Raw genomic sequence first — 57,671 nt, 5'->3', positions numbered from 1 at the left:
TCGGTTAAGGGACCTTTTGCATGTCCGGTTAATAAAGTGACACTATTACTGTAGTCACGGTGGGTGAGGGGAATACCTGCATAGCTACTAGCGGCGATGCTAGATGTAATGCCTGGTACAATTTCATATGGAATATTTGCTGCTGTTAAAGTTTCTGCTTCTTCACCAACACGGCCAAAAATAGATGGATCTCCGCCTTTTAATCGGACAACAATTTTGCCCTCTTTCGCAAATTGAAGAAGGTGTGCGTTAATTATTTCTTGTCGCATAATATGATTCTTTGGCATTTTTCCGCAATACATAAGTTCACATGTTTGTTTTGTATAGCTAAGAAAGAAAGGGTTTAGTAAACGGTCATATAAAACAATATCTGCACGTTTTAAACACTCTATCGCTTTTTTTGTAATAAGCCCTTCATCACCTGGTCCTGCACCAACTAAATATACATATCCGTTCATAATTGCACCTCATCAATTTTTATTTAAAAGGAAGCCAGAGGAGGCTTCCTTTCGAAAATTACATGTATAAATAAATGTCACCGTCAATAACTTCTACTTCGTATGTTTGAATACAGCCGTCATCAGGTTTTTGAACTTCACCTGTTAGTAGTGAGATTTTCCAATCATGCAGTGGACAAAAGACGAATTCTCCAGACACAATCCCTTCTGCTAACGGTCCGTTTTTATGAGGACAACGATTTTCTACAGCTCGAATATCGCCATTTGAAAGGCGGAATAGGGCGATAGACATACCTTTCATTTGCACTTCTTTACCGATTTGAATAGCAAGATCTTCCGCACGCATAACTTTTATTTTTTCTTTCGTGTGTATCATTTAGATCACAGCTCCTTATTTCACAGTTTCTACTTCATACATCGCTTTTAATGATTTCGTTTCTAGTGCTTGTCCCCATGCTTCCGTATATGTTCTACGAGCTGTTTGGAAACGTTCATTTAACGTAGTAACCATACTTGCATCTTGTAGTATTTCTTTTATGTGATCGAAGCCTAAACGTTCTGTCCAGTAGGCGGTACGCTCTCCGTAAATACCAGTTTCACGATAATATTGCATGTAAGCTGCAGCGATGCGAAGGACATCATCTTCAGTAGGGACAATCATTACAAAATCAGCTTCACGTACTTCTGTACCACCATTTCCGCCAATATAAAGTTGGTATCCATTTTCGACACAAACAACGCCAAAATCTTTCGTCAGTACTTCCGCACAGTTACGCGGACAGCCCGTTACACCCATCTTCATTTTATGAGGTGTATCTACCATTTCTAATGATTGTTCAAGGAGCATACCAAGTCCTAATGAATCTTTCGTACCGAAACGGCAGAAGCGAGAACCAACACATGATTTTACATTACGAAGCGATTTTGAATATGCATATCCCGAAGTCATATGTAAGTCAGCCCATATGTTAGGTAAATCTTGTTTCTTAACACCATATAAGCCGATTCGGCTTGCACCTGTAATTTTCACAAGAGGAACATCGTACTTTTTCGCAACTTCAGCAATTTTCATTAAATCATCAGCTGTTGTAACGCCTCCGTACATACGTGGAATAACAGAGAATGTACCATCGTGCTGGATGTTACCATTCATTCTTTCATTAACGAAACGGGACGATTTATCATCTTCATATTCTTCTGGAATCGCCATACGTAAATAGTAGTTTAAAGCAGGGCGGCATTTCGAACAGCCGTCTTCATGTGCAAAACCAAGAACATTTCGTACTTCTTTTGGAGATTTTAAGCCTTTCTCGTGAATGGCTGCTACGACTTCATCACGGGATAAAGGTGTACATCCACACATACCGGCAGATTGCGCTGAGGCATCAAAAGCATCTCCAAGTGTATGAGATAAAACTTGTTCCACAAGTGGACGACATTTACCACAAGAACCTGCGGCTTTCGTACAGCCTTTAACTTCTTCAAAAGTCGTTAACTCTTGTTCTAAAATGGCGTGAACGATTGAACCTTTCGTAACACCATTACATCCACAAATCGTGTCATCCGCACTCATTGTAGCAACGTCAAATTCACTTTCTTCACCAGCTTTGTGAAGAAGGGAAGCTGGTGTATATTCTTGTATATCTTCTTCCTTCTTTAACATGCTAAAGAGACGTGTACCGTCAGCTGTGTCACCATATAAAACGATACCGACGACTTTATTATCACGAATTAATACTTTTTTATAGGAACGTTTACATTCATCAAAGATTGATATTGCTTTCGTTTGATCATCTTCATAAATTTGGCCAGCAGAGAATAAATCACAACCTGCAACTTTTAATTGCGTACCGACGATACTGCCCGAATATCCATCAGTTTGTAAATTTGTTATATGTTTTGCTAGTATCGCACCTTGTTCATAAAGAGGAGCAACAAGTCCATATGCGATACCGTCATGCTCTGCACATTCTCCAACTGCATAAATGGACTCATCATTTGTTAGCATATAGTCATTGACTACAATACCGCGATTTACAATTAAACCAGCATCTTTTGCTATTTGCGTATTTGGGCGTATTCCGACAGCCATTACGATTAAATCACAATCTACAACTTCACCATCTTCAAATTGAATGCCCTCAACATGGTCTGTACCAAGAATTTTTACAGTTTTCTTTTCCATTAGAAATTTCATGCCTTGCGCTTCTAAATCTTCGCGTAATAGAGAAGCTGCTTTCGTATCTAGTTGTTGCTCCATTAAGTTTGGCATTAAATGAACAACATGTACGTCCATCCCTAAGTCAATAAGACCTCTTGCGGCTTCTAAACCAAGTAACCCACCACCAATGACAACAGCCTTTTTCTTTTCATTAGCGGTATCAATCATAAATTGTGTATCTTCAATTGTTCGAAATCCTGTTACACCAGGGAGAGTGGCACCTTCTACAGGCAAAATAAAAGCACTAGAACCTGTTGCGATAATGAGTTTGTCATATGTAAGAGTACGATTCTTTTCTGTAATAATAATTTTTTCTTCTCGGTTAATACTTTGAACTTTTTCATTTGTATACAAAGTTATTTCGTTTTCTTCATACCAACTGTATTCATTCATAATGATATCTTGCATATTTGTTTTGCCTTGTAAAACATGAGAGAGCATAATACGGTTGTAGTTTGGATGAGGTTCATCTCCAAAAATAGTAATCTCATATGAATCACTATCATGTTTTAATATTTCTTCCATACAGCGTATGCCAGCCATACCATTTCCGATCATAACTAAACGTTTTTTCATTTTCGTTTCCCCTTTTTCTGTGAAATGTTGAACAAAGGATTATGTTTTTATTATAGAAAATCAAAAAAGGAAGAGATGTGATGTTTATCACATTTTTATAATGATTCACAAATTGTTAAAATTCGGATTTATTCGAGAGGGATGTGTATAGTCTTTACCAAATGAAAGAGCAGGACATAAGTATGTATACTCATGTCCTGCTCTTTATTTATGCTCTCGTAATGGCACGTGGAAATAAAATATTATTTTCTAAATGAATGTGCTCAAATAAATCAGACTCTAGCGCTTCAAGACGTTGGTAAACAAGTCGATAAGTACCGCAAGCTCCTTCTGGAGGAGTAAAGTCATTTGTAACTTTACGAAGTTCTTTAATAATGTTGCCTGCGTGGTTATGTTCATTTTCCAACTCATCTACTATTTTACGTAATTTCACATAGTTTTCGTCAATTGGATTTTGTTCAAATTCTAAAATTAATGGGAAATCTTCTGTTTCTTCTTTAATTAAATGCTGTTCTAATTCCATCTTTAATTCGTGAAATAGCTTATGAATTTGAGCTAAGTGAGGCTGACTTGCTCCGTGGACGCGTAATACTTTCGTCACATACGGACTTAACTGTGGTAATTCTTCATTTAAATAGCGATGATGCTTATTTATAACATAATCAATCAATTCACGATAAGAAGCATTTTTCCAATCAATTTCAGATTCATTTAATCGTTTCGTATTATTATAAAGTGTATTTAATTCTGTAAGTACTTCTGTTGCTGATAAATTTCTTTCATGAATTGCATCAATAAGTGGTTTATTACCACCACAACAAAAGTCTATTCTATATGATTTAAAAAGATTACTAGCTTTTGGAAATTGTGTAACAATCTCACCGACAATAGAAGTTTCAGTAAATGTATGTTCCATATGAATGCCTCCATAAAGTTTGAATGTAATATCTAAATTAAGAATAGCAATAAATGAAAAACAATGTGGTGATTGAAATCACTTATAATGTGTCAATTTTAAGGATAATCAAATGAGTTTTATAAAAGGAAGAGGGAGAGGGAATTCGTCATAATAGTTTCTGATAATAAAAAAGAAGCTTACTAGAAGCTTCTTTTTTACTACTATTTTTCACATGCAACTCCATCGCCATCACGATCAAGATGTGAGTCATAACCTGGTTGTCCTTTATATAGAGGAGCTTTCCCGGCAGCTCTAACTGCGGCACAATTTTTGTAATATGCACTACTAGTATTTCCTGAAGCAGGTTGTGTTTGAGCTTGCTGTGCTTTTTGCTCTTCTTGTTGCTTACGAGCTTGTTCATCAGCCTGACGTTTTTGCTCTTCTTGTTGCTTACGAGCTTGCTCATCAGCTAAGCGTTTTTGCTCTTCTTGTTGCTTACGAGCTTGTTCATCAGCCTGACGTTTTTGCTCTTCTTGTTGTTTACGAGCTTGTTCACCAGCCTGACGTTTTTGTTCCTCTTGTTGTTTACGAGCTTGTTCATCAGCCTGGCGTTTTTCATCCTCTTGCTTACGGGCTTGTTCATCGGCTAGACGCTTCTCATCTTCTTGCTTTTGAGTTTTTTCGTCCGCCTCTTTTTTCTTTTCGCTATCTTTCTGTTCTTCATTGTTAGAAGCAACTTTTGTACTAGTTGCTGTCGTTTTTTCAGAAGAAGAATCTGAAATACCTGATAGCGCAACAAAAATGACAAATAATACGGCTGTAATAATAAATTGTTTTTTCGCTACACCTGTTTTCTTAATAACAGATAAGATTGCTAGAACAAGGAAGAATATAAATAGAATGAAACTTAAAGTAGAAAAAAACTCGACGACGGGGTGTTACGATTTTGTTGTACCGGCCGTTATTAATATAATAGAAATCATAAAAAGAATAACGGTAGGACGTCCATATTGTTTTGCTTTTCCATTTTTCTTAAAGAATGAAATAATACATAAGATTAAAAGAATAAAAGCAATAAAAAATAAAGCTGCACCAATATTACTTAAAAGCGTCATTTTCATACCTCCATTTGTAAGATTCTTCTTATTGATTATATAGGAACTTATTGGATATTACACGTTTTATATAAATTTAGAAAGTTAATATTTTTACTAGACTTATAAACATTTATTTTGTATATAAGGAAAAATAGATATATTTCCTATTACGTTTTGAAAGAGATTTCATAAATTATAGTATATCGATTGAAAGGAGGAGATTTGAATGGAATTTCAATTGTTGGTAACTTGTATATTACAAGAAGGTAATGCTTACTTTTTAGTAACGAAGGTAGACGATGTTATTACGTTAAAAGTACCGATTACTGCGGGAGTAGCAGGTTTATTTTTAGCTTTAGGTGTACCAAGATGTTCTTAATTTAAATCTCTATAGTAGAAGGGGAAGGGACATGCCTTCCTTTTTTACTATTACATAATATAATTATGTAAATTTAAATATCATATTTGTGATAGCACGTTTGAAATGGACATGCATATACTATAATGTTTCATTGGATGTTAGCGGTGAAAGGTAGTTTTAATAAGTGCATCCAGTGATGTTTTTAAGTTATGAAAATAAAAGAGGTGCTATTATATATGAAAAGAAAAACATTTGATATTCCAGTTACATTGCGAAGAGAGTGGTTTTTACTAGAGTTAGCTTATTTAACGAAAAAATATGGAATTGAAATTGCAACTAGCAAAATGGATGCTGCACCGTTTTTAAGAGATCAAGTTACAGAATCAAAGATAGGGAAAGGGTTACAATACGATAAATATGATGATGAATATATAATTGAAAATTAAAGGGTAACAACAAAATTAAATTAATTTATAACAAAGTATAAAATAAAGCAGATTCTAAATATAGAATCTGCTTTATTATGAAGTACTTGTAGTCAACTAACCTCTTTCTAGTGTTTTTCCTACATATTTCTCTTGCGTTATTCCAAAAGATTCACGAAGAATGCGAGCATAATCTTTAGATTCTATTGGTCGTTTATTTTTAGTGCCTTTAAAGGTTTCTGTATAATTTTTATTTGTTAATGATATGTGACCATAAGTAGTTAATTTACAAGTGATAGCCCCTTTATTAAAAGGAGATTCTTTATGCTCTACAATCACTTTTTGAATGTTATTCACTTTTTTCTCATCTATTGGATCTACAGTGAAAGCATAGCCTATTTTCCATTCGTTTGAAGGTTCAGATTGTAAGAAACTTGTAGATTCCCCGTTAGCTCCTTTTCTCATTTCTAAAATATGCGTACCTTTTCGAGTATTTCGCTTACGAATTCGATATTCTCCTGTTTGAGAGGAGATGACTTCTCCGTTAAAAGGGACTGGATGTAAAGGGAGATGAGATGCAAAACCTGCATCCACAACATAATCTTTATCCTCATGACTTAATATGATAATGACATGACCATCATCGGGTTTCCATTTATTATCGTACAGATCATAAACAGTACCGGCTACTTTGTATACTTGAAACCCACAATCAATTAAAAAATAATACAATAAGGAGTTTAATTCATAACAAAGTCCACCTCGTTTTTGAATAAGTAACTTTTCTATTAAGTTATCTTTTGAGATATTTTTAATAGTACCAGCCATAATATCAAGATTTTCATAGGGGAGAATCATTCCCATTTTTAAGAGAATTTCATCTAAATCATCAAATGTTATTTCTTTTGCAGGAATTTTTAAGCGTTTAAAAAACTCTTTTTGTAAATTGGTCATCATAAAGTATTCTCCTTTCTTTTTACAGAATTTTCTTCTGCTCACCGATAGGTTAGTACTTCTAAAAAGTTAATTCAAGTGCGCGGAAATTATCATAATATATGTTTCTGGAAATGTGATTTTCTATTCTGAAATTTCAGTTTAATTTTTAATCGTAGGAAAGTCTTATAATATAAGCTCCTTTAAAATTAGTTTGTATTTAATGAAAAGAAAGTACATATCTTTATTATATTTTTAAATAACTAACTAGTAATAAAATGTTTTTTCACTAAAATTTTTTCAAGATTTGTATGCTTTATATAAACAATATTGATTTAAAAAATATCTGGATGTAGCTAAGTTAACAATTATTGAGAAACTTTTTTGTCGTATTCTATCAAAAGGAAGAGGTAGAAACAAAGAGAATAACGAGAGTTAAGGAAGAGGGTATACAACTAGTAACCTTCTAAAAATAGGGCTAACATCTTTTTAAAATAAAAGATTAGCTATTATTAAGGAAGGGAAAATATAAAATATTATAAAGAACACCTTCTTTCAAAAAAATAGGGGGAGTAATATGCGACTGATGAGAAGATGCGTGGCCTTACTAATTGTATTTTTTATCATGGCTCCAACGATTAGCACAAATGTACAGGCAGAAGTTGTAAAAGAGCTTGGAAAGGGGTTTCCTGATACAGAAGTATTCACACCTGGAGAATGGTTTTTAGGCCAAAAACCTGCTAATTATGATGAGAATAAACCGCCAATTCTCTTTGTACAAGGAAGAAATGGTAATGCTGATAGTTGGTATGGAAAGACAGTATATCATGATATAAATGATATGTATGATTATGCTTTAAAAGCAGGCTATCAAACAGTGTTTATACAATTGTATGATGCTGCGGGGAAAGGTTCGGCTAGTCAGTGGGATAACGGAAAATTGTTAGCACAAAAACTGGAAGAAATATATAATCATTTCGGTAAAAAAGTTAATATTGTAGCGCATAGTAAAGGTGGTATTGATACACAAGCCGCATTAGTTGAATATGGTGCGAATCGATTTGTTGGAAATGTTATTACACTTGCTACACCGCATCACGGCTCAAATTTAGCAGATTTGTCATATAGTTGGTGGGCAGGGTGGCTTGCTTCTATATTAGGTCAAAAAGATGATGGTACGTACTCGTTACAAATAGGTGAAATGGCAAAGTTTCGTTCAATAATAGATAACAACCCAGCAGCTAAATTAAACCGTTACTATACGGCTACTGGAACTAGCTGGGGGCCAACATTTTCTGCATTATCTATGGGTGGGTTATATTTATCATCGTACGGTTCAAATGATGGACTAGTAAATGAATGGAGTGCCAAGCTATCGTACGGTACACATTTATTTACAGATTCCAGATTTGATCATGACAATATAAGAAAAGGATCAGCTGTTTTTGCACGAATTGAACCATATTTACGTACGACAAATGTGGGATTACCAGCTTTAGTAGCATCTAGCACTAGTTCAAATGAAAATCTAGAACAATTAAATACAACTTCAAATCAAAATATTTTAGGAGGCGAATTACCACAAAATCAGTGGATAGAGCAAAGTATTTCTGTTGATAAAAAGGCTGAAGGAATAGTTTCTGTACTAACTGCTTCTTCTGATGTTGAAGTACAAATGGTATCTCCAAAAGGAAAAATCTATGCAAATAAAGATAGCGCTATAACTACTAGTGAAGGCGAATCTTTTTTTAATGGGGCGACAATTAGAACATTTAAGTTTGATAAATTGGAAGTAGGCGAATGGAAAATCAAAATGATGGCGAAGCAGTCGAAAGATGCATATTTAGTTGTAAGCGATTACAAGGATGGCGCGCCATTTGTTCTTCAAATGCCTACAAAAGTTAAAGTAAATAAACCTGAGTATAAACTGAAAAAATCACCTGTAGCACCTGAAATGAAAGGGGATCTTTCCATAACAGTAAGAGTCGTTAATAAAGAAGGTAAGTTAGTCTCTGAATTTAATGAATTACAAAATGTTAATACGAATACATTTACAGGTGCTTTGAAAGATATAAAACAATCGGGAGTATATAACGTTACGATGGATATAAAAGGGATGAATAAAGAAGGAAAATCATATAATCGTACGATTGTTAAGTCGGTTTATGTAGAGAAATAAGGAAGAATAAATAAGTATAATAAAAAAGTGCAGAAATCTTGTGTTAGAAAGAATTCTGCACTTTTTTTGCGTGATGAAAGATAATAAAAGTCGAAGAAAACTGTTATTCAATAAAAAAAGATGCTGAAATAGCATCTGAATGTAAAGAAATAATATTAACTTAGTTTTGTAACTGTTAATTCAACTGAATTTATACCATTGTCACAAGTTACAATACTTTGACGATTAAAACCACTATTATTTCTAAGTTGAAGAGTTGAATTAGCAGGCACTGTAACAATCGTTTCGCCAACGAGTTGAAGACATTCGTTATTTGATGAAGTATTCATTTGAATAGCGAAGTCACCTTGACTATTAGCAAGTGGATTGTTATTTAAAAATATAGTTATGACTGGGATATGTGGAAATACAGGATTTAAAGTAGTATTAATACTGGAAATGAACGAAACTCTATAATCACCAAATTGTCTAAAGTGTATAGTAGTAGGATTTAGTAAGGAAACGCCTCCTGCTAAAGGTCCAACGTGATTAAATGGAAAAGGATCGCCAAAAGGAACAGTTATAAATTCAGTTTGCCAAAAAGTTCCGTATGCAGGACAGCTGCGTTTATGTGAATGGTCACATGAACATTTTTTATACGAGTTTGAAGAATGATAGTATGAACCCAATATATTACCTCCTATTCTTAATAAATTTAAACCACATAGTAGTTTATGAAGGTGAATCACAATTGGCGTGTATGCTTGTACTATAAAAGGAGATAGATGTGGAATATAAAGTGGTCAAATGATGAAATGTAGTATTTGGGTATTACCTGTAACACCTTTTGAAGATGATAAGGTTCATAATTTGATAGAAAAATAAATGGAATTTCTAAATAGATTGAAGTAACGAGGAAACGTTTATCCCGCTATTTTCCGAGCAGTAAGACTCCCATCTCAAAATTCAGCGAAAGCAAAGAAGTTAGGTGGGGATGAACAAAACCCCCCCTCATTAAAGTTTCACTTTACTATATTAATTTCGTCTGACAAACAGCAATATTATCTTTCGCTGTATGGATGTTATCATTTGGTGAAGTTATGGCATTTAACTGTATGTATATTAGGTTATTCAGTTTATTTTTTTATTTGCGTAGCTGAGCAGGAAGAAGTCAGAAAATATAGAATAATGTACATATGAAGCATCGTTTGTTTTTGGTGTGAATAGTAATTAAAGATACGCTAAAATATTTAAAATTGTAACGAAAGAGAGATTAAATAATAGAGGGAGCAACTTACATGGAAAATATATTAAAGGTATCTTCAAAATCAAGCCCAAATTCAGTCGCGGGTGCAATAGCGGGTGTACTAAGAACAAGTGGTAATGTGGAAATTCAAGCGATTGGGGCTGGAGCTATAAATCAAGCGATTAAAGCAATTGCGATTGCAAGAGGGTTCGTCGCTCCAAGTGGTATTGACTTAGCCTTCGTACCAGCATTTCAAGAGATTTCTATCAATAATGAAGATAGAACAGCGATTAAATTAATTGTAGGTCCTAGAAAGAAAAGGTCTTAGTAGAAGAGAGTGTTACTATAAGGGGAAAAGACCAATAGACTTCCCATGTTAGATACGTTATTTTATGTAACCGATCCTTGGGTGTGGACATGGCATTATGCCGGACGCATGTCTGTTAAGTTTTCCTTAAACTTAGCGAGTGTTCTAGATACTTAAAAATGCCAAATCCTTTGTGACATAAGGGATTTGGCATTTTTGATGTTTTTAAAAATAAACAACCCTAAAACTGCTCATTTAGAAGATTTAGTTTTAGTAGCGGCCATTGAACGTTTTTATGATAGTTTACCTGATAAATAGAAGAGTTTACCAATGAAAAGTAACTGGGGGATTCAAAAAATGAATCAAACTATTTTAGAGAAAGTCCTAAAATTTCGGGATGATAGGAACTGGAAGCAGTTCCACAATCCTAAAGATTTAGCTATTTCTCTTTCTTTAGAGGCGAGTGAGTTGTTGGAGAATTTTCAGTGGAAAAGCAGTGAGGAAGCTGTAGAAACAAAAAAAGAAGACATGAAAGATGAGTTGGCAGATCAATTGGATATTGACTTAGAAGAGATTATTATAAACAAAATAGAAAAAATAATAAAAAATAATAAAAAATAATAAAAAATAATAAAAAATATCCAGTAGAGAAATCTCGAGACTCTAAAAAGAAATATAATGAAATTTAAAAAAGGTGGAATTAAATATGTTATATCTTTTTACTGCAAGTAATGATAGTGCTATAAAAAATTTGGAAGCTACTATTGAAAAAATATATCCTATTTCTACATGTTTAGCAGATTTAGATGCCGATACAGTAACTAAACTTAAAGATAATGAATTACATGAGAATGTATGTATGTGGGGAGCAACTCCTGGTTCTTCAAATGTTGATAGATGGGAAAAGTTAAAAGAGGGTGACGGGATTTTAGCATATTCTAAAGGGGAATTTAAGTTTTTCGGGACAATTTTTGCTAAGACTCATAACCCAGATGTGGCTAGAAAAATTTAGAAAACAAACGATAATGATGAAACTTGGGAATAGATCTATTTTATTAAGGACCTAAAACCTGTAAACATTAAAGCAATCGAATTCGCAGCTTTCTTTGGCTACAAATTGAACCATACACCACAAGGATTTACTAATATTGATTCGGATTTTAGTAAAGTAAAGATTGCAGAAGAAGAGAAATCGGAAAATCGAAAAAAAACTAAAATGGAATCTGGTAGGGAAGTATGGCCTCGTGATCCGAAAAAAGCTAAACAAGCTATTAAACAGGCAGAATTTAAATGTGAAATAGATGACACACATGAAACATTTGTATCGGAAGCCAGCCGAAAAAATTATATGGAGGCCCATCATCTAATACCGTTAAGAATGCAACATGATTTTGAAAATAGTTTAGATGTTGTTGGAAATATAGTTAGTATATGTCCGAACTGTCATAGGTTGATTCATTATGGAAGAGACAAAGATAAGAAAAAAGTTTTAGAACTTCTCTTTGAATAAAGAAAAGATTCTTTGAAGAAGTTCGGTATTGAGGTATTTCTCAAAGAGCTATTTGGATACTATGGAATTCTAAAATAAGAATATTCATAGCTATAGGGAAGGTAGAATGTTTCATACTTAAACATAGGTATTATTGTGATGGAAATTTAAATTTCGTCTTTTGAAAGTATCAATAATTTGTATTATTTTTATAGGGTTATATATTTTTCTTTTGCTCTGCTGTATAGCAGAGCTCTTTTTTTGTCGTACAAAAGCCACCTATATATGTGAAGTGCACCCCAATTGTTAGGCTGTGTCTAACAATTGGGGTGCACTTCAGTCCTGTCGGGCGGCTTCTTTTAATTTATATTCACCAATTCATCAAACTTAAACTTAGTATTCAAACCAAAAGCATCTGTACAATATATAGTTTTCGTCATCGGTTCAATATGTAATACATTTATGTACATGTCTTGCACCATTCCATCACGATAGTATGAGATATGTATTTCTTCTTCCTCGTGAAAAGATTGCATTAACGCTCTTTCTATTCGTTCCATAGTATCTTGTGTTAAAAAAGGTTTAGGTACTTTATATTGTTCCTCAAACATTCTATGTATTTCCTCGTATTGCTCCGGTATTGAAGCAAACGGATTCCATTTCACCATACATCTTCCACGTACTACAGGAAAGCCGTTATATTCCATGATGTAATACCTCACTTTTGTTTTTTTAACTCCACTACAAACGAACGTGTGTTCTTTTTGGGTTTGAAAAGGGACCATTTTGTTAACATGAATATTCAAAAATAATTTTTTAAGTTAGAATATTCAAAAACTTATTTATGCAAACAAGCATGTCATGATAACCTTTAACAAAAGGGGGTAGAAGTAGATGAGTGTTGACATTATTTCTAAAGAAGAAATCACAAAATTATTAAACGACTGGTATCAAGCTATGATTTCACAACGTGTATTACAGTCTCAGAAAATAAAAGAAGATATTGCAAATAAAATCAATAATATTAAGGAAGACCAAACAATATTAGTCTACTACGCTTTATTGAATGCACGGTATAAACTGCTAATTCGGGATATGGATAGTACAAAAGATATTCTGGACAAAATCGAGCCTTTACCAGAGTCTACAGAAACATTTTTAGAGTACTATCATCATTTATTTAAAGCAATTTACGCTATTAATAAAGCAAACCATAGTGAAGCAAGAATGCAATTTGAAAAAGCTGAAACGTTTTTAGAGTACATGCATGATGAAATTGAAAAAGCTGAATTTAATTATTGGCTTGCAGTCCATTACTATCACGTATTAAAACCGATCCTAGCAGTTCAATTTGCTACAAAGGCGAATGAAGTATTTTCAATTAGTCCAGGGTATGAATTAAAAACTGCAGCATGCTTAAATACTTTAGGAATGGCACACATTCGACTAAATGAATTCGAAAGTGCAGAGGAATATTTACTTTCAGCACTAGGTACCTTCCAAAAATCTAATGATGAACTTCTTATTAAACGAGTTAAGCATAATTTAGGACTTTTATACGCAAGTCAAAACATGCCAGAGTTAGCAATTAAACACTTAGAGGATTCATTAGAAAATAACGCTAAAACTATGTTTCTTTTAGCAAGAGAACATTTTAAGTTAGGTTATAGTCATATCGCTAATGAATATATTGAGAATGGCTATAAGATTAGCGACTTATGTTATCGTCATCATTTCCGAATTTTAAAAGCAGTACATAACTATGTACCGCAAGAAGAATTAGAAAATGTGGTTATAGAAGGTATTTCGTATTTTGAAAAAGAAGAATTATATGATTGGGTAAAAGAATATGCTTCTCTTTTAGGTGAAATATTCTATGGTTCAGAAAATCACAGAAAAGCAAGCAAGTATTTGCACATCGCTTTAGATGCAGACAAAAAGAGCATAGAAAGAAGGGCGCTAAAATGAAAAAAGCAATCTTATTAATGATGATGTTATCCGCTGTTTTTACTTTTGGTCTTACTAATGCAAAAGACATACCACAAAACGAAGCAATTGAAGTGTTTATGGATCATGGAGAACATATTTAAAACCTAAGGAAGAGGGCGCTTATAGTGTCCTCTTTTTAATATCTATTATTTATATGATGAGGTTGCAGGTACGTCTTTTGGTTATTGTTTGATAAACGTAAGATGTTTCTAAAAATGTGTATACAAAGGTGTATTTTTGTACTGTATATGTTCACGTACTATATAAAAAAGTATGAAAATCTATAAAAATAATTATTTCAATAAAATTTGTTTTAGATATTAAAAAGTGCCGAAACCCTTGTGGTATAAGGGGTTTGGCACTTTTGTGTTTTTTATATTTTATCAAATAAACAACCCTAAAACTGCTCATTCTTCTCCCAAGATTCTACGATATAGTATGAAAAATCTTATTATATCAAGGTTTTTAAGTGGTGATTTCCTTCGATGCTCACATTTTGCTCACATTAAATCTTTTCATTTTTTATCAGGTGTTTTCATTAGATTTGATTATGCTCTCAAAGTTTTCCGCTGCTTGTTGCTGCATGTTCTGCGTGATGTGACTATACTTGTCTAAAGTCATTTGAATAGATGAATGTCCTAAGCGATCTTGTACGATTTTAGGGTGTTCCCCAGCCTGAAGCATAAGTGTAGCATGAGTATGTCGTAAGTCGTGTATACGAATCCGAGGAACACCAGCTTTTTTGTAGTGATCATTCAAAAAGCGATGAGGAGCATCTATATGTAAGGGCAAATGCATCGTATTGCCGGTGAAAATAAAAGCTTTTTCATTTAAGTGTATACCCCAGCGGAAAAATTCTTTCTTTTTATAGGAGTAGTAGGATTGTAACTTTTCTATAACAAAAGAAGAGATACTAATACTTCTATTTGAAGACTTAGTTTTTGTAGCAGCTTTAAATAATCCTTTTTCTGTTTTTACCAGCGATTTATTAACCACAATGCGTTTATTATCAAAGTCAATATCTTTCCATGTTAGTGCAAGTAATTCTCCGCGTCTCATACCTGTATAGATTGCAAGTAAGAAGAACATATGGTACTTAATATTTTTTTCTTTTAGATACTGGAGGAATCGATTACATTCTTCGCTAGACCAAGTTTTCATTTCACCTTGCTCTTCACGTGGTTTTTTTACTTTATTCATTATATTATCATGTATGATTTCCCATTCTACTGCATGTTTGAATATGCATCTTAAGCAGCGATGGATATTGCTGATTGTACCATTTGACAGGCCTTTTTCTTTAAGTTCAGCATAGTAGCTTTGAATCATTACAGGTTTAATACTTTTAATTTTTTTATAACCAAATGGGGGAAGGATATAGAGCTTTACTAAGCTCATGTCTTTCTCATAAGATGTAATTTTTAATTCAGCTTTACGAAGAGGCTTTAACTTTTCCCATACATCTAAAACAGTTAATTGTTTGTCATCAAAATATATTCCTTTCTCTATCTCTGTAATCATTGTTGCAGCAGCATTTTGGGCTTCTTTTTTTGTTCTAAATCCACTTTTACTTTTTTGCTGTCGTTTTCCTGTGGTGGGATCTATACCGATATCTATCGTAAAAGACCACGCATTTCCACGTTTACGGAAACTTCCTTTCATATTCAATACCTCCTGTATCGTTATTTTTGAAAGTTACAGTATTGTGATATTTGATTCTGTAATTTACTTGCTAATAATTGATTTTTATAACGTAAAAGCCTTTTTTCAGCAAATTGTGTTGTTACATTGAATTTTTCAGAGATTATATATGCTTTTAACTGTAGGGGAGGAAGCTTTCGTAACATAAAAGTAGGTACACAAAATTGTTGTGCGAAGTTTTTAGCCTTTGCTTCTTGGTACTCCAGAAACATTTGATGCATTAATAATTGATTACCAGTATGAAATAGGAGGTGACAGGTCTCATGGCCAAAATCCTCCCATTGTTCTTGCTGAGAGATACGATTATCAAGAACTAAGTTAGCTATTTGATTTCTTTCCATTGCATGACTTCCAAACGGAGCAAAGTACAGCAAAATGTTTAGCTTTTTCGCAATCTCCATCATATCAATTTGCTCGGGAACAAAAATAGATAAGGATTGGTACAAGTGCTGGATATAGTCTTCAAGTTGTGTATTGTAATAGGGTTGCGATTGAAACAAAATTTCCACTCCATTATAAAATAAGAACATTCGTTCTTATTTTATAATGGAAAAGTAAAAATTGGAAGGCAAACTAATAAGATAGGGTATCGATATAATTATAATCCACTATCTATTAACAACTTAAGGAACTGGCTATATGTGAGAGGAAGTATCCGTTATGCGAACAGTAATAATTCCTCAATAAGAATATAATTATACAGAAAGTAGGAGTAGTTTTAGGGATATTCAAAATTTTAAATCATTTAGAGTTTTATATATATTAGACATACGCTTGAATTCAGGTAATTAGCAGATAAAATGAGGGTAATATTAGAGGTGTAATACTTGTCCTATCAGATTAGTACATATAACTATAAAGTGTTATATTCTTATTTAATAATTCAAAAAGGAAATGAATAAACAAAAATAACTACACTTATTGAGTTTTTTTGCTTATTCATATAATTAACGTTTGTTTTCTTTTTGTTTGATAAATTCCCAAAATTGTTTAAGTTCTTCTTGTTTCTCTGGAGAGGCGTCTTTAATATCTTTAAACCAGAGACCTAAGTTTTGATCTTCAAAAAGATTTTCCACAAATAATCTATTATTAGAATCACTTTCTCTTCCTAGAAGATAGTCAGAAGAAACGTTAAAAATGTCAGCGGCTTTGCTAATTAAGGAGTCCTCAATAGGTCTTTTTCCACTTTCAATTCTGGATAGCACACTGTTATTAATCCCCATTTTTTTTGCGAATTCTATTTGTGACCATTTTCTTTTTTCACGTAATTGCTTTATTCGATAGCCAATTGTGGATTCTGACATTTTTTCACCAACTTCCTAAAAACATTATTATGTCAAATTTAAGATTATCTAAAGGTATTTTATCATTTTTTCCAAAATGGAAAAAGCGATTTGTTGAAATAGCAAAAAAAGCTTGACTTTGCTGTAATAGCAAAATATTATATAGGTATACATTTGCTGTTTTAGCAAAAAAAGGAGATGGGAGTTTGGAGAAGTTAAATTTGGATTTTATTCAAAATAGACGTTTGGAACTACAGATTACGTTGTTAGATCTAGCAGAAGTGCTTGGTTTTAAGAATGCTTCTACGTATATGAAATACGAAAAAGGAAAGTATATGTTTAAGGCAAATCATTTGCCATTCATAGCAAAAGTATTAGATTGCAATATAGAGGATCTTTTTTTAAAATAAAATTTGCTAAAACAGCAAAATAAGGAGAGAGCTATGATCAATTTCGACATTGAATCATTCCGTCAAATCATCCGTGAAGAAGTGCAAAAAGCAACTGAGCATCTTCAACCAATGAAAGAATTACCACCATTTTTAACTATTACATATTAAACGTACTAAAGCATCTGAGTTATTAAACCGTTCTGATTTTCCAGTATGTCGCGAAGCAGGAGTTCTTATTCCTACACATCTTCTTTTTAAGTGGATGGAAAACCACACTGAATGGGTAGAAAACAATACAGAGTATTACAATCCATTTAAAGAATCCGTCTAATAATAAATTACCATAGTAAGTTGTCACAAATAAATATTGCTTTAGGTACGAATGGGGGAAGTAAACGATGTCCATAGGAAAAGAAGTTGCTATGGCACGCAAACGAAAGGGAATCACCCAAGAGCAACTCTCCTTAGAAATCCCAGTGAGTCGTGAGTCACTAGCAAAATATGAAACTGAACAACGACGCTTACCAGAAGATTTACGAAAATGCATTACAGAAGGAATTGATGATCCACAGTTATTTTTTAAAATGTGGAATGAAGCAACAGGTCATGTAAGTGTCCCATTCTTTAATGGAGAGAATATAGATCTTCATCCTACAAGCATGAGGTACATGGTCAATCAAGAAATAAATGAAGCTTTGAAACAACTCGATACGGTATGTTGGTTTAAGCCTTCACAAACTTGGTCCGAAAGTGAGAAAGAAGATTTGAAAAAGGTAATGCATGAAATCTTGGATGCTACAGGTTCGATGATGAGCCTCGTAGCGGTCCTATGTGATCAATATGGTATTTCGATGAAAGAAGTCTTTAAGTACTGGAAAGTATCATTACGAGCTAGGAAGTATATAAAAGCTTAATTTAATTATTTTATTGTGGAGGTTTAAGTTATGACAATTGATTATGCAAGTCCAACTTTAAATCAATATAAAACGCTAATTCGTAAGGAAGCAAATTTATATGGTGATATTCGAATTGCATCAGTTTGTGGAGACTATAGGAAAGCAAAAAAACTAAAGCAAGAGAAGAAGTTGATGGAGATAAGAATTCGAATTATAGAAGCAGCGTTCGTTTTGAAAAACAAAAATAAAAAAGAAAAGACTACCGCATAGCCCGCGATAGCCAAGAAAATTAACATATGAATTATAGCATACTACAATTTAATGCGACAAGCAATTGTGCTTGTCGTTATGATCAGAAAGGCTGAGCCCCCATTTTTTAATAGATTCTGCTTCTTCTTTCTGTTCATAACGATGCGTACAGTATCAAATTACTAGAAATGAGGAATAAGTCATGAAATCAGAATGTAATCGTCTGTTCGACTTAGTTCTACCAGGTGATTTTGCTTTTGCAAATGAATTACATAACTGCATGGTGACATGTATACATAACATGTTCAATGCTGGTTCATTAGAGGAAGTAAACCATTGGGAGAAGGAATTAAATAGATGCGCAAAAGAATTCAAGAGCCTTCGTAATGAAAAAGAGGATCACGATGTATCAAAGAGTTATCGTGTAGTTGTGAAAAGCCTTCAAGGGCAGGGGGTTAATGCATCATTAGTTAGTCGAAGAAAATAAAAAATCTATCACTTGGCAGAGTGAGAGATTTTAGACTCTTATAGAGAGTCTTTCTAAAAATAGAATTGGATTAAGTATATCAAAGCAAATCAAGTAAAACAATGGAGGATGAATAATATGGCAGTTTATAGACCTGTTCAAGTTTCATATTGGCAAGATGCTTTCGTTTTAGATCTTACACCGGAGGAAAAATACTTCTACTTATACTTAATGACTAATAGTAAAACTTCTCAGAGTGGTATCTATGAGCTTCCATTACGAGTGATAGAAATGGATACAGGGTATAACCGTGAAACGGTTGAGAAGCTGCTAGAGCGGTTTGCTGATTATGGGAAAATTTATTACAACAAAAAGACGAAAGAAATTATGTTGCTTAATTGGCTTAAATTTAATGCTATTACAAATTTGAATATTGAAAAGTGTGTGTTAAAAGAAATCCAGAATATTAAGTGTGAAGATTTTTTAATTGATTTTTATGAGACATGTTTAGAGTTAGAAAAGCAGCAAGATTTTAAAATTCCTCGTATTAAGGAATACTTCCAAGCTCGTTTTGAGTGGCTTATAAGGGGCTTCGAAGACCCTATGAAGGAAAAAGAAGAAACAAAAACAGAAACAAAAGAAAAAGAAGAAACAAAAACAAAAGAAGAAGCAGCAAGCAGCTCAAGTGATAAAAAAGTTGCAGAAGAAAATCCAATAGCATTTTATGAGCAAAACTTTGGAGTTCTTAAACCATTTGTGGCTGAAGGGATTAATGCGTGGATTGAAGATTTGAATGCACAGCTTGTTATTAAAGCAATGAAAATAGCTTTAGAAAAGAATGCACCTAATATGTCTTATGTACAAGGTATTTTAAGAGATTGGCATGCTAAGGGGTATAAGAGTATTACCGATGTTGAAGCTGCACAAGCTCAATTCCGTAAGAAATACCAGTCTCGTGGTGGGAGAAGTAATGCTCGAAAAGAAATTGTTCCTGATTGGTTACATACTCAAGATACGGAAACACATCCTCAGTCAGTAGAGCATAGTGAAATCGAATTAGAAGCTGAACGGAAACGTTTAGAACAAGTGTTATCTAAATATAAAAAAGAGGCTTAGGAGGATTGTAATGCCAAAGCAGTTAACAATATTTGATGTTGAGCCTGTAGTAGCATTCGATACTGAGAAAGCACACATTCATCGATTAAATTCTAAAGTTCGTTTTACGGATGTAGTTGTTCAAGTACCGAAACAAGTAAGAGCTACTGATGAATTAAAATCAACAACAGCGCCAGATGATCAGTATGAATTATTTGAGGAATATACAATTGGAATTTGGAGATTTAAGCGAGTGAAAGATAAACAGTTCGAGTGGGAAGAAGCGGAGGAGCTTTGCAAGTCTGCGAGAGATAATAAAGAACCGATTTCAATACGACTTTATTTATCATTAGAACAATCATTTATTCCTGATAATGTTGTGGAATATCTATAACAAAATAAAAAAGTCGAGATTGCTCCCGACTTGCTTCGACAAAATAATCATAACATATGGGAGTGGTTTTAATGGGAATTATTAAAGAAAATCTTGTAGAAATGACAGCTGAAATAGATTTGAAAATAAACGGAATATATGTTGTTAAAAATGGTCAGGTTCACTTAATAGAACCACCTCAAGGAGGATTTGGTGAACAATCATTTGTATATCAAAGTGGAAGAGTAATTCGTATGGAAGAACGAAAAACACAGTTACTTTAATCAAATTTGAATTTTGTTAAGAGATGAAATGTTGAACAAATGTGAATAATTAGATGATACTAGGGTAAAAGAAAAAGAACCCTTTAAAAGGATTCTTTTAGCGAGTCAATCTAACAATCACATTCGTAATCACGGTAATATTCATCGCACGAATCATTCTTATCATTGCAGCAGATACAAAAAGTTTTTTGGATTAAAATATCAATAAAATCAAGGATTTCAGTATTATTTGTGAGGGTAAGACTTTGGAAATCTTCTACTTGAAATACCCTTGTTTCATCTGGGACAAGAGTGACGATAATTGGTGTGGGGGACCTTCTTGTTCGAATAGTTACTTCAATCGAGCTGACATCACTGGGAACAGATATTTGAATTAATGTTTTATTATGGTTATTGGTGAAATCTTCAAAAACTCTTCTTGAAGCGCCAGGAGGTACGATAATAGTTAAAGGTGAATTTTCAGTTGGGGTGGTATTTGAACCAGCTACGGTATGAGTTTCGATGAAACAGTTCTCTTTTTGATAGTGAGAATTTGATTGTTCTTTATAATACTTGTTACGAGAATCATTTTGATTATTGCAGCAGATACAAAAAGTTTTTTGAATGAATATACCAATATTGCTATTGATATTAGTATTATTTGTGAGAGTGAGGCTATGGAAATCCTCTACTTGGAATACCTTGGTTTCACCTGCAACTATTGTTACAGTGATTGGCAGACGAGACCTTCTTGTTCGGATAGTTACTTCAATTGGTTGAGAAGTACCGGGAATGCGAAGATCAATTAATGTTTTATTGTGGTTATTGGTGAAATCTTCAAAAGCAGTTCTTGTAGTGTTAGCTGGTACGTTGAAATTTAAAGCTGTATTCGAACCAGTTATTGTATGGGTTTCGATAAAACAGTTATCTTTTTGATGGTGAGTATACGATTGTTTTTTATAATACTTTTTACCATCTTTATAAAAATAATCAGCCATACTTATGTTTCTCTCCTTTCTTTGAGATATCTATATATTTTATTTAAAAAAGAATAGAGTGTTTGTACAAAATAATAAAATCCGCTCTCGTAATTAATTAAAAACGTTATTTGATATGTAAATGTAAGAGCACTTCGGGAAATGCTCTGTAAAAACTATTCGTTCTAAAAAAGAATATAAAATATTTTATGAATTTATTTTTGATTTTGTGTGTGTTTTTTTGTACAAAAATTTCTTTGGAAACTGAAAACTAGATGCTATTATAGCACCTAGTTTTAAAGGAGTACTTGTACTAGTTTAATTTGACAATATTTAATTCCAAAGCATTTATTCCATTATCGCATGTACGAATGTCTGTTTCGCCTACAAAGCTATTATTTATAAGTTGAAGTGTTGAATTGGCTGGGACTGATAAAATAGTGTCCCCAATGAGTTGAGAGCAATCTACATCCTCTGAATCTTGTATTAAAAGACCGAAAGTAGCTTTGAAATTTGGAATCAGACTGTTATTTAATAGTATAGAAATGGTAGGCGAATAAGGGAATGAAAGGGCTACAGTCAAGTTAATCGAGGAAATGAAGGAAATTCGATAATCCCCAGCTTGTGTGATATTAATTGTGGTTGGATTTAACAGAGAAATTCCCCCTACCATAGGGTCAGCCTGATTAAAAGAAAAAGGGGATTCGAAAGGGACTGTAATGATTTCCGTTTGCCAAAAAGTTCCGTAAGCTACTGATAGTGATCCAGTCGGCCCAGTCGGCCCAGTCGGCCCAGTCGGCCCAGTCGGTCCAGTTGGCCCAGTCGGTAGTGTGAATGGTGGAACAGGTGGTAAAGTAGGTCCAACTAAATTAGGATTTATTGCAGTGGAAGATAAAAAATCGTCCATTATATTTTCACCTCTGAATAGTTAGTATTACTAATAGTAAATGCAGGGGGAGAGAAAAGCGAAATGGACAAGTGAGGAATTAGACAATGGAATTTTCATAAAAGCGTTATTTTGTATGTATCAAAAAAGAGCACCTTGTATGGGTGCCTAAATGGAGTGTATAGAATGATCAAGATAATTACTTACCACCATTTTATCTATATGTTTCAAATACAAAAACAGTATAAAATAGTTATTTTGCATAAAAAAACAGGAGTGCGTGGCCAAAGCACTCCATGATGCTAATGACAACACCTTTAAAAGTATATGAATGATTTTCATAAATATGTTTTTAAAACTTGAAACAAAATCGTTAGTTATTTGAATAGAAAGAGGAATTCAATTAAAAAGGGCCTGTTATAAACTACAGACCCTTTCCAAAAAAGACAATGTAGATTAACTGATTCAACAGGAGCCACCGGTCCAACGGGAGCGAAAGGAATCACAGGTTCAATATTAATATATGTCAAATGAATTTAAATATGATTAATCAAAGAATAATTTAACAAAACCCTTATTTCAACAGAAAAAAGAGCGCACGGGAAAGCGCTCTTTGAACAAGATTAAAATCGAAAAGTATCGGCAATTAAATCTTATGTATGTTTTCAGTTTATGTGCAAGGTTGAATCAAATCTTTATTTAAATAAAAAGAGCGCTAATCGAGAGCGCTCCTTATACCTCATTATAACGATAGTGATGAACTCACATTATATAGAAAGGCACTATTATTGTATGTCAAAGTATGAGATTAGTGAATGGATTTAGATAAAATCGTTATTTGAAAGTAAATAAAAAAAGAGCACACATATAAGTGTGCTCCTAGAATAAAAGGTTTGAACGTATGGACTGGAGTGCCCTATACAATAACATATGCTTGGCCAGTTAAAAGGTGAAAAAGTTTGTATAAAATTGGTGTGTAATCGTGAAATAAAAAAGAGCACTTACAGAAGTGCTCTTAGTAAAATGTCTATCCCTCTTGTTGGTAAAGGGTACATGGTATTATATGTGATGTTTTGATGATCGTGAAACATTTTTAATAAAAATGCTATTTGGATAGAAGTAACCTTTTTGAAAAGGACCTGTTGTGAGGGTAGGTCCTTTTTCGAAAAGGCTATTAAAAGAGTTTAAGTTAAGGCTACTTATATAATACAAGATATCGCTTATTGCTTCTAAATATTTAATGTTGAAAAAATTATGTACTTAATAAAAAAGCTATTATGCGTCTGAAAAAAAGGAGTGACTTATTAGGACACTCCCAGTCGCTAATAAATACCCAGTCTCATTAAAGTATATGTGAATTTTAACTAATAATGATTATAAAAACTTCATTTTGTATTAAGTTGGAATATAAAAGGGCACTTAGTAAAGTGCCCTCGTGACGAGACCGGTTTTATAATGACTATTTTATAAAGAAAGGAACTCAGAATATTATATGTGAATTCAGTTAATTGTGTGCCTTTTTACAAATAAAGAGCAGCTAGCAAAAGCTAACTGCTTTGTTGTCCAACAAGAGCATCACCACAATGCTTTGTAACTTAAAAGTTACAGTTATAGTATAAACAAAATTGAAAATGTTATGCAGGGAAAGCTTAATAAAAATTTCATTTTGTATTAGTTTAAAAGCCAAAAAGAGCACTTCATAAAAGTGCTCCCATGACGAGTTTCATTTTCTAAAAGAAAGGAATACACCATATCATACGAAGTTTGTCTGAAATGCGCTTGTGTTAATTAATTAGTATTTGAAAAAAGAGCAGCTAGCAAAAGCTAACTGTTCAACAGGTAATAATTTTTTTAGAGCAATCATCATACTAAAAGAAGATTGTACATTTAAAGGAACAATTTAACTTATCCGAGCGCCTTCAAAATAGGTTAGGCTCGGAATGCCAACAATATTTCCATTTGTTGATCCAGCTTCAGCAAATATATCAACTCTGTCACCAGCTTGTAATAGTGCGATAGTAGATGTTTTTACAATAAGTGATTCATTCGGTGAGCCACTTTGCTCGTTTCTAGATACACTAATTCCATTTACTCGTATGTCTAGAGTTATTGAGGACGATGAACCTGGAGTTGGGGTAAAGGCAATGCTTGTATCAAAAGTATATATACCATTTTGACGAGGAACAAATATCGATGTAGATGGATCATACTCATTATTAATATCAAATACCTCAACTGGAAATAAAATTCTAGTAGGTTCATTAGCAATCAGTGGTTGAAGGGTATTTTGTGTAGCCTTAAAAGCTGATTGTCTTTCACGATCATTTTTACAATTACAATACACTTTAATAATCGTTTTATCCGAGTCATGGCAAGAAGACCTGTGCTTTTTGTAATCATCTTCATAATAATAGCAATTATTACTATCAGAGTATTTTTTTCTATTCATTTTGCAATCATTCACTCCTTTTATTCTTATAATTTAATTTATTAGAAAAAAAGGAGAATTGAAGCGGTGTTTGTCCACATAATTTAAATTTTTTGACAGGATAATCAAATATAGGATTTGAGAGAAACGCGAGCAAGAAATTAAAAACAGCAGCTTGCAAAAGCTAACTGCTCCAAACAGGGATGTAACTCTAGATGTATGTATAGTATTGACGAAATATTGAGTTTTATTCAGTGGGTTACTTAAAGGTTTTTGTTTTATATTAATCCATATCCCACAAACAAAATAAATGCTAAAAACACAAATAATGACAATATTAGCAGGATCATTACTTTCCAATTATTTATCTTAGAGAATCCTATCAAACTAACAAAATATGTTCCTGTTGTAAAGACTAGTAAAATATATAAAAGATAAAAATATACTGTATCCATAATAGAGTCATTCATTGTAGGTGGCGATACTTTAAGGTATAAAAAGAATAAACTAATACAAATGATTGAAAATATAGAAGACCATAACTTTATTGTATGTTTTATGTTTTCCCCTTTGTTATTAAACATGTTTTTTATTATATTTTATTGGAATTTAAAGGGGAAAGAAATAGAATGTGAATAGTAAGAATGTTTTTAACGAAAAAATAAAGTGAAAGCAAACTGAATATAGTCCGGCTAGAAAACTAGAGGACACCAATTTTTAGAGCAGCGATAAAGCTGTTTTAAGAAATGGTGTCCTCTTTATTTTTGAAAGGGGATGTGGGGAATGAAGGTATTAAAAGATCAGGTACGTGAATGGAAAAAGCAATGAAAACAAGCTAAGAAGAAAAAACGAAAATAGAAATTTAGTACTTGTGAAATTGAAGATTTGATGAGGATACATAGACCTTGTAATGAGTAGAGACGTGGAGCTATAAGACAAAATTAATTAAAAAATAAAAAGGAGTGGTCTTACATGACTAAACAATTATCTTTCTTACCAAAAATCGATAGAACGGCAACACAAGAGGAATTAGAAGGCGTGTTGGAAAGTGTACGTATACATAGACAATTCGGGATGATGCGTAAAGAAATGAAGGTCACTCCTTCTTATGAAATGCGTGAGCACGGTCCTACACATGTAGTTGGTAAACCGTTAGAAGATGTTGCATTAGCAAATATTCAACAAAGTAAACGAGAAGAGTGGCTTGAAAGAATGTCAGTACGTATTGATCAGTTTCTAAATCGATTAGGAAACGGACGTGCAGGAAGTATTCAAAGAGATATTATTTATAAACGTTATTTAGAAGAAGAGGATGTGTGTGACTACATGGTTTATAACGAGATAGGGATGTCAGAGCGCACTTATCGACGTTGGAAATCTAAAGCATTTTATAAACTTGCTTTTGCACTTGGATTAGAAATTTATGAGACAGAAGAAACGGGAGGTAATGAATAATGAATTTTGTTCAACCGATACGTAATCCAGAGTAAATACAGCAGCTAAAAGATTATTTTAAGGAAAAGAGCTTGCGTAATTACATTCTCTTCATTATGGGTATTAATACAGGTCTTAGAATCTCAGATATTTTGAAACTAAAAGTAGAGGATGTCAAAGGCAGTCATATATCTATGAGGGAAAAGAAAACAGGGAAACAAAAACGTATACAAATTACTGCAGCACTGAAAAGAGAACTTAAAAGGTTTATTGAAGAAAGAGAAGACAATGAGTATTTACTACAAAGCAGACAAGGGAAGAATCGTCCAATTGGTCGTAGCATGGCATATAAGATATTAAGTGGAGCAGCGGCAGAGTTTGGATTAGATGAGATAGGAACACATACGCTGAGAAAGACATACGGGTACCATATGTACATGCAAACGAAAAATATAGCATTACTTATGGAGATATTCAATCATTCGTCAGAGAAGGTCACACTACGCTATATAGGCGTAAACCAAGATGCAATGGATAAAGCAATGACTAGGTTTAAAATCTAAGCATTGCTTTTTCTTTTTAAATCTAGGGGGATTGTAGCATTTTGAAGAAATGCTGATATAATTGCTGATCCAAGTCGAGCAACTATTTAAGAGATAAACGCCTTTTGGATAGGAATAATTTACTTTTACTTCCTAAAACGATAATTATGTAAATAAGCTGTCCATATGGGCAGCTTATTTTATTTTCTACATAGCGTAGGTTATTTTGCAACATACTGGTGGTATCCCATGCCCATCAAGCTAAGATTTTAAGACACCCCATAACGAGAACTTTACCTTTTCAAAATTATTTATGAGAATTCGGCTCATTTTTTCCGTTTTGTGGAAGAATCAACTTAAGAAAAATAAATACCTCAAAAACGAAAAAAATGAGTTTGCGTAGTAAAAATTAGTACCAAATTTGGGCCTGTGGTTACTATAAAATTTTAGCTTGATAGGCATGAGGGCACGCTTACCGAATGAAATAAAACTTACATTAATACATTCTTGAAAATTGAATCCTTGATTTTTTAGTGCAATAAGGATCTTCTAAGCTATATTGAAGCATCAAAGTTTTTATTCAAAAATTTTAGGTATAAAATAAAAAAAGATCTCTAAAAAATAGAGATCTTTTTTTAACTAAGGAATTGAAAGCTTAGATAATTATTTAGATTTAGTAATTATCATATTTATTTTTACAATCTTTTTTGTGATGAGGGTAATAAGGTTCAAAACGACAATAGCATTTTTTCACGTAGTATTTTTTGTAGTAGTAGTCATAGTCATAGTCTTCATATCTATATTTATCTTTTTTATAATCATCACAATCATGTCTTTCTTTTTTATGATGACCACAATCACGTTTCCAATAACTCATATTTATTCTCTCCTTTATTTTTTTATATAAGACACTCTTATAATATGCTTTTTTTATTTCCTAGTATCAGCTTGTCCCCTAGATTAGTTCAAAAAGGGGGAATGCCCATGCCCACAACTTTAAGTAAACAAATCCACCCAAAAACGAAAAAATGATCTTTTTAAGTGCAAGTTAGCACAAAATTTCGTTCTAGGGGGAGTTGTATTTTCTTAACTTGATGGTGATGTGGTGGTATCCCTATACAGTTACTCATAATTTTCGTACTGTGTAACTCAAAAGAGAAAGTTAAATGAAATCAATGATACCAAGGGATTCAGCGAAGGACGCAGTTACACACAATATAAGAAATGGGTAAGTGAAGAAACGGTATAAAAAGAAGCGTAGTTCGTCAAATGAACGTAACGCTTCATTATCATCAAGTTAAGAAATTCATTGTTTCCGATTAATAGTATCCGTTTTATGTAATTGTTATAGATTTTGAAAGAATAAAAAATCGCCTTAGTAAAGGCGATTCATAGTTTATTCATTTTGCATTCTTTTGATAAGTAAGTATCTTTTAAATACAATGTTCTATATTAACGTCTTTCTGGTTCTTTTTCTTTTCTTCTAAGACCAAATAAACCTGCTAGTCCTAATAAACCAAGCCACGCCCAATTATTATTATTATTATCACGATCATTGTTCAAATCATTCGTTGTATTCACATTTCGAGTTCTAGTATCATTATTCACTCTATTCATATTATTGTCATTAACTCGAGTTGTAATACCATTATTATTAACTCTATCCATATTATTTCCATCGTATTCAGCATGAACATTGGTACCAAAAACCATAATAGTTAGTAATAGGGCACTTAAAATAGATGAGAATTTTTTCTTCATAGTTTTCCCCTCCTTTCATATTCAGTAATGTCTCCGGTTTCTTTAGACAATATTCGTTTGAAAATATATAAAACCATTTGAATTGAAATTATGATAAACATCTTTAATTTTTATTATTAAAAGTACTTATAATAATTAATTAAGTTAATTGAAATGTATTTATTATTTATAAGAATAAATTTTTGGTAACGGTACATTCTATGAGGGGTAATTACTATATTTGGGTAAGGTGTTCCTTATGAGTTATAAGAACTTATTTTCTTTAATCCAGAACATGGTTAGGAAAATTTTTTCTATAGTAAGTATTGTTGCTAAAAGTCTAATTTCTTTAAGGAGGAATATTTTTATGGGTATTTTAAGTGGAAATCCACAAAATGAACCAATGCACTATGGAGAGGTCTTTGGGATTTGGAGTTACCTTGCAGCGGCACAAGGTGCAATTGCTGGATATCAAGTTCTAATTAACCACACAGGAGACGAGGATTTAAAGAAATTTTTAGAAAACCTTGTAGAGAATGATATCCAATCAGAGGTTGAAGAATTAAAAAATTTATTAAAATTAAATGGAGTTGCATTACCGCCAGCACCTCCAGAAAGACCGGTTGCATCTATTGAAACGATTCCTCCTGGTGCTCGTATTAATGATGCGGAAATTGCAGCTAAAGTTTCTATGGATCTTGCTGCTGGGTTAGTAGCATGTAGCCAAGCTATGGGACAATCCCTTCGAGAAGATGTAGGAATGATGTTTGGTCAATTTCATATGAAAAAAGCACAAGCTGGAGCTATATTACTTCGTCTGAATAAGAAAAAAGGTTGGATTATTCCGCCTCCATTACATGTTCTACAATCAGATCAAGCATAATACCTAAATAAAATTCAATCTATTCTTTGACTGTTGCAGTGAGGTTGTCTAGAAAAATAAAGGTTATTAGTGAATTAAAATAAGTGGCAGAGTCGTGACCGCTTTTTGGCAGGAAATGTGCCGGTTGTTTTGGTATAAACGTGTTATATTTGTATTGTGAGAAGTGGCGGAAAACACTACCCACTATGTTTTTTCTAAAATTCTAAACGGTTCGTAATGACGGCGCATAAAATCCGAAACCAGCAGATGGTAGTGATTGAATGATACCGTTATTAAGGAGAGCTTTTGCTCTTCTTCCAGTTACTTAATAATGCATAAAAAGATTGGTGCAGCCACATTAGGTGATTGGAAGAAGGGTAAAACTTTATTTACCGTAATTAAAATACAAATAAATAATTGATATCAGAGCATCCATTCAGGTTCTTTTTCTTTTGATATGCTAATTAATCACAAATCGGTATTCCAAGCACTCTTAGAGCTAATGCTACTTGAAGAGAGATCTCTAATCTAGCAATCTCGATACCAGCTACTGTAAGAACTAAAAAGGTTGGCCATTTACAAACACAACGCAACTTTCCATGGTTACGCCTCCCTTCTAGTAAACTACTACAGTATATGAATTGAATATCAATATGTAATAGTTAAATTGATAGATTTACCTTGTTCTAAGAAAACAAACTCAACACAAACCAAATATTGTAAATAAGTTTCAAAAACTATCTAATGTAACAAATCATATATTTTGTTACATTAGATTTATGAATAGAAATGCCGTTATATCAACGTTTCTTTCTATTTTAAAAAATAACTACCACATTTTATGTAACATATTGTATAATAAAGATACATATAATGTAACATAACGTGTGGAGGGGTAAGGAATGAAGTTTGTGCAACCAATTCGAGATAAGAAAAAATTAGAAGAAGTGAAAGAAGTTTTACGTCGCCAATCTTATCGTGATTTGTTTTTATTTGAAATGGGAATCAATACAGGTCTAAGAATTAGTGACTTATTAAAGTTACATGTAAATGATGTGAAAGAAAGAACTCACATTGTTATTAAAGAACAGAAGACTGGAAAAGAGAAACGTTTCATTATCAATACAACGTTAAGAGAAAAAATAAATGAGTATGTAAATAGAATGAACGAAACAGATTGCTTATTTGCTTCTAAAAAGACAGGGAAACCGATCACGAGAATCCAAGCTTATCGAATTATGAACGCTGCTGCTGAAAAAGTAGGGCTTGATGAAATTGGAACGCACACTCTTAGAAAAACTTTTGGATATCATTATTACCAAAAGACAAAAGATGTAGTAATGCTACAAACAATCTTTAATCATTCTGCTCCATCGATTACATTACGTTATATAGGAATCCAACAAGATGAGATAGATAAATCATTAGAAGATTTCAGTTTATAAATTAGAAACCAAAAAAGTAGCGATTACGCTGCTTTTTTATTTTGTAAAGCAATTAGCGTGAGGTGGTGTAAATGGAAGAAGAAACTATAAACGTTCCTACATGCTCTGTTTGTAATGAGCCGTGCATGTGGACATTAAAAATGCCATTAACTATTACTCATTTTGATAAAACATATCTCCGTGAAGCAAATACGGATAATGCTCATATATGCATTGAGTGTTTAGAGAAGGAAGTGCAAACAATTGGATAAGGGGGCAGGTGTTATGTAATTATGGCCAGACAACGAAGTCCAGACCGTAACAAAGCGTATGAAATATTTAAAGAACATAATGGTGATATTACGAATCGTAAAATTGCTGAATTGTTGTCTACATCCGAAAAAACTGTAAGTGAAAAAACGGTTGGAGGATGGAAATCCAAAGATGGATGGATAGACAAATTAAATGGAGTACTCCATAAAAATGAACGGAGTACTCCAAAAAGAAACCAGGAGCACCCAAGGGTAATAAGAATGCTGTAAACAATCGTGGTGGAGCACCCAAGGGTAATAAAAATGCTGTCGGTAATTCCGGTGGCGCTGCTCCACTACGTAATGGTAATGCTGCTACTCATGGTTTATATAGAAAGTACTTACCGCAAGAAATATATGATTTAAAAGAAGAATTAAAAGAAGCAGTTAACAACGATTCCTTAACAATCATTTGGGATAGTATTATGCTGCAGTACACTCAAATCATCCATGCTCAACGTATTATGTTTGTTAAAGACAACGAAGACATGACCAAAGAACTGCGGAAAAATAAACTTACTGAAAGTGGTTTTGAAGAAGAGTGGGAGATACAATTCGCTTGGGATAAACAAGCTAGTTTCTTAAATGCTCAATCGAAAGCAATGTCAACGCTAGTAAATCTAATTGAAAAATACGATAGATTAGCTAATACAGAAGAACAAAAACTACGCATTGAGAAACTCAAGAAAGAGATCGCTGCTATTAAAGTTGATGGTGATACTAATCAGAATACAGAAGACTGGAAAGAGTCTCTTATGAAGATAGCAGAGCGCAGACGTAAGCAAAAGGAAGCTGAACAAAATGAGTAATACGGCTTTTAGCGAATTTATGGAGATTATCGATATTTATTGGGATGATCCTGTAGCGTTTGCTGAGGATATGCTAGGTTTTTATCCGGATGAATGGCAGAGAAAGGTTCTTATGGATTTGGCACAAAGTCCAAAGGTTTCAGTGCGTTCTGGCCAAGGTGTTGGTAAAACAGGTCTTGAGTCAGTTGTTGTTATCTGGTTCCTCTGCTGTAGGCCGAATCCAAAAGTTATTTGTACAGCTCCCACAAAGGAACAGTTATTTACTGTACTTTGGGCTGAAATAGCGAAGTGGTTAGAAGGTAGTGCAGTTAAAAATCTACTTAAATGGACTAAAACACGAGTATACATGATTGGTAGTGAAGAACGTTGGTTTGCTACTGCTAGAACGGCAACAAAGCCGGAGAATATGCAAGGTTTTCACGAAGATTATATGTTATTTGTATGTGATGAAGCTTCTGGTATAGCAGATCCTATTATGGAAGCTATACTTGGTACTTTATCTGGCGCAGAAAATAAATTGTTTTTATGCGGAAACCCAACAAGAACAAGCGGTGTATTTTATGATTCTCATAATCGTGACAGAGATTTATATAAAATACATAAAGTCTCTAGCTTAGATAGCCCTCGAACCAGTAAAGACAATATAGAAGTATTGAAAAAGAAATATGGTGAGGGTTCAGATGTTTGGCGTGTACGTGTACTTGGTGAATTTCCTAAAGCAGAAGCAGATGCATTTATCCCGTTAGAAATTGTAGAGCAAGCAGCATCTTGTAAAGTGGAGCCAACTGGTGAAACACTTGACTTAGGTGTTGACGTTGCGCGATTTGGTGATGATGAAACTGTAATTGTTCCAAGGATAGGAAATAAAGTCTTTAAATTATTAAACCACTATAAACAAGATACTATGGAAACTGCTGGTCATGTATTGAAATTAGCTAAGGAATACATGGCAAAGTACAAGCAGTTAAAAAGAGTGGATATAAAAGTCGATGATAGTGGTGTTGGTGGTGGTGTTACGGACAGATTGAAAGAAGTTATTAAATCTGAACGATTACCATTCAAAGTATATCCGGTTGTGAATAACGGGAAGCCGCTTGATGATGAGCATTATGATAATGCAGGTACAGAAGGTTGGGCCGTTGTAAGAGATTTACTTGAAGAGAATATGAAAGCATTTATACAGGGTGAAGAACCTACAATGGAGATTCCAAATGATGAAAAAATGATTTCTCAATTTTCTAGCCGTAAATACAGAATAACAAGTAGAGGTAAGATTGCATTAGAGCGAAAAGAAGAAATGAAGAAACGCGGATTGCAATCACCCGATAGAGCAGATGCTATAGTTCTAGCCTTCTATAAACCGAAAGTAGTTATGGGCGGTAAGGTTAAAAGAGTGTAGTCGGACATTTATTGTTCGGCTATTTCTTTTGATCTCTATTAATAGAAGAAAGGAGGACACACAAACGGTATGAGCAACAAGAAAACCATTAAGAATGTAAAAGTATTTGGTATTAATAAAGCAGCAGATGACCCAAAAAATAGGGAAGACAACAGTAAGCAAATGACTGTAGATCCATTCGCGCAAATATATGGCGATAAAGGGTTGGTTAAACCACCTTATGATATGTCGGTGCTGTTGGAAATAAAGGAAAGTAATCCAATCCATTCTGCTTGTATTAGCGCAAAAGTCGATGATATTGCAGGTGTTGGTTTTGACTTTGTTCCTTTTGAAGAAGTGAAAGAAGCGAACCAGGAGCAATATAAAAGGTTAAAAGAATTTATGCGGAATTGTAATCCAGAAATGACGAGTTCAGAAATTCTTAGAGCTGTATGGGATGATTATGAAACTGTTGGCTGGGGGATTATCGAAGTTGTTCGGAATCAAAAAAACGAACCATCGGAACTGTACCATATTCCGGCGCATACGGTTCGTGCTCATAAGGATAAAGTCCGATTTGCTCAAATTGTAAATAACAAAGAACGATGGTTTAAAAAGTTCAATTATCCCGATGATTTCCGTCTTGCTGATGGTAGGGCGATAAATGCAGAGGATGTTGCAGAAAGCGGAACAGAAAAAGCTGGAGAAGTAATTGTTATTCGTAAATTCGGTTCTCGTTCTTCTTATTATGGGATACCTAATTATGTTAGTTCTATCGGCTCGATAGTTGGATCTCAAGCAGTAAGAGATTACAATATTAACTTCTTTACAGGAAAGACAATTCCGGATGCTCTGCTATTTCTTGAAGGTGTTGATGAAATAGATGATGGAACGGAAAATGAACTAAAAGCATTCTTCTCTGTAGAAACAAAAGGAGAACATCATAAATTGGCCGTTGTCCCCGTGCCGCCAGGGGCAAAAGCTAGATTAGAAAAAGTTAGTCCAGATGTAAAAGAAGGCAGTTTTCGTTTATATAAGCAGGATAGCGCAATGGAGATATGTGTGGCTCATCGTGTGCCGCCTTATCGTATCGGCTGGGCTATGACAGGCTCATTAGGACAAACAACCGCTAAAGAAATGAACGAGATGTACAAGCGTTCTATTATTGAGCCTGGACAAGGAATATTAGAACATCGATTAAACTATCAATTATTTCGTGTATTTGCTGAAATACTCGGTGGATTAGATTGGTATTTCAAATTAAACGAAATTGATACAGATGATCGTGAAGCTGATATGCAATATGCGGCAGATGGTTATGAGAAACGTATATTAACACGGAATGAATCTCGTAAAGTAGTAGGTTATGAACCTGTAGCAGATGGAGATACATTCTTTGAAGGTGGTCCATCCGTTTCTCAAATAGAACCAATTGCAAAAGCTGCAGATAATGATCAAGAGAACATAATTGCTATTAATGAATTTAGGGAAAAGCATGAAGAAGTAGAGAAAGCTATGCAAAAGAAGGTGGCGGATTTTTTTCCGAACAGGGAAAACGGCTCTTAAACCTGCTTCCCTTAATTCGTATTAATAAAGCAGATGAAGAGATTGATCTTGTAATTGCTGAAGCAGAAGTTGATAAATTTCTTGATAGTGTCGATTGGGATGAAGAAAGACAAATGTTTGTTGATGAAGTCACGGACACACTACAGGATGATGTAACGGAATTCGTCCAAAGTACCATTGCATCAAACGGACTAACTTGGATGGTGCTAGATCCAATTGGTGACGTCGCTGCAAAATGGGTCGCTGCTTATGCATTCGAATTAGCAAAGGGAATCCATGAAACTACTAAAGATAGATTAAGAGAAGCAATGCTAAAGAATCTTAGTGAGGGAATGGGTGTCGATGCATTAAGTGTTTCTATTGCAGATGTAATGTCAGAAGCAAGTAACTACAGAGCAATGATGATTGCACGTACAGAAACAACATATGCGATGAATTACGGCAATTTAATTGCTTATAAAGGTGCAAATAGAAACAAGAAAACATGGCTTACAGGAAACGATGAGCGTGTTTGTAAAGAATGTGGCGGTTTACATGGCGAAACAGTAGATATTGATGATTTATTTAGCAACGGAAAGATGTGCCCGCCAGCTCATCCACATTGTCGCTGCACTATGATTTCAGAAGAGTAATAAAATACACCTATTTGATTGGGGTTTCATCGTCAAAACGTATGCAGCTTTAAATTGGCTATTATGCGTTTTGACAGTGGAACCCCAATATTTATAGGGAAGGAGGTAAAACGATGGGATACGAACTAAAAAACGCCAATATCAGCTATGTTTCATTAGTTACAAAGGGTGCTAATGGTCGTCAATTCGCCATTATGAAAAGCGAATCTGCTAAACAACCAAATATATCAAAGCAAGTTCCAATCCTTAAAACAGAGGAAGAGAAGCAGCTTGTTACAGGAGTTGTGTATGAACCGGATGTAGAAGATTCACATGGGGATACAATGACTGCAGAAGAAATAGAAAAGGCCGCTTATACCTTTATGGAAAATTACCAGCACATCGACAAGCAACATGACGAAATCGCTGGTAAAGGAACGGTTGTTGAAAACTGGATTGCTAAAAGTGATATGAAGGTAGGCGAACAAGAAGTACAAGCAGGGACATGGCTTATGACTGTTCGCGTTGATGATGCAGATACGTGGGAAGAAATTAAAAAAGGTGAAGTCACTGGTTTTTCTATGGGTGGATTTGGTGAACGTGTGGAAATCGCTAAGACTGATGATTTTACTCTTGAAGATAAAGGTCTTATTCGAAAGATGTTAGATTTCGTTAAAGGTGAAACTCACAAAATCACAAAAGGCGAAGTAAAAGACCGCTTTATTGATGAAAAACAAAAACGTGATTTACGAGCTGTATTTAATTTGTTTGAAGATGTGTTCTATTGGGAGATTTGGGAAAGTAATCCCGATATCGACCGTATGGCAGTTGCTCTTGATGATATGAAGGACATACTTTCTTCCATTAAAGGCGGTTATACCATTGCGAAATCAGAAGACAGTGTACAAGCAGAAAGCATTGTTTTAGAAAGTATTAAAAAAGCTGGTAAAGTATTATCCCAAAAAAATCATACAAAATTAGATGAAGCATTAGCTTTAATTACTGAAATAAAAGAAGCTGCTTCACCACAGGAGGAAGATGAAATGAAAGCAGAAGATATTGCAGAGATTGTAAAACAAGCAGTAGAACCACTAGCTACTAAGTTAGAAAAGATTGAAAAGCAGGTGAATGGTGAAGAGGTAGAGCCGACGCCAGAAGAGCAAACAGAAGAAGAAAAAGCTGCAGCAGTTATTCAAAAAGCACTAGAACCAATTACAAAGCGACTTGATAATATCGAAAATGCTGCTTCTATCCGTAAAGGTTTAGATCCAGATGAAGAAGTTACACCAGGACAACAACAAATTAAAAAATCTAAATGGGCAGGATTGAACCTGTAAGGGGAGGATTTATCATTATGACAATGACTAACGCACAATTATTAAAACGTTTAGATCGTATTGAAAAGGCAGCAATGACAACAAGTGGAATGAATGCAGGGTTATTAAATCCAGAACAAAGTAAAGAGTTCTTCCGAATGGCATTTGATACAACGCCATTCTCACAATTACACCGTAAAGAAATGCGTAAAGCAAAACAAGGTGAATTAGATAAAATTGCAATTGGTGGCCGTATCTTACGCAAGAAAACAGAAAACAGAAAACAGCGATGATAATTACCGCGCAGGTGTTCAAACTTCTAAAATTGAGTACAATACAAAGGCTATTCGTTTACCTTGGGAAATTACAGAAGAATTACTCCGCGAAAATATTGAAGGTGAAGGTTATGAAGATACTGTAATGGCTCTTATGTCTACACAATTAGGTATCGATTTAGAGGATTTACATTGGAATGGTGATACAGAATCTTCCGACGGAATGTTATCTATCAATGATGGATGGTTGAAAAAAATCAAGAAATCGAAAGAGTCTCATATTGTCGATCATGCTAAATTGGTAACTGGTACAGGCGAAGCTGCTGCAGCAAATGGATTTGGAAAAGGCTCTATCTTTGCTTTATCCGGTGCAATGCCAAATAAATATAAAAACAGCAACCTACGTTGGATTATGTCTCCAAGCCGTAGAGAGAAATGGATTGAGTATTTAACAAATCGTCCTACTGGTGCTGGTGATGCTGCGTTACTTGGAGCAGGAGATCAAGTTAATAAACCGATGGGATACGGAATTGTTACGGTTCCATCTTTAGAAGACGATGTTATTATTCTTGCAGATCCTAAAAACTTCATTGCGGTTAATACATACGACACTCGTGTTCGTAAGACTACAGAAGGTAAAACTGCAGTAATGGAAGATAAACGATTTTATGTAATTCACTTTGACGATGATGCTGTAATTCAAGAAATGGATGCAGTAGCAATTCTAACAAATATTCCGGATACGTTTGGAGCTTAATATCCAGGCGTATTTTTTATGGGAATAAACCCATTGTTATTAGGGTTTTGAATGTATACTTTTTTACTGTTTTCTTGTTTTAAATAGAAAACGAGTAAGAACCAATAAAACCAACAATACGAATGTAAACTTTCATGTAATAGTTTACATTCGTGAAAGGGGTGTTAATTATGAAAGTAGTTACGCTACGATACGGTGGCACTTACACCGCTTATGGACAAAAGTTTAAGAATGGCCAAGAAGAAACAGTTGCAAATGAAAAAGCTGATTACCTTGTAAGTACTGGACATTTTGAACTTGTAAAAGAAGTCGATAAGAAGGAGAAAGAAACATAATGGATATTACCTTGCAGGACATTAAAGACCGCGTAAATGTGCAAAAGATGCCTGATACAGTAATTCAAGAACTAATAGATTACTATGCAGTTATTACTAGAAAATATTTAAGAGTTAAGCCGGAGAATCCAATGAAAGAAGTCATCCAAACAAGTAAACTAGCGTGGCTTTCTTTTCCTGCTGAATCTATAGCAAAAGTAACTCATGTTAGTTCTAAACAAGATATGACCGATTCTATTACTGTAAATGGGCGGATTGTTTATGGTTTATCCAAAAATCAGTTATATGAATTCGAATATAAGATACAAGATTATGATGATCTGCAGGTACTTATGAAGAAATGTATTATTGATTTGGTTGTTTCGGCAGTAGTTCGTGCTAACTTACAACGAAAAGGTATGAAGACATCGGAGAGTATTGGCGATTATTCGTACCAGATTAGCCCAGAAACGCTGGATGAACCAGCAACAAACAATAAGATACTCAATGGTTTAAAAGGGTTTAGAGCAAGAGTTAAGCCGGTGATGGCTACATGAATACGTACTTCGATGATGGTGATATGGATGATTTATATATTCATGAGGTAGTAGTAAAACGAAAAATGAAAAAGAAACAATCCGCTGGTAACTATGCGGAAGTACCAGTGGACGTTTACGAGAAGATGATTTGCCGTGTAACTACTAATTCTGCTACTGATAATGAGAGATTTAAGCGTGATAAACAAAATTTTGATACAACCTTTAAGATATATGCACCTGCTTCTTACATAATTAAACCCAATGATCTTATTCATTTCAAAAATGAAGATGTGGGTGTTGATTATACATTTGAAGTAAAAGGAGAGCCGCGTAATCCTGCATTTATGAATCATCACATTGAAATTTATTGCGAAAAGGTATGATTCTATATGGCGAATTCAGTAGAAATTGAGTACTCAAGTAATATGGAGCAAGTAAAGACGCATATTAACGCTATGTGTGTTGAAAAAGTCACAGCAGCATCTATTCATTTACAAAATCAAGTTAAGAAGAATCTCACAGGTAGCCGTAGCGGTAAGCAATACAAAATACCTCATACGAGTCGTAAATATACTGCTTCTAAACCAGGTGAAGCTCCTGCTGTTCGTACCGGTGACTTGTTAAATTCGATTAAATACAATGTTAAACGGTCACAATCAGAGGTATTGGGTGCAGTAGGGAGCGATTTGAAAAAAGCAATATGGCTTGAAACTGGTACAAGTCATATGGAAGCCCGTCCATTCCTATTAAAAGCGTTTGAAAAAGAACGTAGAGAACTTAAAAGAATGATGGGAGGGTAATACATGTCTAACGCTATTGCAGCTATTAGAATGCTTGTAGAGAACGATGAGATAATAAAAGATAATCTATCAGAGTATGGTGAAGGCGAGGACAAAGGGCCTGCTCTTTCATTCCAAACTGCACAAGATGATATGGAAATGCCTTATGTAGTGATGAGAATTGAAGCAGATAATCCGGATGATGTTGAAATTATAGATCGTATGATTCTAAATTTCGATGTGTATTGTGATAATGGGGATTATGATAAGGCAAAGTTAATTGCTACACGTATTGAGAAGTTACTAGATAGAGAAGTGGGTTTAAAAGATGATGGGATACTTTCTATACATCGTGCAGGGAAACTGCCGGTACCGGATGAAGACCCATCTATCATTCATATAAATGCAAAATTTCTTGTCCGAACCATGCGAACGGACTTGTATTAGGGGGTAGGACAAATGAGCTGGAAATTAATTAATGGTGTCCGTGAAGGGACTACAGATAATTTTGTTATCGGTCCTGGTGTCATGTACAAAGGATTTAAAAGTGTAAAAGAATTAGGTGAACTTGTAGGAGCGACTACAGGCGGAACTAAAGTGGGTTTTGATCGTGAGTATTATGATGCAGATATTGATGGTGTGCTAGGTAAAATGGTGCGTGGTAAGTGGTTATTAAAAGATGAACCACATGTAGAACTTACATTAGTAGAGTTCACAAAAGAAAACCTGCAGTTAGCTTTACCTGGTATGACGGTAGATAGTACAACTGAAGAAGAATACGATATTATGAAACCTTCAAATGATATTCCAGATTCAAATTATCATGATATTGCACTCATTGGTATGATTTCGGGTAGTGAGCTACCAGTTATTTTTGTAATTCGTAATACAATGGTAGTTTCCTCTATTGAAGTAGATCTTAAAGACGGTAAAGGAACGGTTGGTTTGAAATGTAAATTTATTGGTCATTACAGTGAATCTGCACCAACTACACCACCATACGAAATTTATTTACCAAAGAAAAAGAAAACAACAGTACAAAAAGCACCGGCTACCTCATAAATGGTAGTCGGTTTTCTATTACATAAAACGAGCTAAATGCTAAAAGGAGAGAACAGAATGGCTTCTATTTTAGAAAAAATGATGAATACCGGTACAGAAATTACAATCCTAGGCGAAAAAGTAGCAATGCGCCGATTAAATGTAACGGACGTTTGGCGATTTGCAAAAATTATCTCAAAGGTTGGACGCAGTGCAATGGCTAACTTTGCTGGTTTCGGTAAGGATAAGCAAGAAATGGATGAACTAACTAAAGCTGCTGAATCTCTTCCAGAAGAAGAAAAACAAGCGCAATTATCTGCACTTAAAGAGAAGCAACAACAAAAAGGATTAGAATTTGCTTTCCGTGTTCTAACGATGATCCCTGCTTGCGAAGATGATTTTACAGAGTTCTTTGCTAGTTTATTAAAAGTGAAAGCAGAAGAATTTAGACAGTTCCCTCCGGAAGCAATGGTTGCTGTTATACAGGGCCTATTAGAAAGTGAAGACTTAATGACTTTTTTCAACCAGGTCAAGGGACTCGTGAAAGTTCAGAGCGAGAAATGGAGCCAATCAGCAGTAATTCCAGCAGCAGCTCCGATTCAAGCGTAAATGAAAATTCAGATGAATATTTAGAAGAAGCCGAACAAAACATGTTACGTGCTTTCGACAAGATCCAAAAGCGGTATGGATGGACAGATGAATATGTCTTATCTATACCGTATTCGCGTTTAATGGACCTATTTTCTTTAATTGCACGAGAAGAGCAGCAAGAAGAACTAAATGAGTGGAAGAAGATGGCGTTCATTGGCTTTCAAACTCGTCAACTAGAAGAAGGTACTACTTTTAATGATTATCTTCAAGCTTTTGGACTAACTGACACCCAGGACAATAAAGAGTCATCTTATGAAATGGGTGAAGTATGGACGAAAGAAGAGTGTGAAGCGCATGTTGAGCAGATTATGGCTCAATTCCAGGAAGACGACGATGAAGAATAAAAGGGTTATCGGCCCCAGAAGGGGGTGCGTAAATGTTAGCTGAAATGTTCCAACTGTTCGGAACGATTGGTATTAAAGCAGAAGGCGCTTATAAAGATTTACAACAGTTTGAAGATCGAGTACAAAAGACTGCAAATGGAATGCATGATAAATTTCAAAAGGCAGGGGAATCAATTAGTCATGTAGGTAACAAAATGAAAGATGTTGGTACAAACATGACAACGGGTGTTTCCTTACCTTTAGCTGGTATCGGTGCTGCAGCTGTAAAAGTGGCTTCTGATTTCGATACTTCTCAAAGAAACATCCAATCTTCTTTAGGTCTTACTGAAAAAGGTGCTGAAAACCTTGGTAAAATCGCAAAAGAAACTTGGAAAGATGGATTTGGCCAAAGTATTGAAGAAGTGGATCAGTCTCTTATAAAAGTGTATCAGAATATGAAAGACGTGCCTCACGAAGAATTAGAAGAAGCTACAAAAAGCGCTATGACATTGGGTAAAACATTTGATTCTGATATCAATGAAGTAACTCGTGGTGCAGGGCAGTTAATGAATCAGTTTGGTATTTCTTCCAAAGAAGCATTTGATTTATTTGCTGCTGGTGGACAAGAAGGTTTGAACTATTCAAATGAAATGTTTGATAATGTGGCCGAATATGCACCATTGTACAAACAAGCCGGCTTCTCTGCTAACGAGATGTTTACCATTATGGCAAACGGTACTCGTGATGGCAGTTATAATCTCGATTACATTAACGACCTTGTAAAAGAGTTCGGTATTCGGGTACAGGATGGTTCTAAAGGTGTATCTGATGCCTTTGCTGAAATGTCACCCCAAACACAAAGGGTCTGGGATAACTTTAACAAAGGTAAAGGAACTTCTGCAGATGTGTTTAATGCCGTCTTAGGTGATTTAAGTAAGATGGACGATAAAGTAAAAGCAAACCAACTTGGTGTTGCTGTATTCGGTACAAAATGGGAAGACATGGGTGCTCAAGCTGTCTTAGGTCTTAATAATGCAAATGGTGCGTTAGGCGATGTCGAGGGCACAATGGGAAAAATGCAGAAGACGCAGCAAGAAGCTTTTGGTGTTCGTTGGCAAAAGTTAATGCGTACTACAATGGCATCTTTAGAACCATTAGGACAAGCTATTTTAGATATTGCAGAAGTGGCACTTCCTCCAATTATTAAAGCAGTAGAAGTTGCTGCAAAAGCATTTAGTTCTATGCCTAAGCCAATTCAAATTGGTGTTGTAGCAATTTTAGGTATGGTTGCTGTATTAGGTCCATTAGTTGCCATGATGGGCTTTATGACAAGTGGAGTAGGTGCATTTGTTGGTTCATTAAGATTCCTAGTACCAATACTTACTAAAGTGCCATTATTATTTACAGGTATTCTTAAAGTCGGCCCTAAACTTATCGGTATGTTTGGTGGAATTGGGAAAGCTCTAGCGCTGTTGGGCAGATCCATGATGACCTTACTGATGAATCCCTGGACGATTGCCATACTAGCAATTGTAGGATTAGTATATCTAATTTATAAAAACTGGGATGACATCGTAAAATACACCAAGAAAGCAGTTAAATGGATTGGCGATGTCTGTTCTAAAGCTTGGGACGCAACCGTAAAAGGTGCAAAAAAGGCATGGAATGGTTTAGGTAAGTTCTTCTCTGGATTTTGGAATGGTACAAAAAAACTTTTCAAATCTGTTTCATCATTTTTGGGTAAAGTCTTAGAAGAAGCTTGGAAATATATAAAACAAAGAATTGAATACAACATTAAAATTTGGAAAAATATTTTCGAATTTGGATGGAATGCTATTAAATTTGTTTTTAATCTAGCATTAAGTGGTTTGAAAAAAATTGTAGATGGCACATGGAAATTCATTAAGAATAGTGTCCAAAAGGCGGTTAACACCTGGAAGAAAATTTTTACTACTGGATGGAATGCTATTAAGAGAATTTTCTCTATGGCTTTAGCAATAATAAAGCAGTACGTAAAAACTGAATTCGAAAAAATGAAAAATACAATATCCAGTGTTTTTAACACGATTAAGGAAATTGTAAAAAAAGCCTGGGACGCAATTAAATCAACCTTTACTACAGTATTAAAATCCTTAACAGATTTTGTGAAATCCTCTTGGGAATCTATTAAAGATACAATTTCTAGCGTTATGAACACAATTAAAAATGTGATTCAATCAGCTTGGAATTTTATAAAGTTTACAATCATTAATGCAGTTCGTGAATTTGTTGGGTTTGTAATTACTAATTTCAACAAATTATATAACACAATAACCGATGTTGTTGGCGGTATAAAAGAATTTATTGTTAGTAACTTTAAAACTATAAAGAAAGCAATCACTGGTGCATTTACAGGCGTTTTAGATACTGTAAAGGATGTATTTAGTAAAGTTGGTTCTATAGTAAAAAATGTAGCAAAAGATGCAGTTAGCTGGGGAAAAGATATCATTGCCGGTATTGGTGAAGGTATGTCCGGTATGGCAGATTGGCTTATAAAAAAAGCTAAAGGAGTTGTTTCGGGAATACCTAAAGCCGTATTAAAGTTCTTTGGTATCCGAAGCCCATCCCGGTTAATGATGGAATACGGGGGCTATATTACAGAAGGTCTTGGTGTAGGGATGGAAAAAATGATTCCTGCAGTAGACAAAGCTTCTGAACTATTAAATAAAGCTGTCGTTCCACCTAAACCAATGAAACTAGTAACCGATGTATCTAATCAAATTGGACAAATGGGCGCACGTTCTGCTGATTTAATTGGTAAAACTGCACATCCATTTGCTGGACAAACCCACGTTGAGAAGAAAACGGCTAATGGCGTAACAATTCAAAATGCTACTTTTAAAGTCTCTGTTGAAAAACTACAATCTGCAGATGACTTTGTAAAAATGAGAAAGCTGCTACAAAACGTAGTTGCTGATGATCTAATGGGAATGGCGGTGCGAAATGTATGAGTATATTAAAAACATTGCATAGAAGAGGTGGTTCATACCATCTCTTAGGAAAGGCTGCAGAGTTAAAAGACACAATACGATATACCATTGATTTCTCATGGCCAGGGACATATAACTTTTCGTTTTTGTCCCAGGTTCCTATTGGTTCTGATGGCATGTTACCAGATAAGTACTTTATTGTTCGGGTAAATGGTATTGAAAGATTTAGAGCAAGAGGACCTTATGACTGGGAAGCAAGAGAAATCTTTGTAGGTGCAGGGCCACAAACAATTGAATTTACAACAATCGGTTATGGTTCCTCTGACATAGCATATATACGCGACGTACATTACTATGCATTTGGGCATGTACCTAATATCGAAAAGATTGAACAAACAAAATTACCAAAATCACTAGATGGCTTAAAATTACATAATGTCATGCATGGATACCCGCGTTCTCAAAGTGCAGGTAGCAAAGGTTGTGAAGTAGAATTCACTGTACTATTTAAAGATATCAGTTATTGGCGTGATTTCATGAGGGAAATATACCGTCCTCATATTATTACTGGTGATTACGGTACCTACGGGGGTATAATTCCGCCGAATGAAGTAGATGCAATACGAAAAGGAACGTTAGTCATAGCAAAATGTAAATTAATATCTATGTCACAAGCAGGAATAGGAGTTGATGGAATGTGAGAGAAGGATCTATTTCTTTAATTAGAATGTTGGGGAGCTATTTCCAGGTTGGGAATAACTCCCCTAATTTAATTGTTTATATGAAAAGAAGAGACTCTTCTTCTTACGTACAAATACAACACCGTGTAATAGGCTTAGAAGTGCAGGAGAACGCAGATCAGTTTGCTAGTACATTTACTATTACCTTTGCGAATGAATACGGTCAAATGGCTCCTGATAACTGGTATGGTAAGTTCTCTTCTATTTCAGAATGGTTTTATAACAGTGAGGTAACAAATACAAACCAGCTATATCCGCAGACTGAATTTAAAGTGTCTATTGGCTACGGTGAGGAAGCATTACCTTATATACATGGTTTCGTATCTGATGTGAAGGTAAATGCCGAAAGCGGCACGATTTCAGTTACCTGCACTACATCCTATAAGAAGGTTTTACATAAATCGGTAATCCCAACACCTGGATCAGATGAAATTGTTGCACCTACCGGTAATGTTTATGATGTTGTGAAGTTCTTCTTCCAAAAAGCCGGAGTTGTCCTACACGGTAACAGAGTAAATATTCCTGGAACCAATCAAAGCTGGATTGTGGAAGGAGCAACAGGAAAGAGATTTCAAAAATGGGATGAAATTGTCCGCGATATTATAGATACAACATTCCACTATATTAAACACGAACCAGACGGAAGTTGTACATTTATGAAAATGCCAGACTATGCAATTAATGAACCTGCAAAGTTTAGTTTTAGAGAAGGGGAAAACCTTATCTCTTTAGATATGCAGCTAACTGACCAGGATATAAGTAATAGTATTGTTGTTAAATGTGGAGATTACGCAAACGGATTTCTTAATTCGTTTCTATTAAAAAATGTATCACAGGGTGATTTACGAGAGGAAATGATAGAAGTGCCCTGGGCAACAACATTCTTTGCAAGAAGAGCGGTTGCTGCAGCTTATCATTTAAAAGCAATTCAGAAGTTCAGAACATTAACAGTAGCAGTAGTTGGTGATCCAAGGATTCAATTATTTGATGTTATTTCTGTTTACAATAGAGATTCTGGCCAACAGTGGAATTACTTTGTTAAAGGGATTAATACAATGATTTCTGCAGATGATGGATTCTATCAAACTTTAGATTTAACTGTTAACTATGGGTATGAACCTGCTCCTTATACAGATATAACCGGTATTACAGTAAATGTAGATACATTACGTTTAAAACTTTGGGATTGGGATTTAGAAGATGGCGATTTATTAAATATTTACTGTAATGATAAATTAATCGAAGAAAATTATTTCATCCGGAACAATCCAACATATGTAGACATTCCACTTGAATACGGTGTAAATATTATTGTATTTGAAGCAGTACGAAACCCAAAAGGGATTCTTACAGGACGTTTGCAAGTACTGGATACGCAAAATAATATCTTATTTGATTATGGTTCTCTACCAGATTTATCATTTCCTCGGGTAAATCAAGACAAAGATCACTATTATATCCAACGACCAGCAAAAACCTGGTCTGTTACGCGCGTGAACTAGGGGTGATTCTATGATAATGCAAAAAAACTTATATGATCCAATCATGTATTTGATGAAAGGATTAATCGATAGACAAATATATACCGGTGGTAAGCCAATGCCTGGGAATGACCCAAATGACGTATTTAAAGAAGGCATGACCGAAGGATATACACTTATTCGTGACGGTGCTCGTTTATCTGCAGTCGATGGAGATAAATATTTACACTACGATTTAGCTTTTAATGCACATGGCATGTTAGAAAAAGTCCTTGTCTCCCATAAAGTAACCGGAAAAGAGATGGAGATACAATTAATATATAATGCACAAAAACAATTGGAACGTGTGCAGCCGCGACTTCTTAATAAAGGTAACGGTATACTATCTGATTTACCAATTCCCGATGTGTCGTAATGATGCACGGGAATTTTTTAATACAAGAAAAAGGGTGATTGCTCTTGTTTGAAACAACCTATTTAGCCGGTGGCCGATTAGATCCACCTTTTCATCCGACTAAAACAGAACCATTCATACCTGGTTTCATTATGGATTCCACATCATTTAAAACGGATGAAGTGAAATATACATTACCTGCAGATATGGAGATTTACGCAATTAGTGTTAGTTCTTCCATTTACGAATTAGATGATAAATGGGATTTAATCGTAAACAGGCAAATCGTTTGCCAAGATATTTATACAAAACGGCTTCCGGAAGGGATGCACTTTATGGTTTATAAAGCAGTTAAAGCAGGAGACACAATTGTATTTCGATTCCATAACCAAGGAATTCTTGATAAAACAGTTTGGTTTGAATTGCACTTTTTAAGATAAGGGGGCGTATTGATGAGTTTTGCTGTTACCTATATGGCTGGTGGAAGATTCGACGCACCTTACTTCCCAACAAAAACAGAGCCATTCATACAAGGGCGAAGAGTTGGTATACATGATGAAATTCATGTAGATAAGTTTTCATTACCATTCGAAACAGAAATGATTGCTTTTTCTGTTGCCGCTTCACATTACAGTGACTCGGACTACTGGAATTTATTTATTAATGGCCAACAAGTATTTAAAGAGGTTTATGTAAAAGATGTGCCAGAGGGATTTAATTTCTCCATTGTAAAACCTATACCTGCTAATGCAGAACTAAAGTTTGAATACCACAATGCATCTACAGAGAAAAAAGCTATATGGCTTAATTACCAACTATTAAGAGATTAGGAGCGTGAAATAGATGGCATACGTTGAAAAAATGTATACAGAAGGCGAGTTCCAAGACGAAATTGTTAAATTGGTAATCGCTAACGGATGGAAGAAAGTAAAATCGTTTTTCAGAGCCGTTTATCCGGATTTAGACGTAAAATCCGACGATAATACAAAATTTGAATTCGGCATGAGTAAGCACATGCTAGTGAAGAACAATAGCGGTTCTATTTATGGAATTGCTCAAATATCAAAATGGTCACTTAAAAAGTCAGAGATAAAATACAACTTCACAAATGAAGAAGGAACGAAAGCTTTTGCCGAAGACGGTAAAAAACGTCTAGAAAGCGGCAGGGATCGTTCTTGTTTTTATATTTATATGATTGAAAAAGAACCCAGCGTTGCAGATGAGGGTGTTCTTGTTTTCCCTTATGAATTTAATAAATTTGAAAAAATATTATTAGATGTGGAATTAACTAAGATAGGAATCACTCTAAAGACAAATCCAAGTGGTGTCGGTACATATAAAGTTTACTCTTACGATGAAGCAGAAACGCAAGTCATGATGTCTCCTTGGGTGAAAGTAACATTACGAAATACGAATTTACAAGGTATCAATGCTCAAACAAACTGGTGGCCGGATTCATTGGTTCGAATTAATGGCCAAGTTGATGAAAGTCGTGTTGTTTTATTAATACAAGCTGATAATACACCAGCCTTTGAAAACAATGTGGTTCCAGTTACACCGCTTTATATGGGCCAATTAGAAAGTTACGCTAACGATGATACATTAGGTGATGCATTATGGGCAGGAACAGCTTTTGATACAGGTAATGAAGAAGCATCACATAAATTCGATTTTAACGACACGAAACCATATAGAAATGTAGAAAACTACATGCCTGTCATGAAGTCTTATCCACGTTCCCCTGGTAATGGTATTGATAACGTAATTATTAAACGTTCAAGATTAGGAGCAAGATACCAGGCTCATTTTATTGCTTGGAATGTAGCGCCTAATGCAATGCCACCAGATCGCGTTGGTAAAGATGGTGGCCAATATTCACTAGCATGGCAATCGCAGGATAATGACGAATACAAATATCAATTTAACCCGTCTGTTTATAGCAATAAAGTACATACTTCTCGTGCTTATATTGTTCATCCAGATGAAGGTGTACGTGGATATTTACCTTATATGATCCTATTGTCTCCGTTAGGTCTATTAAATGGCGATAGATTAAAAGTTAGAAAGAATACTTGTCCGGATTCACACGACATTTACAAATTCTTTAATGTCGATGCTATTTCACCAATTACAAAAAGACCTGCTACGGCGTACCGTCCTGCTGGATTAGGTATTTTTGAGAAAACAGTATAAAGGAGTGTACATATATGTGGTTTGATAAAGTCGTATATTTACAAACATTACCGCAAGAATTAGAAAAACTATTTGCTGATAACGGTTGGAAACGAACGCTATTTTTCCAAATTAAGAGCGGCATTTCAAAATTTATTGATGTAAGGTTGTTTGAATCGTTAGGAAGTGATGGAGAACGCAGAAGATTCGGCATAGCAAATGCGTATGATACTGCGGATTCTGATTTCACTGATAGTCGGTTTATTTCTGCAGATTCTCCACTAGGTAAATTAGGGATGGGGGATGGAGTGAAGAAAGACTTCTCTATCCCTGTTTCTCCTGTTCTTGGCCCTTCTGTCATTGTATATGTAAATGGGTTTGAACAAGAAAAGAGTAAATATAAGGTGGATGCAACTACAGGAAAAGTAACATTTACTACTGCTATTGCAAAAGGCGATAAAGTAACATGTGAATACAGATTAGCTACCAACACATATGAGCCGAACAATGACATGCTGCTATTCACTTTCAATCGATACTTTATTGAAAAAGAGATCCTTTCCGGTGATAAATTAGGGGAATTAGGAAAAGGAAATGGAACGAAAAAGAACTTCACATTACCATTTCCTAACTTTGACGAAAGCAGGACCGTAGTTTACAAGGATAATACTATTGTTGATCCTAGCGAGTACTCGTTCACTGAAACGGAAATTGTATTTAAAACCGCACCTGCAGCAGATACAACAATTAAGATTAGCGGTATTTATTTCTTATTACCAAAAGAAGATGGAACACTGGATACATTAACGGCAAAAACAAGTTTCGATGTTCAAAAGATGGAAAGTATTATGGGTGAAGTATATTCTACGATTAATTTTGTGAATCCATCGCCTTATACATCAATTAGTTTTACACCGGAGCAGCGTTTCTCTAAAGAATTAAATCGTGATTCTGTTGTTTATCTGTATGGGAACGCAAATAAGGACCGCTTAATTATGTTTATGCGTGTAGATCCAACACCAAATCCAGTTCGTGCATTATTCGTTCCGTTGTATATCGGAAAATTATATACATTCGATGTTGCACCAAGAAAAAACATGATTATTTTAAGCGGCTGCAGACCAGGCGATCAATTTGTATATTCACCCAATAAGAAAATCGGTAATGCGCCACTTGATTACGGTTCTGATACATCAAACGGAAACGAAACGGTTCAATTATCACAATCAAGTACAGGAGCCATGTACCAGCATCATTATTTAGCTTTCATTACTCATGATATGTCAGTAGATAGTGGACAAGGACGCTTTAATCCATCGGTTTATAGTGGTAAATATCATTTATCTCAAATTTATATCGTTCATCCAAACGATGGATATGTTGGAAAGCTAGATGATGTTTATGCAGTTCATCCAAAGAATATCCAGCAAGCCGATGAACTAGAAATTGAAAAAACAGTTGTAGATGAAGTACTTGGACAAGGTGATGGCCATCGTAAAGTATTTCATTTAGAACATAAGCCAAAGGGCGAAACGTTACGATTATTCATTTCATGTAAAGAAGTAGAAAAAACAGATTATGTATACAATGCAGAGGATAAGACCGTTACATTTAACGAAGCACCGGTTATTGGTTCTGAAATCACAGGCGCTTATGAAATGGCCCAATTATATCGTTATACATTACCAACAACGCCGGTTTGTCCTATGACACAAGCGAAAGCAACACCATTTAATCCAATTGGTTTAGCAATCTACAAAGAAGATATTTAAGCATAAGGGGGTAGCAGAAGAATGAGTGAAAAAGTTTATTCTATTGCTTCCCCTTCTATATGTACCAAAGAAAAAAGTCATGTTGCTGTCGTTGGTTCTGGACCTAATCAGAATGAAAAAGTTTATTCTTTTTCTATTACACCTGCGAATACAGAAAATAAAAATGATGTCGATTATCCAGTTTGTATTGCTCCTTATGCGAGATATAAGGCTGTTAAAGAAGATAACGCAGGAGTAACTGCCACAAAAGTAAGAGCAAAAGGGATTTTAACAGATGTTGTAGAGAATGCATTGCGACAAATGGAGGTAGAAGCCTACATTTCAAATGCAACTGATTCTGATTTAAATCGAAATATAAATGTGGCCAACATTGAAATGCAGCATTCGCAACGAATGGACAGTATTTCTGTTCAACTAATTTCTTCAGAAGGATCACAACAACATAGACGAATTTTCGATATAAACCATATCGAAGGGGTAGAGAGCACAAAACCAAACGAGATAGAAGCAATGGTACACGCTTCTGATGAAACAAATCTTATAACGAATGAGTATGAAGTTGCACCAATCATAAAGCAGGATTTACTAAAAGGTAAGTTACGTGAATTCGCTGCAGGTGTAGAAGTATTACCGGAATGGATAAATGTTGCGCGCATTGTATATGGTGAAGGTTTTTATAATGATCTTATGGCCGATAGAGTTACAACGGATTATGAAGCTGTATCAATGCATAATGAAACGAGCGAGATTGTTACCAGGGAGCTAACAGCTACACATGCAGAGGTTACTTTATCTACTGCAGTTCCAAATATATTACCTGTATCCATTGCCGAAAATGAAACTGGTGATATACAGAAAAAAGAAATACTTCTTCATGCTCCGGCACAATTTGAATTTGGTACAAAAGAGCGAGAAGTCAAAGGAATCATAGAAGAATTTGATTTGTTCAATGGTATGGGTATACCGGTTTATCTTCCGGATTATGATTTATTTGCTCGTATGCAAAGAGACATTGAAACGTCTATTGCTAAACAATATGAGTTGAATCGTGTAGAAGAAATTGAAAATGTGGACCTGCTTCCTTATGAAGATATTGAAAGTGCGTATTTAATTCGTGACATAGATGTAGCTCAAATTAACCTGGATCACTCTATTCGAACAAAGGAACTTGCTGCAGATGTTATTACAAATAACGAAGTAAGCAAGAAAATAAATATATTTGATTCTGAAAGAAACGAATCCGCATCATTTACAAGAACAAAAGAACAGTATGCGAATGTAGATACAACACACACATTTAAACGTATCGTAGAAACACTTGATTCTGTTTATACGGATCAACAAGAATTCGCAAATAAAGAAAATGTATTTACTGCAGCTATAGAGGTGGGACAAGAAGTTGAAAATACTTCACGGATATTATCTGTTAAAGACATTTCCGAAACTGACGATGCGAATAAATCGCAAAACATATTCGAGATACAGACAATTGTCACAGAAGAAGCAGAAAGGTTACATGAAATAAATGCCGGCATTACTGATGCAGATTATTCTCATCGTATCTTCAAAGAATTACAAGGCGTATCGCCAGACGTTACATTTGCAGAAGTAAAAAATGAGCTACAAGCAACTGTAGTTAAACTGGAACAAGCTAATCAAGAAGATACTGCAGTACTTACACATGTTGATGAAATTTCTTCATTCGGATTAAAAGAACGCGTACTTATTACTGATGTAAATACTGATGAAGTTGCCAATAAAACCGAAAAAGAATTTCAAGCTAACATTGAAGAGTTTGATTTATTTGAGGGCCTTGGTATTCCTGTATATCTTCCGGAATTCGATTTGTTCGGCCGTGTTCAAAAAGAACTAGAAACACGTATTGCCTTACTTAATGATTCATCTAAATCACTAAATGTGATGCAAATGAAGCTAGATCAAACAATTGAATCTGAAAAAGCAATAAAAGAACATACAACTGCAGTAATTGAAGAAGTAGCTTCGGACACCGTTCCAATTACCTTAGATGCTGAACATATAACTTTAGACATTTCTTACAAACAAGATTCACAACAAGCCCTTATTACAGAGCAAGAAGCTTTTAACGGTATTCGTGAATTTGAGGGCGGAATTATCTCTGATATAACACCAGCTGATAAAGAAGTTATAACAAGAGATACAAATGTAATTGAAACTGCAGATGCAGCAAGGGAATCTGAACGATATGCAATCGTTAGTGAACATGAATTATTAGAGCGACAGACTAGCATAGAAGCTGCAACTAACAAAGCAGATACATTTTATAGGGAACATGAATTAGAAAGCGTTACAGAGAAATATGAACGGTTTGAACGTACGCCAGAAAGAGAATCAGTTCTAGAAGATAATGAGCTATTCAAAATGGAGAGAGTACTAGATACAGAAAAACCAGATGAATTAATAGTTATCGAAAAAGAAAATGATGATCCTAAGTTATGGTTGCGGCATAGTCGTCAATCTTGGTGGACAAATTCAAATTGGAAGAAAACAAGATAAAGAGAAGGTGATAAAATGGTAAGCCAATTAGGAAAAAACCTATTGCAACCAGAACCAGGGTGGACTCGTGAATATTGCACTTTAGAAAATGCTGAACCAGGTAAGTTTTTTTCAAATGTAGCATTAAACAACATTAATACAGGAGATAAATGGCGTGCAGTAGGTGATTCTGATAGTTTAGAACGGAATAGCGCCTGGTATATTGGTGCTGCATTAGGTCGTTCATTTTATTTTAAATTTACAGGGAATGCAGTGCGTATATTATTAAAAAATTTTACAACTCATGCATTCAATATTGAAGTGACAATAGACGGTATTAGATATCCTGGTTCAGTTCCTGCATATTCTTCCGACTACTCTCTTGTCGTATTTGAGAAACTTGATCTATTTAAGGGTGAACATAACGTTAAAGTAACTACAGCAGGAAAGGCTTCTGGTGAACATGGAACTTCTTTTACGCTTTTAACTGCTATTGATTACGCAGATTTAATAAAAGTAGGAGATGTTCTAAAAAAACCGGAACCTGGGTGGAAACGGTTTGATGATACGGATAGAAATATTCGGTACACAGGAGTATGGGCAAATTCAACTCATAGTGATTTTTATAACTCGACTTTGCACTTTAAACACAGTACGTCAAACAATCCACCTGATAAGAATCCAGTTTCAATCAAGTTCAATTTTATCGGTACAAGACTTAGAGTTATCGGTCTTATGAACTCGTCGTATGATACTAACGCTAAGATACTAGTTGATGGAGTGGAAGAAATAATCAGCTTCTTTAGACCTGGTAGTCAATCCCAGACACTAGTATATGAGAAGATAGGTCTAATGAACCAAGAGCATACTGTTGAAATAAAAGGATATTTTATAAACCTCGATGCAATTGACATCGATGCCGACGGAGAGTTAGTTCCTTTTAAACAAGAAAAAACAAAAGTATCCTTATACGAAAAAGAAAGCGGAAAAATATTTGTAGATGATTTTGATTCCGTAAATCCAAAATGGCTTATGTCACCATCAAATTCATTTAACAATGCTGTTAAAAAGGGATTCTTACGTATGAATCATTCTACAGATAAAGACGTTATGCTTTTAATCGATAAACCACAAAGTAACTTTGCAATCCAGGTTATTGCGGATTATGCTCCTATAAAAGAAGGAGATGAAGGCGGCTTACTAATCTATCAAAATGAAAAGAATAAAGTCGAGTTTCTTGAATCCTATTCTGCTAATGGTTCACAAAGCGTTAAAGAGTGGATGGCAATATGCAAGGAAAATCAATGGGACTTTTATACAAAGACAGATACATTTTTTGATTATGCGGATAACGATTCATTGGCAGCAAAAAGAATTGGTGTTGTTTTAAAAAGAGGAACTGCAGAGGGATTTGTACCGCTAGACATCAATAAAATTATTATGACAACAAGCAACATGTTACGTCTGCGCCAACTATATAAAAATTATAAGGTTGTATTAAAAGATACTGCAGATAATATCCTGTCTACTAACATCGTAGCTGCAGCTCATACCGGCATTGACATTCTACTTCCTTCTTTAGAGTTTGAGGGAATCATAGAAATATATGACGAGGAAAACGAATTGATAGCAAAGAAACAAGCTACCTTTTACGGTGGGGATATGTATTGCATGGGTTCATCCCTGCAAATCAAAATGAATAGCGCAGAATTAAATACAACGGATCCAACGAACTTAGGTTACATGGTGAATAACGAGCGTATTGTAAAAATGACAATCGTAAATGATAACATCGGTGCTGCTACAAATATAAAACTATCTATTCAACAGTACATGGAGAAAATCGGTTACACCTGGGCGCTAATTTCGTTAGATGGGACAAACTATTTAAATGAAATACAGATTGATTCAGTAGCCGCACAAAGTACGCGTGATTTTTGGGTAAAGGTTGTGAAGGATACAAATTTCCTAGCATTCGAACCAATTTATTTTAATATTCATCTAAAAAATAATTGAGGTGAATACAATATGGGAACTGTAATGAAATTATATAGATATACATCGGAAAGTGAGATTACACCATCAATCCTTATTGAGAGGAATATAAAAATTACAATTGAACCAGGAAAAACTCTATATGCTCCACTAGATGTAGGTTGTAACAAATACGATATTCGCACGATTCAAGTTACAAATGATTCAAATGTTGAAGCAATGTTATTTATGTACGATCAAAAAGAGAATGGGAATCAAATCTATAAAAGTTTATCCGAAAAAAGAACGTATGATATTTTATCCATTCCTTGCGAGGATAAAGATCATACAAACAAGGTCCATCTTTATATAGAAAATAGGGGCGTAGCAAACTCTACTTTTAATGTTTCTATGAAAGCGATACGTTTAAGTTAAGGAGGAACATACAGAATGACAAATAAAATTTGTAAGTTACACAGACTAGAGCGAAGAGAAGTCTTTATGAAGATTATCGATGAAATGAAAAAGGCTGGGTGGCAGCAATTAAATGCTGATGCGCCATCAAAAGATAAAATTTACGTCATGTACTCAAGTGGTAACGACGGTATGAAGAACCATTTTATAGAATTGCGGCCATTCGAAGTCGCTGCTGCAAGTAGCCAAGATATTATAGCAGATAAATATCCCCATCTTGATATAAGGGATTCTGCTAATTCTGTTACTGATGCAAGCTTTAGATTAATTGAACGATATGATAAAGAGAAGGATGTTACTTTCGGAGGACCTGGTGCGTTCTATCCATTATGTTTTCATCAAGGGAAAACAATTAACAATACTAGTCTTACTACTATTAGTAAACCAATTGCTATGGTGGACCTATATTTATACGTTGATAAAGACATTGTTATCTATTGTGTTTATGAAAACGATGATAATCTTCCAGAACGAAAAGGGAAGACTGTAATAGGATTATTTGGTATTCCAGATGAACTATATCAACAAGAACAATTCACACCTATATCTTCTCCTTTTAGTGTATTGGTGAGCGTTTGTCCAAAATGGGACCCTTATGCAGCATTGGTGGCTGCTAGAAGTAAACTTATATATGAGGGATTAAAAAATGTTTCTGTTCCTATTTTCATTTGGGATAAGGTATTTTTAAAGGCACCATCTTTAGAAGGAAATATAATATTTACATCATTTTTTATGGGAGATAACGTAGATGGATTAAGAGCAAAATTTGATGGACTTTACACATATAGGGGTTCAAATTTTGTAATTGGCGATATCGTTGAAATTTCTCAAGATGGAGAAGTACAGAAATATAAATTATTTAACACCTACTACTCAAGTGTATGGAGTTCAACATTGCATTAAGAGTAGAATAAGGCTGGTGATTTTATGACAATAAAAGGCATAATAATTCAACCCAAAACACTGTATCCAACCGTACAACGTAAACCACAAATACGTAAAGGTTCAAAATTAGAAATTAGTGATATGTATATTACAGGGGGTAGGAAAACTTCTGTACGGAAAGGAGTTATGTTTAACTTCTCTCGAAACGAAAGCAAAACTACTGAAAAAGCAGTAATGAAACCACCACGTACTGAACCACTAGAATACGCGTGGAAGAAAATGAACATATAACTTTATCGAAATTAAGCGTGCTGCAGCAGGCTTTTTTATTTTGGTCAAAATTTGAAAGACCAACTATGAGAAGTCAAGGAGGATTTTTTGTATAAATAAGGGGTGTTTTTCTAAAAAAGGGCGCACCAAATAAACCTAAGGCTTTTCAAAAAAATGAGAAGTTCAT

At 34.5% G+C, this 57,671-nt stretch carries 61 protein-coding genes and 5 pseudogenes (1 of these 66 running past the window's edge); 49 read left to right on the top strand and 17 right to left on the bottom strand.

Annotated elements, in window-relative coordinates; all coding sequences use genetic code 11:
* From ACTFR3_RS06285 to ACTFR3_RS06265, 5 genes and pseudogenes are all read right to left on the bottom strand, one after another.
* A protein-coding gene (locus ACTFR3_RS06285; protein WP_440044269.1) for a uroporphyrin-III C-methyltransferase crosses the window boundary here: on the bottom strand, positions 1–458 show its 5' end (the start). Its footprint begins 967 nt before the window's first position; the window shows 458 of its 1,425 coding nt (coding positions 1–458); it begins with the start codon at positions 456–458; its stop codon lies off the left edge, out of view.
* A 58-nt stretch (positions 459–516) separates the two neighbouring features.
* On the bottom strand, positions 517–834 hold the full coding sequence (gene nirD, locus ACTFR3_RS06280) for a nitrite reductase small subunit NirD (protein ID WP_000581982.1): 318 nt from the start codon (positions 832–834) through the stop codon (positions 517–519).
* A 15-nt stretch (positions 835–849) separates the two neighbouring features.
* Entirely contained in the window at positions 850–3,255 is a 2,406-nt protein-coding gene (nirB, locus tag ACTFR3_RS06275) for an NADPH-nitrite reductase large subunit (RefSeq protein WP_440044268.1), read from the bottom strand.
* A gap of 208 nt (positions 3,256–3,463) precedes the next feature.
* Positions 3,464–4,171 (bottom strand): iron-sulfur cluster repair di-iron protein, encoded by a 708-nt coding sequence (ric, locus tag ACTFR3_RS06270; RefSeq protein WP_000401373.1) that lies wholly within the window; start codon positions 4,169–4,171, stop codon positions 3,464–3,466.
* A 203-nt stretch (positions 4,172–4,374) separates the two neighbouring features.
* Positions 4,375–5,268, bottom strand: a pseudogene (locus tag ACTFR3_RS06265) (excalibur calcium-binding domain-containing protein).
* A 208-nt stretch (positions 5,269–5,476) separates the two neighbouring features.
* Here ACTFR3_RS06265 and exsG point away from each other — a divergent pair.
* Together exsG and ACTFR3_RS06255 are read left to right on the top strand one after the other, a co-directional pair.
* Positions 5,477–5,629: an exosporium protein ExsG gene (exsG, locus tag ACTFR3_RS06260; protein ID WP_000395679.1), complete on the top strand. Its 153-nt coding sequence runs from the start codon at positions 5,477–5,479 to the stop codon at positions 5,627–5,629.
* A 218-nt stretch (positions 5,630–5,847) separates the two neighbouring features.
* A complete protein-coding gene (locus ACTFR3_RS06255; protein WP_000824197.1) occupies positions 5,848–6,057 on the top strand; it encodes a hypothetical protein in 210 nt (69 codons plus the stop codon).
* A gap of 96 nt (positions 6,058–6,153) precedes the next feature.
* Here ACTFR3_RS06255 and ACTFR3_RS06250 read toward each other — a convergent pair whose 3' ends face one another.
* Entirely contained in the window at positions 6,154–6,993 is an 840-nt protein-coding gene (locus ACTFR3_RS06250; RefSeq protein WP_000988903.1) for an arylamine N-acetyltransferase family protein, read from the bottom strand.
* A 553-nt stretch (positions 6,994–7,546) separates the two neighbouring features.
* Here ACTFR3_RS06250 and ACTFR3_RS06245 point away from each other — a divergent pair.
* Positions 7,547–9,148 (top strand): esterase/lipase family protein, encoded by a 1,602-nt coding sequence (locus ACTFR3_RS06245; protein ID WP_440044267.1) that lies wholly within the window; start codon positions 7,547–7,549, stop codon positions 9,146–9,148.
* 155 nt (positions 9,149–9,303) lie between these two features.
* On the opposite strand, the gene ACTFR3_RS06240 is transcribed toward ACTFR3_RS06245, so the two are convergent.
* Complete coding sequence (locus ACTFR3_RS06240) at positions 9,304–9,816, bottom strand: hypothetical protein (protein WP_000536148.1); 513 nt, start codon at positions 9,814–9,816, stop codon at positions 9,304–9,306.
* Between the two features lie 609 nt (positions 9,817–10,425).
* Between ACTFR3_RS06240 and ACTFR3_RS06235 the strand changes: the two genes are divergently transcribed.
* The 4 genes from ACTFR3_RS06235 to ACTFR3_RS06220 all read left to right on the top strand — a co-directional run bounded on the left by ACTFR3_RS06235 (position 10,426) and on the right by ACTFR3_RS06220 (position 12,190).
* Complete coding sequence (locus ACTFR3_RS06235) at positions 10,426–10,701, top strand: stage V sporulation protein S (protein ID WP_000427799.1); 276 nt, start codon at positions 10,426–10,428, stop codon at positions 10,699–10,701.
* A 309-nt stretch (positions 10,702–11,010) separates the two neighbouring features.
* Positions 11,011–11,301 carry a hypothetical protein gene (locus tag ACTFR3_RS06230; RefSeq protein ID WP_440044266.1) on the top strand — a complete coding sequence of 97 codons (291 nt, stop codon included), beginning with the start codon at positions 11,011–11,013 and terminating at the stop codon, positions 11,299–11,301.
* A gap of 85 nt (positions 11,302–11,386) precedes the next feature.
* A complete protein-coding gene (locus ACTFR3_RS06225; RefSeq protein ID WP_000966110.1) occupies positions 11,387–11,692 on the top strand; it encodes a hypothetical protein in 306 nt (101 codons plus the stop codon).
* A gap of 105 nt (positions 11,693–11,797) precedes the next feature.
* Complete coding sequence (locus tag ACTFR3_RS06220; RefSeq protein ID WP_001016941.1) at positions 11,798–12,190, top strand: HNH endonuclease; 393 nt, start codon at positions 11,798–11,800, stop codon at positions 12,188–12,190.
* 338 nt (positions 12,191–12,528) lie between these two features.
* Here the strand turns inward: ACTFR3_RS06220 and ACTFR3_RS06215 are convergent, their stop codons facing one another.
* Positions 12,529–12,876: a YolD-like family protein gene (locus tag ACTFR3_RS06215; protein ID WP_000456179.1), complete on the bottom strand. Its 348-nt coding sequence runs from the start codon at positions 12,874–12,876 to the stop codon at positions 12,529–12,531.
* 187 nt (positions 12,877–13,063) lie between these two features.
* On the opposite strand from ACTFR3_RS06215, the gene ACTFR3_RS06210 reads away from it, so the two are divergent.
* Both ACTFR3_RS06210 and ACTFR3_RS06205 read left to right on the top strand, forming a co-directional pair.
* Positions 13,064–14,137 (top strand): tetratricopeptide repeat protein, encoded by a 1,074-nt coding sequence (locus ACTFR3_RS06210; protein ID WP_000109855.1) that lies wholly within the window; start codon positions 13,064–13,066, stop codon positions 14,135–14,137.
* Positions 14,134–14,259 (top strand): aspartate phosphatase, encoded by a 126-nt coding sequence (locus tag ACTFR3_RS06205; RefSeq protein WP_000709201.1) that lies wholly within the window; start codon positions 14,134–14,136, stop codon positions 14,257–14,259. The genes ACTFR3_RS06210 and ACTFR3_RS06205 overlap by 4 nt, the downstream gene beginning before the upstream one ends.
* A gap of 424 nt (positions 14,260–14,683) precedes the next feature.
* Here ACTFR3_RS06205 and ACTFR3_RS06200 read toward each other — a convergent pair whose 3' ends face one another.
* From ACTFR3_RS06200 to ACTFR3_RS06190, 3 genes are all read right to left on the bottom strand, one after another.
* Complete coding sequence (locus ACTFR3_RS06200) at positions 14,684–15,820, bottom strand: site-specific integrase (protein WP_098852623.1); 1,137 nt, start codon at positions 15,818–15,820, stop codon at positions 14,684–14,686.
* Between the two features lie 20 nt (positions 15,821–15,840).
* Positions 15,841–16,359: an ImmA/IrrE family metallo-endopeptidase gene (locus tag ACTFR3_RS06195; protein WP_440044265.1), complete on the bottom strand. Its 519-nt coding sequence runs from the start codon at positions 16,357–16,359 to the stop codon at positions 15,841–15,843.
* A gap of 447 nt (positions 16,360–16,806) precedes the next feature.
* Positions 16,807–17,163: a helix-turn-helix domain-containing protein gene (locus tag ACTFR3_RS06190; RefSeq protein ID WP_000004574.1), complete on the bottom strand. Its 357-nt coding sequence runs from the start codon at positions 17,161–17,163 to the stop codon at positions 16,807–16,809.
* A gap of 185 nt (positions 17,164–17,348) precedes the next feature.
* Here ACTFR3_RS06190 and ACTFR3_RS06185 point away from each other — a divergent pair, with 185 nt between their 5' ends.
* The 8 genes and pseudogenes from ACTFR3_RS06185 (at position 17,349) to ACTFR3_RS06150 (ending at position 20,897) form a co-directional block, all read left to right on the top strand.
* Positions 17,349–17,552 (top strand): helix-turn-helix domain-containing protein, encoded by a 204-nt coding sequence (locus tag ACTFR3_RS06185; RefSeq protein ID WP_000413421.1) that lies wholly within the window; start codon positions 17,349–17,351, stop codon positions 17,550–17,552.
* A gap of 33 nt (positions 17,553–17,585) precedes the next feature.
* A pseudogene (locus ACTFR3_RS06180) lies at positions 17,586–17,865 on the top strand (DNA-binding protein).
* Between the two features lie 67 nt (positions 17,866–17,932).
* Positions 17,933–18,448, top strand: a complete 516-nt coding sequence (locus tag ACTFR3_RS06175) for a helix-turn-helix domain-containing protein (RefSeq protein ID WP_000022024.1) — start codon at positions 17,933–17,935, stop codon at positions 18,446–18,448.
* Between the two features lie 30 nt (positions 18,449–18,478).
* Complete coding sequence (locus ACTFR3_RS06170; RefSeq protein WP_000151155.1) at positions 18,479–18,700, top strand: hypothetical protein; 222 nt, start codon at positions 18,479–18,481, stop codon at positions 18,698–18,700.
* 181 nt (positions 18,701–18,881) lie between these two features.
* Complete coding sequence (locus ACTFR3_RS06165) at positions 18,882–19,166, top strand: hypothetical protein (protein WP_000834161.1); 285 nt, start codon at positions 18,882–18,884, stop codon at positions 19,164–19,166.
* Between the two features lie 117 nt (positions 19,167–19,283).
* On the top strand, positions 19,284–20,261 hold the full coding sequence (locus ACTFR3_RS06160) for a DnaD domain-containing protein (RefSeq protein ID WP_098852624.1): 978 nt from the start codon (positions 19,284–19,286) through the stop codon (positions 20,259–20,261).
* A gap of 10 nt (positions 20,262–20,271) precedes the next feature.
* Entirely contained in the window at positions 20,272–20,634 is a 363-nt protein-coding gene (locus tag ACTFR3_RS06155; protein ID WP_098852625.1) for a cell division protein SepF, read from the top strand.
* Positions 20,635–20,705: 71 nt separating this feature from the next.
* Entirely contained in the window at positions 20,706–20,897 is a 192-nt protein-coding gene (locus ACTFR3_RS06150; RefSeq protein WP_098852626.1) for a DUF3954 domain-containing protein, read from the top strand.
* 110 nt (positions 20,898–21,007) lie between these two features.
* Here ACTFR3_RS06150 and ACTFR3_RS06145 read toward each other — a convergent pair whose 3' ends face one another.
* The 3 genes from ACTFR3_RS06145 to ACTFR3_RS06135 all read right to left on the bottom strand — a co-directional run bounded on the left by ACTFR3_RS06145 (position 21,008) and on the right by ACTFR3_RS06135 (position 25,083).
* The gene (locus tag ACTFR3_RS06145; protein WP_098852627.1) at positions 21,008–21,874 is read right to left on the bottom strand and encodes an exosporium protein D; all 867 of its coding nucleotides are present in this window, start codon (positions 21,872–21,874) and stop codon (positions 21,008–21,010) included.
* 292 nt (positions 21,875–22,166) lie between these two features.
* Positions 22,167–22,760, bottom strand: coding sequence for an exosporium leader peptide-containing protein (locus tag ACTFR3_RS06140; protein ID WP_098852628.1), 594 nt, complete (start codon positions 22,758–22,760; stop codon positions 22,167–22,169).
* A 1,879-nt stretch (positions 22,761–24,639) separates the two neighbouring features.
* Positions 24,640–25,083, bottom strand: a complete 444-nt coding sequence (locus tag ACTFR3_RS06135) for a C1q-like domain-containing protein (RefSeq protein WP_322373041.1) — start codon at positions 25,081–25,083, stop codon at positions 24,640–24,642.
* Between the two features lie 1,056 nt (positions 25,084–26,139).
* On the opposite strand from ACTFR3_RS06135, the gene ACTFR3_RS06130 reads away from it, so the two are divergent.
* Both ACTFR3_RS06130 and ACTFR3_RS06125 read left to right on the top strand, forming a co-directional pair.
* Positions 26,140–26,622 carry an ArpU family phage packaging/lysis transcriptional regulator gene (locus ACTFR3_RS06130; RefSeq protein ID WP_440044263.1) on the top strand — a complete coding sequence of 161 codons (483 nt, stop codon included), beginning with the start codon at positions 26,140–26,142 and terminating at the stop codon, positions 26,620–26,622.
* A 35-nt stretch (positions 26,623–26,657) separates the two neighbouring features.
* Positions 26,658–27,164 carry a site-specific integrase gene (locus ACTFR3_RS06125; RefSeq protein WP_440044378.1) on the top strand — a complete coding sequence of 169 codons (507 nt, stop codon included), beginning with the start codon at positions 26,658–26,660 and terminating at the stop codon, positions 27,162–27,164.
* Positions 27,165–27,816: 652 nt separating this feature from the next.
* Here the strand turns inward: ACTFR3_RS06125 and ACTFR3_RS06120 are convergent.
* Complete coding sequence (locus tag ACTFR3_RS06120) at positions 27,817–28,020, bottom strand: hypothetical protein (protein ID WP_440044262.1); 204 nt, start codon at positions 28,018–28,020, stop codon at positions 27,817–27,819.
* Positions 28,021–28,595: 575 nt separating this feature from the next.
* A complete protein-coding gene (locus tag ACTFR3_RS06115) occupies positions 28,596–28,904 on the bottom strand; it encodes a WGxxGxxG family protein (RefSeq protein ID WP_290102363.1) in 309 nt (102 codons plus the stop codon).
* Between the two features lie 346 nt (positions 28,905–29,250).
* Here ACTFR3_RS06115 and ACTFR3_RS06110 point away from each other — a divergent pair, with 346 nt between their 5' ends.
* Entirely contained in the window at positions 29,251–29,766 is a 516-nt protein-coding gene (locus tag ACTFR3_RS06110) for a DUF3231 family protein (protein WP_290102364.1), read from the top strand.
* Positions 29,767–30,209: 443 nt separating this feature from the next.
* Here the strand turns inward: ACTFR3_RS06110 and ACTFR3_RS06105 are convergent.
* A pseudogene (locus ACTFR3_RS06105) lies at positions 30,210–30,346 on the bottom strand (DUF3956 domain-containing protein).
* Positions 30,347–30,647: 301 nt separating this feature from the next.
* Here ACTFR3_RS06105 and ACTFR3_RS06100 point away from each other — a divergent pair.
* From ACTFR3_RS06100 to ACTFR3_RS05960, 29 genes and pseudogenes are all read left to right on the top strand, one after another.
* Positions 30,648–31,190 carry a site-specific integrase gene (locus ACTFR3_RS06100; protein ID WP_440044259.1) on the top strand — a complete coding sequence of 181 codons (543 nt, stop codon included), beginning with the start codon at positions 30,648–30,650 and terminating at the stop codon, positions 31,188–31,190.
* Between the two features lie 71 nt (positions 31,191–31,261).
* Positions 31,262–31,441 carry a hypothetical protein gene (locus tag ACTFR3_RS06095; protein ID WP_000390790.1) on the top strand — a complete coding sequence of 60 codons (180 nt, stop codon included), beginning with the start codon at positions 31,262–31,264 and terminating at the stop codon, positions 31,439–31,441.
* Between the two features lie 21 nt (positions 31,442–31,462).
* Positions 31,463–32,289 (top strand): annotated as a pseudogene (gene terS / locus ACTFR3_RS06090) (phage terminase small subunit).
* Positions 32,282–33,688, top strand: coding sequence for a DEAD/DEAH box helicase family protein (locus ACTFR3_RS06085; RefSeq protein WP_324656352.1), 1,407 nt, complete (start codon positions 32,282–32,284; stop codon positions 33,686–33,688). The pseudogene terS and the gene ACTFR3_RS06085 overlap by 8 nt, the downstream one beginning before the upstream one ends.
* A gap of 69 nt (positions 33,689–33,757) precedes the next feature.
* Positions 33,758–35,233 (top strand): phage portal protein, encoded by a 1,476-nt coding sequence (locus ACTFR3_RS06080; RefSeq protein ID WP_324656353.1) that lies wholly within the window; start codon positions 33,758–33,760, stop codon positions 35,231–35,233.
* Between the two features lie 113 nt (positions 35,234–35,346).
* Complete coding sequence (locus ACTFR3_RS06075; protein WP_076537250.1) at positions 35,347–35,865, top strand: phage head morphogenesis protein; 519 nt, start codon at positions 35,347–35,349, stop codon at positions 35,863–35,865.
* Positions 35,866–35,978: 113 nt separating this feature from the next.
* Positions 35,979–37,181 carry an XkdF-like putative serine protease domain-containing protein gene (locus ACTFR3_RS06070; RefSeq protein ID WP_440044258.1) on the top strand — a complete coding sequence of 401 codons (1,203 nt, stop codon included), beginning with the start codon at positions 35,979–35,981 and terminating at the stop codon, positions 37,179–37,181.
* 23 nt (positions 37,182–37,204) lie between these two features.
* Positions 37,205–38,192: pseudogene (locus ACTFR3_RS06065) on the top strand (major capsid protein).
* 170 nt (positions 38,193–38,362) lie between these two features.
* Entirely contained in the window at positions 38,363–38,527 is a 165-nt protein-coding gene (locus ACTFR3_RS06060; protein WP_000869888.1) for a YqbF domain-containing protein, read from the top strand.
* Entirely contained in the window at positions 38,527–39,063 is a 537-nt protein-coding gene (locus ACTFR3_RS06055; protein WP_322373061.1) for a hypothetical protein, read from the top strand. The genes ACTFR3_RS06060 and ACTFR3_RS06055 overlap by 1 nt, the downstream gene beginning before the upstream one ends.
* Positions 39,060–39,428, top strand: coding sequence for a hypothetical protein (locus ACTFR3_RS06050; protein ID WP_078186924.1), 369 nt, complete (start codon positions 39,060–39,062; stop codon positions 39,426–39,428). The genes ACTFR3_RS06055 and ACTFR3_RS06050 overlap by 4 nt, the downstream gene beginning before the upstream one ends.
* Before the next feature lie 6 nt (positions 39,429–39,434).
* Positions 39,435–39,845, top strand: a complete 411-nt coding sequence (locus ACTFR3_RS06045; RefSeq protein ID WP_000024034.1) for an HK97-gp10 family putative phage morphogenesis protein — start codon at positions 39,435–39,437, stop codon at positions 39,843–39,845.
* A gap of 3 nt (positions 39,846–39,848) precedes the next feature.
* A complete protein-coding gene (locus tag ACTFR3_RS06040) occupies positions 39,849–40,271 on the top strand; it encodes a hypothetical protein (RefSeq protein ID WP_000063400.1) in 423 nt (140 codons plus the stop codon).
* A 12-nt stretch (positions 40,272–40,283) separates the two neighbouring features.
* On the top strand, positions 40,284–40,886 hold the full coding sequence (locus tag ACTFR3_RS06035; RefSeq protein WP_440044257.1) for a hypothetical protein: 603 nt from the start codon (positions 40,284–40,286) through the stop codon (positions 40,884–40,886).
* 57 nt (positions 40,887–40,943) lie between these two features.
* On the top strand, positions 40,944–41,474 hold the full coding sequence (locus ACTFR3_RS06030) for a hypothetical protein (protein ID WP_000146557.1): 531 nt from the start codon (positions 40,944–40,946) through the stop codon (positions 41,472–41,474).
* A complete protein-coding gene (locus ACTFR3_RS06025) occupies positions 41,426–41,860 on the top strand; it encodes a hypothetical protein (RefSeq protein ID WP_002204937.1) in 435 nt (144 codons plus the stop codon). The genes ACTFR3_RS06030 and ACTFR3_RS06025 overlap by 49 nt, the downstream gene beginning before the upstream one ends.
* Positions 41,861–41,892: 32 nt before the next feature.
* Positions 41,893–44,829, top strand: coding sequence for a phage tail tape measure protein (locus tag ACTFR3_RS06020; RefSeq protein ID WP_440044256.1), 2,937 nt, complete (start codon positions 41,893–41,895; stop codon positions 44,827–44,829).
* Positions 44,826–45,509, top strand: a complete 684-nt coding sequence (locus tag ACTFR3_RS06015) for a hypothetical protein (protein ID WP_000025604.1) — start codon at positions 44,826–44,828, stop codon at positions 45,507–45,509. Before ACTFR3_RS06020 ends, ACTFR3_RS06015 begins: the two co-directional genes overlap by 4 nt.
* A complete protein-coding gene (locus ACTFR3_RS06010; RefSeq protein ID WP_098773551.1) occupies positions 45,506–47,050 on the top strand; it encodes a hypothetical protein in 1,545 nt (514 codons plus the stop codon). Before ACTFR3_RS06015 ends, ACTFR3_RS06010 begins: the two co-directional genes overlap by 4 nt.
* A 10-nt stretch (positions 47,051–47,060) precedes the next feature.
* Complete coding sequence (locus ACTFR3_RS06005) at positions 47,061–47,444, top strand: hypothetical protein (protein WP_000605844.1); 384 nt, start codon at positions 47,061–47,063, stop codon at positions 47,442–47,444.
* A 44-nt stretch (positions 47,445–47,488) separates the two neighbouring features.
* On the top strand, positions 47,489–47,863 hold the full coding sequence (locus tag ACTFR3_RS06000) for a Low copy number virion structural protein (RefSeq protein ID WP_153579529.1): 375 nt from the start codon (positions 47,489–47,491) through the stop codon (positions 47,861–47,863).
* A gap of 12 nt (positions 47,864–47,875) precedes the next feature.
* On the top strand, positions 47,876–48,253 hold the full coding sequence (locus ACTFR3_RS05995) for a Low copy number virion structural protein (RefSeq protein WP_098159795.1): 378 nt from the start codon (positions 47,876–47,878) through the stop codon (positions 48,251–48,253).
* A 13-nt stretch (positions 48,254–48,266) separates the two neighbouring features.
* The gene (locus ACTFR3_RS05990) at positions 48,267–49,616 is read left to right on the top strand and encodes a hypothetical protein (RefSeq protein ID WP_440044254.1); all 1,350 of its coding nucleotides are present in this window, start codon (positions 48,267–48,269) and stop codon (positions 49,614–49,616) included.
* A 14-nt stretch (positions 49,617–49,630) separates the two neighbouring features.
* The gene (locus tag ACTFR3_RS05985; RefSeq protein WP_000264174.1) at positions 49,631–51,367 is read left to right on the top strand and encodes a hypothetical protein; all 1,737 of its coding nucleotides are present in this window, start codon (positions 49,631–49,633) and stop codon (positions 51,365–51,367) included.
* A gap of 21 nt (positions 51,368–51,388) precedes the next feature.
* Positions 51,389–53,902 (top strand): hypothetical protein, encoded by a 2,514-nt coding sequence (locus ACTFR3_RS05980; RefSeq protein WP_440044253.1) that lies wholly within the window; start codon positions 51,389–51,391, stop codon positions 53,900–53,902.
* A gap of 15 nt (positions 53,903–53,917) precedes the next feature.
* Complete coding sequence (locus ACTFR3_RS05975; RefSeq protein ID WP_440044252.1) at positions 53,918–55,897, top strand: hypothetical protein; 1,980 nt, start codon at positions 53,918–53,920, stop codon at positions 55,895–55,897.
* A gap of 12 nt (positions 55,898–55,909) precedes the next feature.
* Positions 55,910–56,290 carry a DUF1998 domain-containing protein gene (locus ACTFR3_RS05970; protein WP_000537585.1) on the top strand — a complete coding sequence of 127 codons (381 nt, stop codon included), beginning with the start codon at positions 55,910–55,912 and terminating at the stop codon, positions 56,288–56,290.
* A 15-nt stretch (positions 56,291–56,305) separates the two neighbouring features.
* A complete protein-coding gene (locus ACTFR3_RS05965; RefSeq protein ID WP_440044251.1) occupies positions 56,306–57,232 on the top strand; it encodes a hypothetical protein in 927 nt (308 codons plus the stop codon).
* Positions 57,233–57,256: 24 nt separating this feature from the next.
* Positions 57,257–57,505: a hypothetical protein gene (locus tag ACTFR3_RS05960; protein WP_400154608.1), complete on the top strand. Its 249-nt coding sequence runs from the start codon at positions 57,257–57,259 to the stop codon at positions 57,503–57,505.
* Positions 57,506–57,671: the final 166 nt, after the last annotated feature.

Source organism: Bacillus cereus group sp. MYBK14-1, assembly GCF_051916885.1.
In the GTDB taxonomy this organism is placed as follows: Bacteria; Bacillota; Bacilli; order Bacillales; family Bacillaceae_G; genus Bacillus_A; species Bacillus_A cereus.
The sequence above is the reverse complement of the archived record's forward strand: the minus strand, read 5'-3'. Positions and strand labels throughout refer to the sequence as shown.

What these genes read in the sequence shown, in the direction of transcription:
- nirD (WP_000581982.1), bottom strand. Translation starts at nt 834, where the DNA reads ATGATACACACGAAAGAAAAAATAAAAGTTATGCGTGCGGAAGATCTT.
- nirB (WP_440044268.1), bottom strand. Translation starts at nt 3,255, where the DNA reads ATGAAAAAACGTTTAGTTATGATCGGAAATGGTATGGCTGGCATACGC.
- ric (WP_000401373.1), bottom strand. Translation starts at nt 4,171, where the DNA reads ATGGAACATACATTTACTGAAACTTCTATTGTCGGTGAGATTGTTACA.
- exsG (WP_000395679.1), top strand. Translation starts at nt 5,477, where the DNA reads ATGGAATTTCAATTGTTGGTAACTTGTATATTACAAGAAGGTAATGCT.
- ACTFR3_RS06255 (WP_000824197.1), top strand. Translation starts at nt 5,848, where the DNA reads ATGAAAAGAAAAACATTTGATATTCCAGTTACATTGCGAAGAGAGTGG.
- ACTFR3_RS06250 (WP_000988903.1), bottom strand. Translation starts at nt 6,993, where the DNA reads ATGATGACCAATTTACAAAAAGAGTTTTTTAAACGCTTAAAAATTCCT.
- ACTFR3_RS06245 (WP_440044267.1), top strand. Translation starts at nt 7,547, where the DNA reads ATGCGACTGATGAGAAGATGCGTGGCCTTACTAATTGTATTTTTTATC.
- ACTFR3_RS06235 (WP_000427799.1), top strand. Translation starts at nt 10,426, where the DNA reads ATGGAAAATATATTAAAGGTATCTTCAAAATCAAGCCCAAATTCAGTC.
- ACTFR3_RS06230 (WP_440044266.1), top strand. Translation starts at nt 11,011, where the DNA reads ATGAAAAGTAACTGGGGGATTCAAAAAATGAATCAAACTATTTTAGAG.
- ACTFR3_RS06225 (WP_000966110.1), top strand. Translation starts at nt 11,387, where the DNA reads ATGTTATATCTTTTTACTGCAAGTAATGATAGTGCTATAAAAAATTTG.
- ACTFR3_RS06215 (WP_000456179.1), bottom strand. Translation starts at nt 12,876, where the DNA reads ATGGAATATAACGGCTTTCCTGTAGTACGTGGAAGATGTATGGTGAAA.
- ACTFR3_RS06210 (WP_000109855.1), top strand. Translation starts at nt 13,064, where the DNA reads ATGAGTGTTGACATTATTTCTAAAGAAGAAATCACAAAATTATTAAAC.
- ACTFR3_RS06205 (WP_000709201.1), top strand. Translation starts at nt 14,134, where the DNA reads ATGAAAAAAGCAATCTTATTAATGATGATGTTATCCGCTGTTTTTACT.
- ACTFR3_RS06200 (WP_098852623.1), bottom strand. Translation starts at nt 15,820, where the DNA reads ATGAAAGGAAGTTTCCGTAAACGTGGAAATGCGTGGTCTTTTACGATA.
- ACTFR3_RS06190 (WP_000004574.1), bottom strand. Translation starts at nt 17,163, where the DNA reads ATGTCAGAATCCACAATTGGCTATCGAATAAAGCAATTACGTGAAAAA.
- ACTFR3_RS06175 (WP_000022024.1), top strand. Translation starts at nt 17,933, where the DNA reads ATGTCCATAGGAAAAGAAGTTGCTATGGCACGCAAACGAAAGGGAATC.
- ACTFR3_RS06170 (WP_000151155.1), top strand. Translation starts at nt 18,479, where the DNA reads ATGACAATTGATTATGCAAGTCCAACTTTAAATCAATATAAAACGCTA.
- ACTFR3_RS06165 (WP_000834161.1), top strand. Translation starts at nt 18,882, where the DNA reads ATGAAATCAGAATGTAATCGTCTGTTCGACTTAGTTCTACCAGGTGAT.
- ACTFR3_RS06160 (WP_098852624.1), top strand. Translation starts at nt 19,284, where the DNA reads ATGGCAGTTTATAGACCTGTTCAAGTTTCATATTGGCAAGATGCTTTC.
- ACTFR3_RS06155 (WP_098852625.1), top strand. Translation starts at nt 20,272, where the DNA reads ATGCCAAAGCAGTTAACAATATTTGATGTTGAGCCTGTAGTAGCATTC.
- ACTFR3_RS06150 (WP_098852626.1), top strand. Translation starts at nt 20,706, where the DNA reads ATGGGAATTATTAAAGAAAATCTTGTAGAAATGACAGCTGAAATAGAT.
- ACTFR3_RS06145 (WP_098852627.1), bottom strand. Translation starts at nt 21,874, where the DNA reads ATGGCTGATTATTTTTATAAAGATGGTAAAAAGTATTATAAAAAACAA.
- ACTFR3_RS06140 (WP_098852628.1), bottom strand. Translation starts at nt 22,760, where the DNA reads ATGGACGATTTTTTATCTTCCACTGCAATAAATCCTAATTTAGTTGGA.
- ACTFR3_RS06130 (WP_440044263.1), top strand. Translation starts at nt 26,140, where the DNA reads ATGACTAAACAATTATCTTTCTTACCAAAAATCGATAGAACGGCAACA.
- ACTFR3_RS06120 (WP_440044262.1), bottom strand. Translation starts at nt 28,020, where the DNA reads ATGAGTTATTGGAAACGTGATTGTGGTCATCATAAAAAAGAAAGACAT.
- ACTFR3_RS06115 (WP_290102363.1), bottom strand. Translation starts at nt 28,904, where the DNA reads ATGAAGAAAAAATTCTCATCTATTTTAAGTGCCCTATTACTAACTATT.
- ACTFR3_RS06110 (WP_290102364.1), top strand. Translation starts at nt 29,251, where the DNA reads ATGGGTATTTTAAGTGGAAATCCACAAAATGAACCAATGCACTATGGA.
- ACTFR3_RS06100 (WP_440044259.1), top strand. Translation starts at nt 30,648, where the DNA reads ATGAAGTTTGTGCAACCAATTCGAGATAAGAAAAAATTAGAAGAAGTG.
- ACTFR3_RS06095 (WP_000390790.1), top strand. Translation starts at nt 31,262, where the DNA reads ATGGAAGAAGAAACTATAAACGTTCCTACATGCTCTGTTTGTAATGAG.
- ACTFR3_RS06085 (WP_324656352.1), top strand. Translation starts at nt 32,282, where the DNA reads ATGAGTAATACGGCTTTTAGCGAATTTATGGAGATTATCGATATTTAT.
- ACTFR3_RS06080 (WP_324656353.1), top strand. Translation starts at nt 33,758, where the DNA reads ATGAGCAACAAGAAAACCATTAAGAATGTAAAAGTATTTGGTATTAAT.
- ACTFR3_RS06075 (WP_076537250.1), top strand. Translation starts at nt 35,347, where the DNA reads ATGTTTGTTGATGAAGTCACGGACACACTACAGGATGATGTAACGGAA.
- ACTFR3_RS06070 (WP_440044258.1), top strand. Translation starts at nt 35,979, where the DNA reads ATGGGATACGAACTAAAAAACGCCAATATCAGCTATGTTTCATTAGTT.
- ACTFR3_RS06060 (WP_000869888.1), top strand. Translation starts at nt 38,363, where the DNA reads ATGAAAGTAGTTACGCTACGATACGGTGGCACTTACACCGCTTATGGA.
- ACTFR3_RS06055 (WP_322373061.1), top strand. Translation starts at nt 38,527, where the DNA reads ATGGATATTACCTTGCAGGACATTAAAGACCGCGTAAATGTGCAAAAG.
- ACTFR3_RS06050 (WP_078186924.1), top strand. Translation starts at nt 39,060, where the DNA reads ATGAATACGTACTTCGATGATGGTGATATGGATGATTTATATATTCAT.
- ACTFR3_RS06045 (WP_000024034.1), top strand. Translation starts at nt 39,435, where the DNA reads ATGGCGAATTCAGTAGAAATTGAGTACTCAAGTAATATGGAGCAAGTA.
- ACTFR3_RS06040 (WP_000063400.1), top strand. Translation starts at nt 39,849, where the DNA reads ATGTCTAACGCTATTGCAGCTATTAGAATGCTTGTAGAGAACGATGAG.
- ACTFR3_RS06035 (WP_440044257.1), top strand. Translation starts at nt 40,284, where the DNA reads ATGAGCTGGAAATTAATTAATGGTGTCCGTGAAGGGACTACAGATAAT.
- ACTFR3_RS06030 (WP_000146557.1), top strand. Translation starts at nt 40,944, where the DNA reads ATGGCTTCTATTTTAGAAAAAATGATGAATACCGGTACAGAAATTACA.
- ACTFR3_RS06025 (WP_002204937.1), top strand. Translation starts at nt 41,426, where the DNA reads ATGGAGCCAATCAGCAGTAATTCCAGCAGCAGCTCCGATTCAAGCGTA.
- ACTFR3_RS06020 (WP_440044256.1), top strand. Translation starts at nt 41,893, where the DNA reads ATGTTAGCTGAAATGTTCCAACTGTTCGGAACGATTGGTATTAAAGCA.
- ACTFR3_RS06015 (WP_000025604.1), top strand. Translation starts at nt 44,826, where the DNA reads ATGAGTATATTAAAAACATTGCATAGAAGAGGTGGTTCATACCATCTC.
- ACTFR3_RS06005 (WP_000605844.1), top strand. Translation starts at nt 47,061, where the DNA reads ATGATAATGCAAAAAAACTTATATGATCCAATCATGTATTTGATGAAA.
- ACTFR3_RS05995 (WP_098159795.1), top strand. Translation starts at nt 47,876, where the DNA reads ATGAGTTTTGCTGTTACCTATATGGCTGGTGGAAGATTCGACGCACCT.
- ACTFR3_RS05990 (WP_440044254.1), top strand. Translation starts at nt 48,267, where the DNA reads ATGGCATACGTTGAAAAAATGTATACAGAAGGCGAGTTCCAAGACGAA.
- ACTFR3_RS05985 (WP_000264174.1), top strand. Translation starts at nt 49,631, where the DNA reads ATGTGGTTTGATAAAGTCGTATATTTACAAACATTACCGCAAGAATTA.
- ACTFR3_RS05980 (WP_440044253.1), top strand. Translation starts at nt 51,389, where the DNA reads ATGAGTGAAAAAGTTTATTCTATTGCTTCCCCTTCTATATGTACCAAA.
- ACTFR3_RS05975 (WP_440044252.1), top strand. Translation starts at nt 53,918, where the DNA reads ATGGTAAGCCAATTAGGAAAAAACCTATTGCAACCAGAACCAGGGTGG.
- ACTFR3_RS05970 (WP_000537585.1), top strand. Translation starts at nt 55,910, where the DNA reads ATGGGAACTGTAATGAAATTATATAGATATACATCGGAAAGTGAGATT.
- ACTFR3_RS05965 (WP_440044251.1), top strand. Translation starts at nt 56,306, where the DNA reads ATGACAAATAAAATTTGTAAGTTACACAGACTAGAGCGAAGAGAAGTC.
- ACTFR3_RS05960 (WP_400154608.1), top strand. Translation starts at nt 57,257, where the DNA reads ATGACAATAAAAGGCATAATAATTCAACCCAAAACACTGTATCCAACC.